This window comes from Exiguobacterium sp. SH5S13 (genome assembly GCF_004337085.1).
GTDB lineage: Bacteria > Bacillota > Bacilli > Exiguobacteriales > Exiguobacteriaceae > Exiguobacterium > Exiguobacterium aurantiacum_A.
On the sequence record NZ_SJUS01000005.1, the window covers coordinates 57,672 to 113,024 of the forward strand.

At 47.8% G+C, this 55,353-nt stretch carries 66 protein-coding genes and 2 pseudogenes (2 of these 68 running past the window's edge); 15 read left to right on the forward strand and 53 right to left on the reverse strand.

The genetic code is table 11. From position 1 onward, the window contains the following. Both EVJ30_RS04600 and EVJ30_RS04605 read right to left on the reverse strand, forming a co-directional pair. On the reverse strand, positions 1–167 hold the 5' portion of the coding sequence (locus EVJ30_RS04600) for an ABC transporter permease (protein ID WP_131468170.1). Its footprint begins 847 nt before the window's first position; the window shows 167 of its 1,014 coding nt (coding positions 1–167); its start codon is at positions 165–167; its stop codon lies beyond the left edge, outside the window. Next, a complete protein-coding gene (locus tag EVJ30_RS04605; protein ID WP_131468172.1) occupies positions 160–888 on the reverse strand; it encodes an ABC transporter ATP-binding protein in 729 nt (242 codons plus the stop codon). Before EVJ30_RS04605 ends, EVJ30_RS04600 begins: the two co-directional genes overlap by 8 nt. Before the next feature lie 168 nt (positions 889–1,056). On the opposite strand from EVJ30_RS04605, the gene EVJ30_RS04610 reads away from it, so the two are divergent. Continuing rightward, a complete protein-coding gene (locus tag EVJ30_RS04610) occupies positions 1,057–1,674 on the forward strand; it encodes a TetR/AcrR family transcriptional regulator (protein WP_131468174.1) in 618 nt (205 codons plus the stop codon). Positions 1,675–1,677: 3 nt separating this feature from the next. Here EVJ30_RS04610 and EVJ30_RS04615 read toward each other — a convergent pair whose 3' ends face one another. Genes EVJ30_RS04615 through EVJ30_RS04635 form a run of 5 tightly spaced genes read right to left on the reverse strand, consistent with a single transcriptional unit; the run spans position 1,678 to position 6,144 of the window. Further along, the gene (locus EVJ30_RS04615) at positions 1,678–2,985 is read right to left on the reverse strand and encodes a HAMP domain-containing sensor histidine kinase (RefSeq protein WP_070329062.1); all 1,308 of its coding nucleotides are present in this window, start codon (positions 2,983–2,985) and stop codon (positions 1,678–1,680) included. Next, the gene (locus tag EVJ30_RS04620; RefSeq protein WP_070329061.1) at positions 2,982–3,656 is read right to left on the reverse strand and encodes a response regulator transcription factor; all 675 of its coding nucleotides are present in this window, start codon (positions 3,654–3,656) and stop codon (positions 2,982–2,984) included. Before EVJ30_RS04620 ends, EVJ30_RS04615 begins: the two co-directional genes overlap by 4 nt. 18 nt (positions 3,657–3,674) lie before the next feature. Then, positions 3,675–4,826: an ABC transporter permease gene (locus EVJ30_RS04625; protein WP_236635983.1), complete on the reverse strand. Its 1,152-nt coding sequence runs from the start codon at positions 4,824–4,826 to the stop codon at positions 3,675–3,677. Continuing rightward, positions 4,823–5,506 carry an ABC transporter ATP-binding protein gene (locus EVJ30_RS04630; RefSeq protein ID WP_131458961.1) on the reverse strand — a complete coding sequence of 228 codons (684 nt, stop codon included), beginning with the start codon at positions 5,504–5,506 and terminating at the stop codon, positions 4,823–4,825. Before EVJ30_RS04630 ends, EVJ30_RS04625 begins: the two co-directional genes overlap by 4 nt. Then, entirely contained in the window at positions 5,503–6,144 is a 642-nt protein-coding gene (locus tag EVJ30_RS04635; protein WP_131468176.1) for an efflux RND transporter periplasmic adaptor subunit, read from the reverse strand. The genes EVJ30_RS04630 and EVJ30_RS04635 overlap by 4 nt, the downstream gene beginning before the upstream one ends. A 144-nt stretch (positions 6,145–6,288) precedes the next feature. Here EVJ30_RS04635 and EVJ30_RS04640 point away from each other — a divergent pair, with 144 nt between their 5' ends. After that, positions 6,289–7,014 (forward strand): hypothetical protein, encoded by a 726-nt coding sequence (locus tag EVJ30_RS04640; protein ID WP_131466275.1) that lies wholly within the window; start codon positions 6,289–6,291, stop codon positions 7,012–7,014. Positions 7,015–7,023: 9 nt separating this feature from the next. After that, on the forward strand, positions 7,024–7,752 hold the full coding sequence (locus tag EVJ30_RS04645) for an ATP-binding cassette domain-containing protein (RefSeq protein ID WP_131466277.1): 729 nt from the start codon (positions 7,024–7,026) through the stop codon (positions 7,750–7,752). A gap of 237 nt (positions 7,753–7,989) precedes the next feature. Here EVJ30_RS04645 and EVJ30_RS04650 read toward each other — a convergent pair whose 3' ends face one another. The 3 genes from EVJ30_RS04650 to EVJ30_RS04660 form a co-directional block, all read right to left on the reverse strand. Further along, complete coding sequence (locus EVJ30_RS04650) at positions 7,990–8,475, reverse strand: hypothetical protein (protein ID WP_131468178.1); 486 nt, start codon at positions 8,473–8,475, stop codon at positions 7,990–7,992. Between the two features lie 13 nt (positions 8,476–8,488). Further along, the gene (locus EVJ30_RS04655) at positions 8,489–8,968 is read right to left on the reverse strand and encodes a hypothetical protein (protein ID WP_131468180.1); all 480 of its coding nucleotides are present in this window, start codon (positions 8,966–8,968) and stop codon (positions 8,489–8,491) included. Between the two features lie 82 nt (positions 8,969–9,050). After that, on the reverse strand, positions 9,051–9,548 hold the full coding sequence (locus EVJ30_RS04660) for a hypothetical protein (protein WP_131468182.1): 498 nt from the start codon (positions 9,546–9,548) through the stop codon (positions 9,051–9,053). 78 nt (positions 9,549–9,626) lie between these two features. Here EVJ30_RS04660 and EVJ30_RS04665 point away from each other — a divergent pair, with 78 nt between their 5' ends. Beyond that, positions 9,627–9,830 (forward strand): hypothetical protein, encoded by a 204-nt coding sequence (locus tag EVJ30_RS04665; RefSeq protein WP_131458275.1) that lies wholly within the window; start codon positions 9,627–9,629, stop codon positions 9,828–9,830. Positions 9,831–9,833: 3 nt separating this feature from the next. Here the strand turns inward: EVJ30_RS04665 and EVJ30_RS04670 are convergent, their stop codons facing one another. The 11 genes from EVJ30_RS04670 to EVJ30_RS04720 form a co-directional block, all read right to left on the reverse strand. Continuing rightward, on the reverse strand, positions 9,834–10,307 hold the full coding sequence (locus EVJ30_RS04670; RefSeq protein WP_131458273.1) for a DMT family transporter: 474 nt from the start codon (positions 10,305–10,307) through the stop codon (positions 9,834–9,836). 12 nt (positions 10,308–10,319) lie between these two features. Beyond that, complete coding sequence (locus tag EVJ30_RS04675) at positions 10,320–10,979, reverse strand: Crp/Fnr family transcriptional regulator (protein WP_131458271.1); 660 nt, start codon at positions 10,977–10,979, stop codon at positions 10,320–10,322. Between the two features lie 11 nt (positions 10,980–10,990). Continuing rightward, positions 10,991–11,416: a DMT family transporter gene (locus EVJ30_RS04680; RefSeq protein ID WP_131458269.1), complete on the reverse strand. Its 426-nt coding sequence runs from the start codon at positions 11,414–11,416 to the stop codon at positions 10,991–10,993. 18 nt (positions 11,417–11,434) lie between these two features. Next, positions 11,435–12,373, reverse strand: a complete 939-nt coding sequence (locus tag EVJ30_RS04685) for a DMT family transporter (protein ID WP_131458267.1) — start codon at positions 12,371–12,373, stop codon at positions 11,435–11,437. A 115-nt stretch (positions 12,374–12,488) separates the two neighbouring features. Next, positions 12,489–12,971 carry a hypothetical protein gene (locus EVJ30_RS04690; RefSeq protein ID WP_131468184.1) on the reverse strand — a complete coding sequence of 161 codons (483 nt, stop codon included), beginning with the start codon at positions 12,969–12,971 and terminating at the stop codon, positions 12,489–12,491. Next, positions 12,946–13,434 carry a hypothetical protein gene (locus EVJ30_RS04695; RefSeq protein WP_131468186.1) on the reverse strand — a complete coding sequence of 163 codons (489 nt, stop codon included), beginning with the start codon at positions 13,432–13,434 and terminating at the stop codon, positions 12,946–12,948. The genes EVJ30_RS04690 and EVJ30_RS04695 overlap by 26 nt, the downstream gene beginning before the upstream one ends. A gap of 17 nt (positions 13,435–13,451) precedes the next feature. Further along, complete coding sequence (locus EVJ30_RS04700; RefSeq protein ID WP_131468188.1) at positions 13,452–13,934, reverse strand: hypothetical protein; 483 nt, start codon at positions 13,932–13,934, stop codon at positions 13,452–13,454. An 11-nt stretch (positions 13,935–13,945) separates the two neighbouring features. Further along, positions 13,946–14,404: a hypothetical protein gene (locus EVJ30_RS04705; protein WP_131468190.1), complete on the reverse strand. Its 459-nt coding sequence runs from the start codon at positions 14,402–14,404 to the stop codon at positions 13,946–13,948. Between the two features lie 12 nt (positions 14,405–14,416). Continuing rightward, positions 14,417–14,872 (reverse strand): hypothetical protein, encoded by a 456-nt coding sequence (locus tag EVJ30_RS04710; protein WP_131468192.1) that lies wholly within the window; start codon positions 14,870–14,872, stop codon positions 14,417–14,419. Positions 14,873–14,890: 18 nt separating this feature from the next. After that, positions 14,891–15,322 (reverse strand): hypothetical protein, encoded by a 432-nt coding sequence (locus EVJ30_RS04715; RefSeq protein ID WP_131468193.1) that lies wholly within the window; start codon positions 15,320–15,322, stop codon positions 14,891–14,893. A 40-nt stretch (positions 15,323–15,362) separates the two neighbouring features. After that, the gene (locus EVJ30_RS04720) at positions 15,363–15,830 is read right to left on the reverse strand and encodes a hypothetical protein (protein WP_131468195.1); all 468 of its coding nucleotides are present in this window, start codon (positions 15,828–15,830) and stop codon (positions 15,363–15,365) included. Positions 15,831–15,980: 150 nt separating this feature from the next. Here EVJ30_RS04720 and EVJ30_RS04725 point away from each other — a divergent pair, with 150 nt between their 5' ends. Together EVJ30_RS04725 and EVJ30_RS04730 are read left to right on the forward strand one after the other, a co-directional pair. Further along, a complete protein-coding gene (locus EVJ30_RS04725) occupies positions 15,981–17,186 on the forward strand; it encodes an MFS transporter (protein ID WP_131468197.1) in 1,206 nt (401 codons plus the stop codon). 21 nt (positions 17,187–17,207) lie between these two features. Then, positions 17,208–17,639 (forward strand): MarR family winged helix-turn-helix transcriptional regulator, encoded by a 432-nt coding sequence (locus EVJ30_RS04730; protein WP_236634146.1) that lies wholly within the window; start codon positions 17,208–17,210, stop codon positions 17,637–17,639. A 38-nt stretch (positions 17,640–17,677) separates the two neighbouring features. On the opposite strand, the gene EVJ30_RS04735 is transcribed toward EVJ30_RS04730, so the two are convergent. The 13 genes and pseudogenes from EVJ30_RS04735 to EVJ30_RS04795 form a co-directional block, all read right to left on the reverse strand. Then, positions 17,678–18,721, reverse strand: coding sequence for a flavin monoamine oxidase family protein (locus EVJ30_RS04735; protein WP_131468199.1), 1,044 nt, complete (start codon positions 18,719–18,721; stop codon positions 17,678–17,680). Positions 18,722–19,194: 473 nt separating this feature from the next. Next, a complete protein-coding gene (locus EVJ30_RS04740) occupies positions 19,195–19,824 on the reverse strand; it encodes a DUF3841 domain-containing protein (protein WP_131468201.1) in 630 nt (209 codons plus the stop codon). Between the two features lie 90 nt (positions 19,825–19,914). Further along, positions 19,915–20,076: pseudogene (locus EVJ30_RS04745) on the reverse strand (AsnC family transcriptional regulator); the annotation flags it as partial. Positions 20,077–20,154: 78 nt separating this feature from the next. Continuing rightward, the gene (locus tag EVJ30_RS04750; RefSeq protein WP_131468203.1) at positions 20,155–20,565 is read right to left on the reverse strand and encodes a hypothetical protein; all 411 of its coding nucleotides are present in this window, start codon (positions 20,563–20,565) and stop codon (positions 20,155–20,157) included. Positions 20,566–20,579: 14 nt separating this feature from the next. Beyond that, entirely contained in the window at positions 20,580–20,888 is a 309-nt protein-coding gene (locus tag EVJ30_RS04755; protein ID WP_131468205.1) for a nucleotide pyrophosphohydrolase, read from the reverse strand. After that, positions 20,885–21,136, reverse strand: a complete 252-nt coding sequence (locus EVJ30_RS04760; protein WP_255417717.1) for a DNA/RNA helicase domain-containing protein — start codon at positions 21,134–21,136, stop codon at positions 20,885–20,887. Before EVJ30_RS04760 ends, EVJ30_RS04755 begins: the two co-directional genes overlap by 4 nt. Before the next feature lie 173 nt (positions 21,137–21,309). Continuing rightward, a complete protein-coding gene (locus tag EVJ30_RS04765; RefSeq protein WP_131468207.1) occupies positions 21,310–23,454 on the reverse strand; it encodes an ATP-binding domain-containing protein in 2,145 nt (714 codons plus the stop codon). A 39-nt stretch (positions 23,455–23,493) separates the two neighbouring features. Beyond that, positions 23,494–24,705: a hypothetical protein gene (locus EVJ30_RS04770; protein ID WP_131468209.1), complete on the reverse strand. Its 1,212-nt coding sequence runs from the start codon at positions 24,703–24,705 to the stop codon at positions 23,494–23,496. A gap of 18 nt (positions 24,706–24,723) precedes the next feature. After that, positions 24,724–26,631 carry a DUF2075 domain-containing protein gene (locus EVJ30_RS04775; RefSeq protein WP_131468211.1) on the reverse strand — a complete coding sequence of 636 codons (1,908 nt, stop codon included), beginning with the start codon at positions 26,629–26,631 and terminating at the stop codon, positions 24,724–24,726. 3 nt (positions 26,632–26,634) lie between these two features. Further along, on the reverse strand, positions 26,635–27,909 hold the full coding sequence (locus EVJ30_RS04780) for a TIGR02679 family protein (RefSeq protein WP_131468213.1): 1,275 nt from the start codon (positions 27,907–27,909) through the stop codon (positions 26,635–26,637). Next, positions 27,906–32,000, reverse strand: coding sequence for a TIGR02680 family protein (locus tag EVJ30_RS04785; protein WP_161568816.1), 4,095 nt, complete (start codon positions 31,998–32,000; stop codon positions 27,906–27,908). Before EVJ30_RS04785 ends, EVJ30_RS04780 begins: the two co-directional genes overlap by 4 nt. Next, positions 31,997–33,154 carry a TIGR02678 family protein gene (locus tag EVJ30_RS04790; RefSeq protein WP_131468218.1) on the reverse strand — a complete coding sequence of 386 codons (1,158 nt, stop codon included), beginning with the start codon at positions 33,152–33,154 and terminating at the stop codon, positions 31,997–31,999. Before EVJ30_RS04790 ends, EVJ30_RS04785 begins: the two co-directional genes overlap by 4 nt. Then, the gene (locus EVJ30_RS04795) at positions 33,151–34,626 is read right to left on the reverse strand and encodes a TIGR02677 family protein (RefSeq protein ID WP_131468220.1); all 1,476 of its coding nucleotides are present in this window, start codon (positions 34,624–34,626) and stop codon (positions 33,151–33,153) included. The genes EVJ30_RS04790 and EVJ30_RS04795 overlap by 4 nt, the downstream gene beginning before the upstream one ends. A gap of 200 nt (positions 34,627–34,826) precedes the next feature. On the opposite strand from EVJ30_RS04795, the gene EVJ30_RS04800 reads away from it, so the two are divergent. Continuing rightward, on the forward strand, positions 34,827–35,141 hold the full coding sequence (locus tag EVJ30_RS04800) for a hypothetical protein (RefSeq protein ID WP_131468222.1): 315 nt from the start codon (positions 34,827–34,829) through the stop codon (positions 35,139–35,141). Position 35,142: 1 nt separating this feature from the next. Next, the gene (locus EVJ30_RS04805; RefSeq protein ID WP_131468224.1) at positions 35,143–35,490 is read left to right on the forward strand and encodes a type II toxin-antitoxin system RelE family toxin; all 348 of its coding nucleotides are present in this window, start codon (positions 35,143–35,145) and stop codon (positions 35,488–35,490) included. A gap of 39 nt (positions 35,491–35,529) precedes the next feature. Here the strand turns inward: EVJ30_RS04805 and EVJ30_RS15390 are convergent, their stop codons facing one another. Beyond that, positions 35,530–35,712, reverse strand: coding sequence for a DUF5692 family protein (locus EVJ30_RS15390; protein ID WP_255417718.1), 183 nt, complete (start codon positions 35,710–35,712; stop codon positions 35,530–35,532). A gap of 22 nt (positions 35,713–35,734) precedes the next feature. Beyond that, complete coding sequence (locus tag EVJ30_RS15395; RefSeq protein ID WP_370250777.1) at positions 35,735–35,965, reverse strand: DUF5692 family protein; 231 nt, start codon at positions 35,963–35,965, stop codon at positions 35,735–35,737. Between the two features lie 242 nt (positions 35,966–36,207). Here EVJ30_RS15395 and EVJ30_RS15335 point away from each other — a divergent pair, with 242 nt between their 5' ends. Both EVJ30_RS15335 and EVJ30_RS04815 read left to right on the forward strand, forming a co-directional pair. Then, positions 36,208–36,432 (forward strand): helix-turn-helix domain-containing protein, encoded by a 225-nt coding sequence (locus EVJ30_RS15335; RefSeq protein ID WP_236635987.1) that lies wholly within the window; start codon positions 36,208–36,210, stop codon positions 36,430–36,432. Then, positions 36,350–36,799, forward strand: a pseudogene (locus tag EVJ30_RS04815) (RNA-guided endonuclease TnpB family protein); the annotation flags it as partial. The gene EVJ30_RS15335 and the pseudogene EVJ30_RS04815, both read left to right, overlap by 83 nt. A gap of 52 nt (positions 36,800–36,851) precedes the next feature. On the opposite strand, the gene EVJ30_RS04820 reads toward EVJ30_RS04815, so the two are convergent. Together EVJ30_RS04820 and EVJ30_RS04825 are read right to left on the reverse strand one after the other, a co-directional pair. Beyond that, positions 36,852–37,406: a DUF5692 family protein gene (locus EVJ30_RS04820; protein WP_236635988.1), complete on the reverse strand. Its 555-nt coding sequence runs from the start codon at positions 37,404–37,406 to the stop codon at positions 36,852–36,854. Between the two features lie 66 nt (positions 37,407–37,472). After that, positions 37,473–38,291, reverse strand: coding sequence for a hypothetical protein (locus tag EVJ30_RS04825; protein WP_131468226.1), 819 nt, complete (start codon positions 38,289–38,291; stop codon positions 37,473–37,475). A gap of 156 nt (positions 38,292–38,447) precedes the next feature. Between EVJ30_RS04825 and EVJ30_RS04830 the strand changes: the two genes are divergently transcribed. Continuing rightward, on the forward strand, positions 38,448–39,044 hold the full coding sequence (locus EVJ30_RS04830; protein ID WP_131468228.1) for a TetR/AcrR family transcriptional regulator: 597 nt from the start codon (positions 38,448–38,450) through the stop codon (positions 39,042–39,044). 149 nt (positions 39,045–39,193) lie between these two features. On the opposite strand, the gene EVJ30_RS04835 is transcribed toward EVJ30_RS04830, so the two are convergent. The 4 genes from EVJ30_RS04835 to groES all read right to left on the reverse strand — a co-directional run bounded on the left by EVJ30_RS04835 (position 39,194) and on the right by groES (position 42,992). After that, positions 39,194–39,943: a hypothetical protein gene (locus EVJ30_RS04835; protein ID WP_131468230.1), complete on the reverse strand. Its 750-nt coding sequence runs from the start codon at positions 39,941–39,943 to the stop codon at positions 39,194–39,196. After that, positions 39,931–40,890 carry a hypothetical protein gene (locus EVJ30_RS04840; RefSeq protein WP_131468232.1) on the reverse strand — a complete coding sequence of 320 codons (960 nt, stop codon included), beginning with the start codon at positions 40,888–40,890 and terminating at the stop codon, positions 39,931–39,933. Before EVJ30_RS04840 ends, EVJ30_RS04835 begins: the two co-directional genes overlap by 13 nt. Before the next feature lie 134 nt (positions 40,891–41,024). After that, the gene (gene groL / locus EVJ30_RS04845; RefSeq protein ID WP_131441534.1) at positions 41,025–42,665 is read right to left on the reverse strand and encodes a chaperonin GroEL; all 1,641 of its coding nucleotides are present in this window, start codon (positions 42,663–42,665) and stop codon (positions 41,025–41,027) included. A gap of 42 nt (positions 42,666–42,707) precedes the next feature. Then, positions 42,708–42,992 carry a co-chaperone GroES gene (gene groES, locus EVJ30_RS04850; RefSeq protein WP_016510840.1) on the reverse strand — a complete coding sequence of 95 codons (285 nt, stop codon included), beginning with the start codon at positions 42,990–42,992 and terminating at the stop codon, positions 42,708–42,710. 258 nt (positions 42,993–43,250) lie between these two features. Between groES and EVJ30_RS04855 the strand changes: the two genes are divergently transcribed. Beyond that, positions 43,251–43,901: a CPBP family intramembrane glutamic endopeptidase gene (locus tag EVJ30_RS04855; RefSeq protein WP_070329114.1), complete on the forward strand. Its 651-nt coding sequence runs from the start codon at positions 43,251–43,253 to the stop codon at positions 43,899–43,901. A 16-nt stretch (positions 43,902–43,917) separates the two neighbouring features. Continuing rightward, positions 43,918–44,127: a YdiK family protein gene (locus EVJ30_RS04860; RefSeq protein WP_070329018.1), complete on the forward strand. Its 210-nt coding sequence runs from the start codon at positions 43,918–43,920 to the stop codon at positions 44,125–44,127. A 13-nt stretch (positions 44,128–44,140) separates the two neighbouring features. Here the strand turns inward: EVJ30_RS04860 and EVJ30_RS04865 are convergent, their stop codons facing one another. Continuing rightward, positions 44,141–44,461, reverse strand: a complete 321-nt coding sequence (locus EVJ30_RS04865; RefSeq protein WP_131458223.1) for a hypothetical protein — start codon at positions 44,459–44,461, stop codon at positions 44,141–44,143. 252 nt (positions 44,462–44,713) lie between these two features. Then, positions 44,714–45,091 (reverse strand): hypothetical protein, encoded by a 378-nt coding sequence (locus EVJ30_RS04870; RefSeq protein WP_131468234.1) that lies wholly within the window; start codon positions 45,089–45,091, stop codon positions 44,714–44,716. Positions 45,092–45,211: 120 nt separating this feature from the next. On the opposite strand from EVJ30_RS04870, the gene EVJ30_RS04875 reads away from it, so the two are divergent. Further along, the gene (locus tag EVJ30_RS04875) at positions 45,212–45,490 is read left to right on the forward strand and encodes a hypothetical protein (RefSeq protein WP_131458219.1); all 279 of its coding nucleotides are present in this window, start codon (positions 45,212–45,214) and stop codon (positions 45,488–45,490) included. Between the two features lie 55 nt (positions 45,491–45,545). On the opposite strand, the gene EVJ30_RS04880 is transcribed toward EVJ30_RS04875, so the two are convergent. Continuing rightward, positions 45,546–46,190, reverse strand: a complete 645-nt coding sequence (locus EVJ30_RS04880) for a response regulator transcription factor (RefSeq protein ID WP_070329014.1) — start codon at positions 46,188–46,190, stop codon at positions 45,546–45,548. A gap of 207 nt (positions 46,191–46,397) precedes the next feature. Between EVJ30_RS04880 and EVJ30_RS04885 the strand changes: the two genes are divergently transcribed. Next, positions 46,398–47,378, forward strand: a complete 981-nt coding sequence (locus EVJ30_RS04885; protein ID WP_070329013.1) for an arsenic resistance protein — start codon at positions 46,398–46,400, stop codon at positions 47,376–47,378. Between the two features lie 16 nt (positions 47,379–47,394). Here EVJ30_RS04885 and EVJ30_RS04890 read toward each other — a convergent pair whose 3' ends face one another. The 8 genes from EVJ30_RS04890 to EVJ30_RS04925 all read right to left on the reverse strand — a co-directional run. Continuing rightward, on the reverse strand, positions 47,395–48,039 hold the full coding sequence (locus EVJ30_RS04890) for a response regulator (RefSeq protein WP_070329012.1): 645 nt from the start codon (positions 48,037–48,039) through the stop codon (positions 47,395–47,397). After that, positions 48,036–49,091 carry a sensor histidine kinase gene (locus EVJ30_RS04895; protein WP_083274130.1) on the reverse strand — a complete coding sequence of 352 codons (1,056 nt, stop codon included), beginning with the start codon at positions 49,089–49,091 and terminating at the stop codon, positions 48,036–48,038. The genes EVJ30_RS04890 and EVJ30_RS04895 overlap by 4 nt, the downstream gene beginning before the upstream one ends. Further along, positions 49,088–50,119, reverse strand: a complete 1,032-nt coding sequence (locus EVJ30_RS04900; protein WP_070329011.1) for a cytochrome d ubiquinol oxidase subunit II — start codon at positions 50,117–50,119, stop codon at positions 49,088–49,090. Before EVJ30_RS04900 ends, EVJ30_RS04895 begins: the two co-directional genes overlap by 4 nt. After that, positions 50,113–51,516: a cytochrome ubiquinol oxidase subunit I gene (locus EVJ30_RS04905; RefSeq protein ID WP_070329010.1), complete on the reverse strand. Its 1,404-nt coding sequence runs from the start codon at positions 51,514–51,516 to the stop codon at positions 50,113–50,115. The genes EVJ30_RS04900 and EVJ30_RS04905 overlap by 7 nt, the downstream gene beginning before the upstream one ends. 35 nt (positions 51,517–51,551) lie before the next feature. Beyond that, positions 51,552–52,301 (reverse strand): sulfite exporter TauE/SafE family protein, encoded by a 750-nt coding sequence (locus EVJ30_RS04910; protein WP_236635548.1) that lies wholly within the window; start codon positions 52,299–52,301, stop codon positions 51,552–51,554. A 115-nt stretch (positions 52,302–52,416) separates the two neighbouring features. Continuing rightward, positions 52,417–53,799 carry an MBL fold metallo-hydrolase gene (locus tag EVJ30_RS04915; protein ID WP_131458214.1) on the reverse strand — a complete coding sequence of 461 codons (1,383 nt, stop codon included), beginning with the start codon at positions 53,797–53,799 and terminating at the stop codon, positions 52,417–52,419. A 15-nt stretch (positions 53,800–53,814) separates the two neighbouring features. Beyond that, on the reverse strand, positions 53,815–54,378 hold the full coding sequence (locus EVJ30_RS04920) for a hypothetical protein (protein ID WP_131458213.1): 564 nt from the start codon (positions 54,376–54,378) through the stop codon (positions 53,815–53,817). 11 nt (positions 54,379–54,389) lie between these two features. Next, positions 54,390–55,353: the 3' portion of an NAD(P)/FAD-dependent oxidoreductase gene (locus tag EVJ30_RS04925; protein ID WP_131458211.1), read on the reverse strand. It continues 230 nt past the right edge of the window; 964 of the gene's 1,194 nt are visible here — the last part of the coding sequence; its start codon lies beyond the right edge, outside the window; its stop codon occupies positions 54,390–54,392.

Sequence of the window (55,353 nt, forward strand, 5' to 3'; positions counted from 1 at the left end):
AGCTGCTGCTGGGCAGCCTCGTCCAGCACGACGACCGGCACGTAATCCGAGTCGCCGAGCAAGAAGTAGACGAGCGTGAGGATGAGGAGCGGGGCGATCAAAATCAAGGCGACGCTCCGCTTGTCGTTCAACGTCTGAAAGATGACCCGTTTCGCCAAGTTACGCATCGCGCTTCGCCTCCTCTCGTCCGGCAATGAGGAACAGTTCCTCGACGCGTCCGTTCTCGGTCTGCTCGAGTAAGTGCGTCACCGTGTCATAGGCGATCAAGCGCCCGTTATAGATGAGCGCGGCCCGGTCACACTCGAGCACCTCGTCCATGACGTGGGTCGAGACGATGATCGTCGTCCCACCGGCTCGAATCGTTTGAAACTGATCCCAAATCTGGCGGCGCAAAATCGGGTCGATCCCGACCGTCGGCTCGTCTAAAAACAAGACGTCCGGTTGATGGAGGATAGCGATGGCGAGCGACAACCGCTTCTTCATCCCGCCCGAATAGTTACGGACGAGCTTTCTCCGGTCGGCCGACAAGTCGACGAGGGCGAGCACGTCGTCGATGCGCTGTTTGAGCGCCGCCTTGCCGAGCTTATAGATTGAGCCGAAAAACTCGAGGTTCGCCTCACCCGACAAATCGTCGTACAGTCCATCGTTTTGCGGCATGAACCCGATCTTATGAAGCATGTTCATGTTCGGCATCACCGTCTCGCCGACTCGAATCGATCCTTTGTCTGCCGCCAATGCGCCGATCATCAAACGGATGAGCGTCGTCTTCCCCGACCCAGACGGTCCTAAGAGACAACAAATGTCTCCCGAGTTGATCGTGAAGCCGATATGATCGATGGCCAGTTGGTCACCGAACGATTTACTGACGTCGTTCAGTTGAATATTCATATTGGACTCCCTCCCGATGTCTGCCTCGTGTACACTGGACTAAAAGACACCGTGTTGGTTTATACGTTCAGTATAGTCCGCGCTCGAACGGCCAACAATCATCAATCTTGGTCACAGTGTCGGTTTTCCGACAGACGGCGACAATGTGTTGGATAAAGGAGAAAAAATATGGAACAGACAGACTTACGGGTCGTCCGGACGAAGCAGTTGATCAAACAGGCGTTGCTCGAATTGATTGAAGAACAAGGATTTGAAGCGGTCACGGTGAAGGCACTCACCGAACGCGCCGGCATCAACCGCGGGACGTTTTACAGCCACTATGTGGATAAGTACGATCTCATGGAGAAATCGATTGAAGCGATCTTTCATGAGGCCGAAACAAAGCTCATCAAAAATTTGCCGAACGTCTTTGGCAATCAGCAAGGCTCCGCTCCCCATCAGTTGCTCGTCCCGTTCATCCGTTTCATCGAGCAAAATAAGATTTTGATGAAACCGCTCCTCGGTCCGAACGGCGACCCGCAGTTCCAGGCGAGACTCCGCGCCTACATGTACACGGCGCTGTTTCATCGTTCCCCGACCGTATTGTTCGACGAGACGCAGTCGCTCGTCCCGCCCGATTATTTAGTATCCTATATATCGTCGGCACATATGGGCGTCATTTATGAGTGGCTCTATAATGACCGAACTGAAACGGTAGAAGATATCGCACGCATCATTTATACGATCACGTTTGAAGGACCGCTCGTCGCGGGCGGGTTGAAGCCGGACAGACAAAAAGACAGGTAGCAGCTACCTGTCTTTTTGATCGGGAAGCGTCACACGCACCGTCGTCCCTGACTTCAATTCGCTCGTGACGTCTACATGACCACCGTGCAACGTGACGATTTTTTGAACGATCGCCATACCGAGTCCTGACCCGCCTTGATGTCTCGAAGGGTCGGCCTGATAGAATCGCTCGTACATACGGCTCACTTGTTCCGGGGTCATGCCCTCCCCGTCATCCGTGATCTCGCAAACAATCGATTCCGCCGTTTGCATGAGCTTGATGCGGATCGTGCCGCCGTCATAAGAGTGGGTCATCGCATTTTGGATCAGGTTGATCCACACTTGGTGCAGCAGTCCGGCATCGCCGACCATCTCGACTTCATCAAGCTCAGCGATCAGGTTCAACCGTTTGCGACTCGACTCTCGTTCAAACGATAAGATACTTTCCCGCATCTGTTCACTGAGCGAGAAGCGGCTGACGTCTAATCCGACGACCGAGTGATCCAACTTGGCAAGGCGCAGCAAGTCACGTGACAACCGCGACAGCCGCTTGCCTTCCTGTTCGATCATTGTCGCATAGTTGACTCGTTTTTCCGTCGGTACGTCAGCCCGTTTCAATAGCGTCGCGTAGCCGAGGATCGAGGCGACCGGCGTCTTGAATTCATGCGCCATGATCGCCGTCAATTCCTCGTTTTTAGACTCGTTCGTCGCCAACGTCTCGGTCATCTGGTTGAACTGACTCGCCAACTTGCCGATCTCATCGTCCCCGCCGTCATGCACCCGTACCGTCAAATCACCAGAAGCGACTTTACTTGCCGCCTCGGTCACCCGGTCGATCCGTCTCGTCATGAGCCGGACCGCGAACAAGACAAGCACGCTCGAGACGAGCGCCGTGAGCAACAACGTCTGAAACGATAGATCGCGGAAAATCGTGACCGGGTTCTCGTCCGCGTTCGGGGACAACGTCACGACAGTCCGATCGATTAAAAGCGTGACGGCAGGCAATCGCTCGTCGCTTACGGTCAGCACGTCGCCTCGTTCAAGACGCGCGCGCTCCGCGACCGACCAACTTGCGGCCGCGTAGCGGTCCGTCTCGACAATAAGCGTCCGTTCGGAAAACAAGTCGATGACCTCATCGGCTCCTAATTCATAACGCTCAGAAGCCGTCAGCATGCTCTCGGCCCGTTCAACGAGCATCGTCTCGACTTGCGACGTCAACGCATTCATTTGGAACGTCAAGAAGAGCGTCAGCGTCAGTAAGATCGGGATGAGCAACAGCCCGAAGAAGATGGTCAGGAAACGTCCGTAAATCGAACTGAAGAAGGACTTCATGACTTCAACTCCAAGCGGTACCCAAGTCCCCAGACAGTACTGATTTGAAATGCGTCGACATGCTTCAAGCGGCTCCGGAGACGGTTAACATGGACGTCGATCGTACGGACGTCACTTTCCGTTTCATAGCCCCATATACGATCGAGCAACTGTTGTCGCGTGAACACTTGATTGAGATGCGTCGCCAAATGATACAGCAACTCAAACTCTTTCTTCGGCACCTCGATTGTCTCGACCGGGGTGATTACCGTCAGTGATGTTTCGTCTAACACGCAATCGTGCAGTTGAATCTGGTGGTCTCGATATATATTGGCTCGTCGTAGCATCGCCTCGATGCGGAGCTCGAGTTCTTCTAGATCGACCGGCTTGACGAGATAGTCGTCGGCCCCGGCCCGGAAGCCTTTCTTCTTATCAGGCAACGTCTCGAGCGCGGTCAACATTAAGATTGGGAGCGTGTAACCGGCGTCCCGCAGTTGCTCGGTCAACGCTCGACCATCGAGACGCGGCATCATAATGTCGGTCACGATGACGTCGATCGGTTGCTGATCGAGCAGATCGAGCGCCTCCTCTCCGTCAACGGCCCACAGCACGCGGTAGCCCGCTGTCGTCAAATATTCAAACAGAAGACCTCCGAGTGCCGGATCATCTTCGACAAGCAATAGCGTGACCATACGAGATTCCTTCTTTCTTTATGCGTTTCGTAACGCTTCAATCGGCTGCAAGGCGGACGCCTTACGGGCCGGGATATATCCAAAGATGACACCGATCACGACTGAAAACCCAAGTGCCAAGCCGACGGTCGAACTAGCCAACGTGAACGGGACACCCATGACGACGGTCAAACCGAAGGCAAGGAGTGCGCCGACCACTACACCGACCAACCCACCGAGGACGGACAAGAGCACCGATTCAAACAAGAACTGCTGGCGAATTTTCGCCGGTGTCGCGCCTAATGCTTTTCGTAAGCCGATCTCACTCGTCCGCTCCGTCACCGAGACGAGCATCATGTTCATGATGCCGATACCGCCAACGAGTAGCGAGATGGACGCGATGCCGATGAGCAACATGCTGAGCAAGGCGTTGATTTGGTCGATGGACGCGAGGGCGTCTTCAAAGCTCGTGACGGTAAACGCGTCCCGACCGTTAAATGCGGTCGTCAACTGCTGCGTCAATTCATCACTTACTGTCTCAGATTGTCCTGATTCCGTGTACAGGTCAAACGTCGAAATCGTATTCACATGAAACTGGTGAAGCGCGGTCGTCACCGGAATGACGATCGTCTCGTCCGTCGACATCGAAAACTCTGAAGACGGGGCGAGCGTGCCGACGACGATGTAACGGATCCCGCCGATTGTGATCGTCTCACCGATTGGCGACGTGGTCGGGAACGATTCCTTCACGATCGTATCGCCGATTACGGCGACGCGCGTCCGCTCCGAGATGTCCACTGGCGTGATGCCACGCCCGGAAGCGAGTGTCGAATCCGAGAAGAACGCGTCACTCTTCCCAAGGACGCTCTGTTCGGTCGTTTGACCGCCCAAATAGACGCCTGCTTGATGACTTGTCGTCGGCGATAACGACTCGACGCCGTCAATCGCTTCGAGACGTTCTACTTCGGTTACGCTGATGCCATTCTTCGTCGCATCTTCGATTTGGACACTCATCCGGTCCGCCCCGAACGTCGCGACTTCTTCATTGATTGAGGACGTGACACCTGAGATGACCGTCATGAGTGTGATGATGGACGCCGTCCCGATGACAATTCCAAGAATCGTCAAGAAAGAGCGCATCTTATGACTGATCACCGTCAGCCAAGCCATACGTATATTTTCTCGAATCATCGTCGTTCCTCCTTCTCGATACGGCCATCCCGAACGTAGACGATGCGCGTCGCTTCTTTGGCGATGTCGAGGTCATGTGTGATCATGATGATCGTCTTCCCTTCCGCATGCAATTCATGAAATAAGTTCAGAATTTGACGTCCGTTCGTCTGATCGAGCGCCCCGGTCGGCTCATCGGCGAGCAGTAAGGACGGATTAGTCACGAGCGCCCGCGCGATGGCGACACGTTGTTGTTGCCCACCCGACAGTTGATTCGGGTAATGGTTCTGTTTATCGCCGAGCCCGACACGCGTCAACATCTGGTGCGTCCGGTCTTTTCGTTCCGACTTCGACAGCCGTTGATAGATGAGCGGTAACTCGACGTTTTCGCTTGCCGTCAATCGCGGCAGTAAGTTGAACTGTTGAAAGATGAACCCGATCTGCTGATTGCGGAACGCCGACAATTCGGTCTCGGATAACCCGGTCACGTCACGGTCGCCAAAGCTGTAGCGACCGCTCGTGTATCCGTCCAGACAACCGAGAATGTTCATAAGCGTTGATTTTCCCGAACCAGACGGCCCGAGGATGGCGACGAACTCGCCGTCGTGAACCGTCAAATCGATCCCGTTCAACACGATTTGTTCGTTTCCACCCGCCCCGTACGCTTTCGTCAAATCGGTGACTTCAATGAGTGCGCTCATTGTCCTCCTCCGATCTGTGGTGGCATGATACCCCCAGCCGTTGCCTCATCCATTAAGAGGACGCTATCTTCGTCTAATCCGTCTTTAATCTCAACGCGGCTGCCGTCGCTGATGCCGAGCTCGACTTGCCGTTTCACCGGACCATCCGTGCCCTCGACGTACACGTAGGCGTCGCCTTCTTCAAACGTGATGCTGTCGAGTGATAGCGTCTCTGCTTCTTCGACACGTTCGACGACAATCGAGCCTTCGAGCGTCATCCCGTTTCGTAATCCGTCCGTTTCAGGCAACGTGACGTTCATCGCATAACGTGCTGACGAGCCCGGAGTCGTCAATGCTTCCGCTTCATCCGCAATCGATTCGACCGTTCCTTCGAGTTCAGTGTCCAATGCGTTCGCATAGATCGTCAGCGCATCACCTTCCTCGACTTTCCCTAAATCCCGCTCGTCGATCAACAGTCGTCCGGTCGCATCTTCTCCGACAGTCGTCACCTGACCGGCAAACGTGTAGACGTTCTCAATCGTCTCCGTCGCCACTTGCTCTGACTTATATTCGACCGATTGTGGCATCAAGACAATGCCCGCTCCTAACGCGATGGCCAGGGCACCGCCACCTAATCCCCACTTCAGTTTTTTGTTCATCTGTCGATTCCTCCTTTTGGTTGTACCTCAAGGATAAACAGAAGTTATAAACAAAGTATGAACGGATAAATTTACAAATAATTGAAACTATCATGCTAGTAAATGCGTATATCGAATTAATCCACATCAACCTCGGAGGTATATATGCATCAAATCACGAGTTATTTCTTTCTGTACGCAAAAATCGTCCTTACGGATAAAGTTCCATTTCTTTTAACGATGGGACTCCCGCTCGGTGTTGCCCTCCTGTACAGTCCACCAAATATCGGTACGATGACGTCTGCCGAGTATGCCACGTATTTGTCGTACTTTTGGGTGTACATCATCTTGGCGACTTATTTGAACGGGATTGCGCTCGAACTCGCACGAATGCGCGAATACGGTCTCATGAAGACGTACGTCATGATCTCCGGCAACAAATATACATACGTCCTGGCCATCTTGTTGGCTCAACTATTGTTTGCCGCAATCAGTCTCCTACTGTTCACAGTTGTCGTCACGCTCGTCCACGGTCATTTCACTTTCGGTTTGCTCGCGAGCCCAATCCTACTGTTGCTCGCCAGCTTCCCGTTCGCGCTCGGAAGTGTCGTCTTGACGCTTCTGCCGGTGAAAGTATCGAGCTTGATGAAATTTGCGAACATTCTCACCTATCCGCTGTTCCTTTTAGCCGTCAAACAGCCAGATGTCTGGTTCGGTTATGCCAATCCGTTTTATGCCCTACTTCAACTGTCGCTTGCCGTCGTTCATGGTGTCACGCAAGTCGACGTCTCGTTTAACCTGATTACGACAATTCTCTCTCTTGTCGGTTACGTCATCGTTGGCCTGTTCGCGATGAATCGCTTCAACCTCGTCTCATCCGTCACACGCTAGGAGGAAATGATGAACATTCAAAACTTGACCTACTCTTATCCGAAAGCAGCACGTCCCGTGCTCGACGACGTCTCATTCACGCTACATCCGAATAAACTGAACGTCTTGATTGGCCTGAACGGGGCCGGGAAGACGACGTTGTTTGATTGTATGACAAGGACGCTCCCAGTCGACCGGGCCTCGCTACAGCTCGTGCCATCGTCTGACATGCTGTATTTAACGCAACAGATTTTGTATCACAACGAATTAACGGGAAAAGATCTCACGTACTTCATCGGACGGCTCACAAAGCGGCCTGACTTCAAGCGACTAGCGACTTATGTCAACGGACTCACGACCGCCCGGGAACAAGAGCTGTTCGAGCATCTGTGGAAGATGAAGCTCGGCAAAATGTCGGTCGGAGAACGCAAGTGGCTATTCGTGACATTGCTCGCCTCGGTCAAACGATCGCTCTACTTGTTCGACGAACCGACGAGCGGCGTCGATCCGGCGTCACGCATCAACATCATGCGCCATTTACAGCGACTCGTAAAAGACGGTCGGACGTGCCTCATCTCGACGCACCAACTGCATGACTTATCCCAGCTGGAGTCCCATGTCATCTTCCTCCATGAAGGTCGTGTCCTGTATGAAGGCGATTTCCAAGACTGGTTGCGCGCGTCCGGGACGACCGACCCCGACGAGGCGTTCGTGAAGATGGTCGAAGGCATTCAAGATGATGTGGCGGTGACAACGTGAATGACTCGTTTTGGGAAAGACACCGCTTCAAGTTTTATACAGCTGGTATGGTCATCTGTGGCTGTTTAGTCGGTATGTTTTCATAAGAAAACCCAGCTTCTGACGAATCAGAAGCTGGGTTTTAGTCTTCCATCCAGCGATAGACAACCATAAAACCAATCCACGTTGCACAAAACGTCAGAACGATGTTAATCAGTTGCCACATTCCATCTGTGAGGTGCATTTATTTATCTCCTTCTAGTTAAACCGATTCTTCGACGCATCGCGATGCGCCGTCCGCAACTCATGGTTCGTCACATGCTCCGGGTCAATCAGTTCAAGCTTCCGGTTCACCCAGACCGATAAGAAAATGAACGGGATGAACAAGGCGAGAAGCATTCCCGCGAAGACGAGGAGCGAGCCTTCAATCGACCAGGCGATGGCGATAAAGATACCCAGCAAGATGACATTGGCGAGCACGATGCCGAATTCGAGACGGACGAACTTTTGATAGCGCGCCTCGTCGCTAAAGGTGAGTAGTAAGTTCATCCGGTGCCAGGCCCGATATAAACTCGGCAACTGGGTCGCCATGATGATGACGGCGAACGTCGCCACTTTAATGTCTTGCGTGAAGATGAAATAAAAGGCGACCCCTAAAATTGCGAACGTGAGCAATAGCGCCGTCCGGTTCACGTTGCGGTCGTTCTCGACCATTTGTTTCAGTCGTTCCTGCTTTTCAATCATATTTTATCCTCCATTATGATGTCTTTCGTGTGCGGCGCTCGAGTTGCGCTTTACTAAGTTCAGTCCCCGTCACATGTTGCGGGTCAATCGTTTTCAACTCGCGATCGATGCGGACACCTAACACCACGAACGTGATGAGTCCGACAATAATGACGATGATAAATGTAAGCAATGTGATCCACCCGAGCATCGAACTCGTAATCAATAGCAGGAGAAACACGAGATTCCCGACGGCCAAACCAAATTCGGACCGTACTTTTTGTTGATAACGGACATCGTCGTTGAAAGTAAGCAACAACTTCATGCGGTGCCAGCCCTTATAGAGCATCGGGAACTGTCCGACCAAGATGATCGGCAACAGCAACAAAACCTCCGTTGTCATGAAATAAACGATGAACAGTGCAATGAACCCGAATGTCGGATACAGCGTCTGTTTCTGTCGCTTTCGGTCGTTCTCAATCATGCGTTCAAGTCTTACCGTATGGTCAACCATCAAATCCTCCTAGCCAAATCGTCTTTGTTTGCGTAACTCCCGATTCGTCACATATCCTGAATTGATTTCTTGTAATCGACCATCACTTCTCGTCCCATTTCCGTTTCATCTGCTCCCGCTTCGTCAACCCGAACAGACTGTCGACGACGTGCTCGTCATCGATGCGGAGCAATCGTTTGTCGATCAACGACGCAGCCAATAAATGGACGATCAATATGCTGGCAAGCATGCTGCTGAGCGTCGATAGTTCAAAGAAGTTTAATTCATATCCTACCATTAAACCGAACATGCCCCATAACATCGCAATGTCCCCAATACCTTTTACTCGGATCAATCCTCGATACGCACGATTGTCATTAAACGACACCTGCGTGCGCGTCTTTCTCCATGACATATAGCTTAGCGGCACTGCAATGGTCGTGACAAACAGAAACATCGCACTATGAGATAGCGAAAAATTTCCATAAAACCATAATCCTGCGGCCAAACCAATCAGACCGATTCGAAGCGCCGTGCCCATGCTAGACTTCTTGTCAGTCAATCCATATAGTTCTTCAGTCCGTTCTTTCCGTGTAATCATCCAATCTCCCCCTTTGAAACCAAATCCATCCATGACGCGTATATACAACTAGCATACCAATTATTAGGAGGGATTTCGATGGATATCCTCATTTTAGCCGTCTTGCTCGGCATCGTCGGTTTTATTGTGACCCGTTCCTATACTTTATATCCGTCATCGTTCGAGGAACGCTCACTCATTCAACCGAACGGCTCGCACACGACAAAATGCCCGCATTGCCAAACCGTCGTGAGACGGCAGGAACACGGGCAAACTTGTACGAACTGTCGTAAATCATTCTGAAGATCAACCTACTTGTTTTACCTGTTGGCGTGCCACCACTTTCTTTCCACTCAACTGGAACAACAGCACCCCGCCGACGATCAAGACGATGCCAAGCGCCGTCTTCCACGTGAACGGGATCGCCTCAAGTCCAAACCAGCCGAGCGTATCCCACAGCAAGGCGAACAAGATTTGCGACACCATGACAATCGAGATGGCGTAACTCGGACCGAGCTGCTGGACGCTTTGTGTCACGCTCATGACGACACCGACACCGATGATGCCGCTGAACCAGTACCACGTCTCCATGTCACGTAAATCAAACAACCCGCCGCCTTCACTGATCAATCCGATGAAGAGCGAGGCGAGAAAACCAAGTGCGAGGACGAGCGTCGTCGTCGCCCAAGCCCCGACCCGTTGTTTCACGTTGGCGTTGAACGTATTTTGTACACAGACGAGCATGCCGCCCATGACCGCGAGCATCATTCCAAGTGCCATTGTCGTTCCCCCTCACTCATAAATACTCTCCCCTGCGACAGCGATCAACCCGGCGCGATCGATGATTGCGATCGACCGACGATCCCGTTCGATCAATCCTTGTTCGACGAAGCGTTTGAGCGTCCGATTGACGTGGCGATAACTCGTCCCGATCAAGTCGGCGATATCGGTCAACTCATCGACCGTCGACCCGAGCGCACGCTCGTCCGGCGTCATCGACAGCAAGTAGCTCGCGAGCCGGACGTCGACCGGGTAAAACAAGTTGAAACTCATCGACTGCGACTTCAACTCGAACTTTCTCGTGATCTCTTCTAACAGATAATGGAGCCACGCCACGTCGTCTGCCGCGTGCCGGGCTAAATCGTCGAACCGGATGACGAGCATCTCGACCGATGTGACCGCCTCGACCGTATTTAAATATGGCGTCCGGCGCACGTATTCGATGTCACCGATCAAATCGAACGGACGTTTGAACGACAGTACGAGGCGTTTACCCGTTGCCGACGTATGCGCCACGCGAATCTTGCCTTTGACGAGAAAATGAAGGTGGTGCGCGTCGTCACCTTGGGCGCAAATCGTCGCGCCCGGCTCGTAACGGACGAGCGTGAAATGTTCGTGTGTCGCTTTTGGCAAGACTTGTAACTCCAGTTGCGTCAAATAGTGTTCTAGCATCCGGTCCCCTCCTACCATTTCAACAAGATGATGCCGGCGACCATCATGGCGACACCGAGCAATTGTGACACGTTCAACTCTCGGCGTACCATCCCGAACCAGCCGCGCCAATCGATGACGAGCGCGAGGGCGAGCTGCGCAATCAGAAACAAGGAGATTGTCAACGTGACACCGAGCTGATGGACGGCTGTCATGTTGCTGAACAAGATGAGGGCTGCGAACGCGCCACCCGACAAATAGAGCGGGTGCACGTGTCGCATCTGTTTATACGTCCGGTCACGCACAGCCAACATGACAAGAAGCGCCACGACGAAGCCGGTCATCTGCGTCAGTGTCGCGGCCTGCCACGTACCGATCTGTGAACTGATTCGTGCGTTGGCGACGCTTTGCAACGTTAAAAAGAACCCGCCGCTGATGGCGAATAAGACTCCGCGCATCGTATCCCCTCCTTTATATTATGACAAGCGGATCATCATGATACCGAGCACCATGACGAGCAAACTGACGAGTTGAATCCCTGTCACCGGATTTTTGGCTGCACCGAACCAACCGAACCGGTCAATCAGCAAACTACCGCATAATAAGCCGACAATGACGATGACGACGGCGATTCCGGTCCCGACCATCGGGACGATCAAGACGTTCCCGCCGATGAAGAGCGCGCCGATGATCCCACCAAGCCAAATCCACCACGGTTGTCCCGATAGCCCGCGCCATTCGACGCTCGGCCGTAGGATGAGTAAGACGAGGAGAAGTGTGACGATTCCGACGACGAACGAGACGAGCGCGCCTTTTAGCGCAGACTCGAGCACAGTCCCTAAATAGCCGTTGATGGCGGTCTGCATCGCACTCATCATCCCGGTCCCGATTCCGAGTAAACGCCAGACGTTCAAGTTACCGGTCTCCACCCGGTTCGCGATGACAAATTTTCCGCGGCGACGATTGATCCAGTCTGTGAGTGCGACCGTCCCGACGACCCCTAGCAAAACAAGCAAGGCCCCAAACACGCGCCACGGTGTGAGGACGCTCACGGTCGAATTGAACCAACCGAAGTGATCGATTAAGAGCCCCATCACGATCTGTCCAAAGATTGGCATGATGACCGTCTGGACGCTGCCGAGACGTGGGAACAAGAGGATGTTCCCCGTTAAAAAAATGACCCCTAACAAGCCACCCGACCACATCCAGATCGGCTGTTGCTGAAAGATTGACGAGTCGAACCCGAATCCTTGTCCAGAGACAAGAAGGATGAGCGATAAAAAGGTCGTCCCGACCGCGAATGATAGGAACGAAGCGACAAACGGTGACCCGACGATCGAACGCAGACGCGAGTTCACGCTCGTCTGTATCGGTAGTAAGATGCCGATCACGAGTCCAATAACAATGGCTAACATATTTCGTTTCCTCGATTCTATGATGTAGTGCAAGTTATTATCTCAATGTACATCTCACTCATCTAAAGTATAAAGGACCGATGTCCTGAATCACAAAAAGACGAGTCCCGTTTGATTAGGAACTCGTCTTATGTTCGGTATTTCGTTGTTTTTTTGCTTTGCTCAACACTTTCACGGTGACATGGTCGTCATCGAACATCAAGATGAATCGATCGAGCCAGCGTGGGGTGAGGATACTGAAAACAATCAAACTGACAATGAGTGCCAGCAGAACTTGAATCGAAACAACACCTGCATGATAGAAAGCGAACAGGCTCAAAATCGCGACGAATCCGATCCATTCGAACACGAAGCCCATGTAGACCCAGCGTGTGTAGCGACGGCTTTCGTTGAACGTGAGCAAGAGCTTCGTCTTACGCCACTCCAGACATAAATACGGGAAATAGGAGATGGCCAAGACAAACGGGAGCCACGTCGGTGCCATATAGCCGACGACGACCGTGGCGACGAGCCCGGCCATCCAAATCCACCATCGCACAAACCAATGGGTATCGTCTTGTACGAGCAGCTGGTTAATGCGTTCTTGTTTTGTCAGCATATGTACTCCTCTCATAAGATCGATAGTCTTTCGTGATTTCATCTCGTGTCGGTTGATCGGTATCTGCCTGTTTGAACTGTTTATGTGTCGTGTAATGGCGCCATCCCAAAATCATGAAACAGACACCATAGAGCACCCAGCCGAACGTTGGAATGTGTAGCCGACTGAGGAGAATCGTCCCCGTGACCCACACAATCCAGAGACTATACATCTGATACAAACGTTTCGTTAGCACCCTTCCTCGTCCGTTCGTAAAAGCCATCAGCACCTCACCTTCACGGAGCATGAAACGAACGAGTCCGATGGCGGCAAAGATTGAACCGATGCCCCACACCCACCAGAAGTCGTCAAAGCTTAACGTAAAAGAATTTAAAAAGATGAGCGCGGCCGTCAGCCAAAAAACAATTTTCTGATGCGGTTCTCGATACGCTCCGATTGCTTGAATCCGTTCTTGTTTCGTCATACAATTTCAGTCCTTTTCTAATCATTGATTCCGTCAAGCCAACGCTTTAGTTGCTCACGATTGGCTTTCACTAGCATACTCGAGGTGACATGTTCCGGGTCGAGTTGAAGAAGTTTTTTGTCAATCCAAAACGGCAACAAGATGGATGGCGGTGCCCCGATCACCAGTGCCCACATAAGTGCATCCACATGAATTTTCCCCGTCAAAAGCAGCGCAATGAGACTGAACAGTAAAAAGAAAGTGAAGCATAGTAAGAAAAAGTTCGTTTTAATCAGACGACGATACGTCCAGTCGTCATTAAACTGCAGGTAGACAACCGTCTTTTTCCATTCGAAAAACAGCGTCGGCACGAGGCCAACAACCGCGATCATGCTGGAGTAAGTCGTCTGCATCATAAAGTAGAGCGCACCCACGAAAAGGAGTACACTGCTCCCAATCATAAAACGTCGATACGTTTTGTCCACTTGTAACAGCGCTTGGAATCGAGTTTCCCGGTCCATCAGTCTCCTCCTTAGTCTCTGACGTTACTGAGTTTGATGTCGCGACGTATCGGGTGTTCTGGGTCTGCACGCGTCAATTGATCTTCGAGCTTTCGTTGAATGCGGTAAAATCCGATTATGACACCGATTACTAAAACAGGTCCCAACCACATTACCCCGAGTCGTCCAGTCAAAAGATAGATGAAAATAAGTAGTGGAATCACAGCAAAATCGTACACGTATTGCTTCGTGATGATTTGTTTCGCCTTATGCTTGCTCGTCAAACTCTTCGCAAAACGACTTTCATAACCGAGCACGACACTAATAAACAGGAGACAACTCGCCGTGCCAACGATGTACCATACACTACCCTGTTCCAATCTCTGAATCGAGAACACACAAAACATCATTACAATAACTAAGGCACTGCGAGCCCACGCCAACTTTTGGGTCATTTTATAAATAACGTTGATGCGTTCTTGTTTGGTCATACAATGCCCTCCTTAAAAGCTTTCCCGTTTGACGTCTCGACGTGTCGGTTGCTCGGGATCGATTAGTTTTACCTTCTCATCAAGCAGCCGCTCTACGAACAACAGAGCTAAAGCCGTAAGCGAAAACACCAAAAACGGGACCCAGCTGATTGTTTCTAGCTTCATGAGCAACGGGAAAGCGAAACCGATAAAGACAATCATCACATAATCAAATGCATACTGGATGTGAATGATTCGTTTAGCCCGGACCCGCTCGGTAAAGCTGCTCATAAATCGACTTTCGCGAATAGCATTCAATCCATACGCTAGCAATGCCACAATCATCAAACTTCCGTACAAGAGGGCGTGTGTCTCGGTTTGTAAAAATAAGAAGATAAGCACAGCAAGCGGAATCGCAAAACCGAGCCTGACGAGAAGCCATTTTCGATTTCCTTTAATCATTTTCTTTAGACGTTCATGTTTGTTCATAAGAGGCTCCTTTAGTTGTTATTGCTTCATGTCACGTGGCACATGTTGCACGTTCACTAGCATTCTCATTTTTCCTTCGAGCCCCCATTGGATTACGGACAGACTGAACAGACCACTAAACAACACGACAATTAGTGTAATCGATTGAAGATTGAGTTCCACTGAAAACAGAAAAACGAAGCCGAGCCACGCTAACATTACAAAATCAATGCTATATAATTGTCGAAAGATACGCTTCATCGTGACATCCCTTCCCGATGAAATCGTTCTGTTTTGAGCAGATAATACAAGCGCCGCAGCTACTAAAGCGAAAATAACTCCTAGACCGTATAGCATGTTATATTCAGCAGCTTCTAAATACAAAATGACAAGTCCACTGATCGGAATGGCCAATCCGAATCGAACCCACGATCGCTTACGTTTGAGTTGATTAAGTTCTTGTTCTGTCATCTCGATTCTCCTTTCATCACCAAGCACTGCACCTATCTAATCAAGCTCTCCAGCTAAATCGCGTGCGCTGAATTTCTCGACGGGTCGGTTGCTCAGCATCTATCCATTCTAGCTGTTGATCAAGTTTGAATTGAGTAAACAAAATTAAGATGGCGCTACCCATAAACAAAATGAATGGACTAAGTGTCAACATACTAAATCGCATCATAAGTGGAAAAATCACAGCCATCATGATGACAAACAAATAGTCGAGTTTATATTGGATGCTAACTACCTTTTTAGCTTGCTCGTTCGGTGTAAGGCTTTTGACAAAGCTTGATTCTCGTGAGAATAAAACATTTGCTGTAATCGTCAGTGCTAGGAGCATCCCTCCCATTAGCCAGGGATTCGCCTCTGTCTGTAAAAAGTAAAATACAAGTACACCAGTTGGCAGCGCAAAGAGAAGTCGTAATACTAACCATTGGGGATTCATCGTTTTCACTTTGCGTAATCGTTCTTGTTTATTCATATCGTTCACCTCTTCTGTAATTATACGTTTCTCCGTCTCAAAAAGTTCCGTATTTTTACATTTTTCCCGTCGGTCCGATTTGCTTGACCAGATTCAAATCTCGCTTTATAGTTTAGTTAACTTAACTTTATTTAAAAACGAGGTCTTCTTATGAACTTGCTCCAAAATTCCCGTTTTATCTTCACTTGGCTGTCCGGCATGACGCTGACGCTCGGTTTTTCCATCTTCTTTTTGAGCATGTCGTGGCTCACGATCGATGTGTTGAAACAACCGGCCCTGCTCGGAATCATCATGACGGCCGTCTCGTTGCCACGCGTAATTATGATGGTGTTCGGCGGTGTCTTTGCCGACCGCTATCAAAAGAGTCGCCTCTTATTTTTGACGAACCTCGGACAAGGTGTTTTGATGCTCGTCGTCGTCGCGCTGCACTTGGCCGACGCTTATTCCGTGATCGTCTTAATCTTTATCTCGATCGCGTTCGGACTATTGGACGGCATGTCGTATCCGGCGCTATCTTCACTCATCCCGTCACTCGTCAAAAAACATGAGCTCCAACGCGCCAACTCGTTATTCCAAGGGTCGCTCGAGCTCATGTTCGTGATCGGTCCATTTTTAGCCGGTCTTCTGTTGACGTGGGGCGGCTTCGGTCTTAGCTTTAGTACGGCGGCTGCGCTCATCTTTATCTCTGCTTTCTTGATGATGCCGCGGCTGATTCGAGACCATATTCCAGCGGCACAGACGATGTCGCTCAAGCACGTCGTCTTTGATTTGAAAGAAGGAATCCGCTACGTCTCGAAGACACCGATTTTGCGAAGCGGTACGTTCTCGATTGCGATCGTCAACTTGTTCATCATGGGACCGCTCATCATGAGCATCCCGATCCTCGTCGGTGAACGCGGCGGAACGGCGTTCGACTTGAGTTTGATTGAAGGCGGGCTTGCTGTCGGGACGTTCGTCGCAAGTTTTCTCGTCTTGTTGCTGCGGTCGGTCCACCGCGGCCGCTTCGTCTTCCGCGCCTTGTTCTTGACGATTGTCGCATTTCTCTTCTACACGCAAGCCGAGTCCGTCCCGATGCTCGCTTTCGCGGCGGCCATGAGCGGCTTCATGCTGATGCTCGTCTATTTGCCGGCCGTCACGCTCATGCAAGAGCATAGCGATCAAGACAAAATCGGTCGCGTCATGAGCATCATGGCGCTCGCCGCATCCGGCCTAGAGCCGATTGCGTTCGCCGTTCTATCAATCCTTGTCGCGTTGTCCGTTCCGATTCAAACGCTCCTCATCACGTTTGGTATAATCGGACTAGCATTTAGTATCGTCCTGTATGTGCGGAGCCAGACGTTCCGTGACACACGTTAAGGAATGAAAGGAGAACGGGTTTTGAAAGAGACACGCAAACAACAAGTCATTGAGATGTATCGTCAAGTCGACGAGCTCGACTTGTTGTTCACCAAATACTTTACCGACTTGAACGAGTTTGAACTCAGTTACCAGCAAGAACAGATGTTGCTGCTCTTCAAACGAAAAGACACATGGACGACGACCGAGATCGCGACGAAGATGAATATCTCGAAAAGTGCGGTCAGCCAAGTGTTGAAAGTGCTCGAACAACGCCAGTTCGTCCAAAAAGAGAAAAATCCGGACAACTTGCGTGAGAGCTTCATCCGGCTCGGTCCGGTCGGCCTCGACTACTCGAAACAAGTCGATCGAATCGAAGAACAGCTCGCCGAAGAGATGTTCTCCGTGCTCGAGGATGACGAGATGAAGATGATCAATCGCGCACTCGCGTTGATGATTCAGAAGTTCAAATAAAAATGCGTATCGTCCCGACTTGGGAGGATACGCATTTTTTATGAAATTTCGTCAACGACGCGCTCGGCTGACCGGAGCGCCCCTTCGATATGACCGCCGAACATGGAATCCGTCTCGGTCCCGGCGAGTGAGAGCCGTCCTTCCCAGTCCGCATCGAGTGCGATCGGCTGATAGACAGGGAAGTCGGTCAACGGCTGGGCATCTCGTAAACTTGCCGTGTCGCGATCACTCGACCAATCCACGTACAAGACGTCACGCGGCTCGCGTGCCTCTTCACCGAACAGTCGAACGAGTTGCTCGACGACGAGACGATTGAGCTCGTCCCGGTCTAGTGTGGCCCGCTCAGCAGGCGACAACCGGAAGAAACCGAACAGTGCCCCGTATCCTCCCGGAGCCGATGCGTCATGAATCTCCTGCAACACCCCGGACCAACTCATACCGAGACCCGATAAGCCGGCGTCTCGCCAAAATGGTCGGTCATACACGGCGACCACTTTCGCCTGCCCGGCCATCCACGTCGGTGTAGCCGACAGCTTCGCCTTCGTCGCTTCAGACAGTTCCGGTTGAAACGAGATGCGTGAGACGAGCCGAGGTGGGATGGCTAACATGACGTGTTGGAACGTTTTTGACGATCCTGTTTCGACCGTGACCGATACCCCGTCTTCTGTCTGGTGAATCGACGTGACGGTCGTCTCAAGTTCGATTGTCCCTTCTGGAAGTTCGGCAGCTAGCGCTATGGTCAGTGTCGCCATACCGCCTTCAAGTCGCATCGATAGAACGGTCTGCTCGGGTGGCAACGTATGGCGCTCGATCACGCCAGCTTGCCGCTCGAGCATCAAGTCGCCGGTCGTATGTTGTGGGAACACTTTCAGGCCGAGCCGGTCGACGAGTTGCGTGATCGTCTTCTCGGTGTCCGGCCAATACCACGTCGGACCGAGGTCGAAGCCGTTTTGGCTCAACACCCGTCCTCCGATGCGATCGCGTGCTTCAAACACGGTGACGTCATAACCTTTTTCGATGAGGAGCGAGGCGGCGTAAAGGCCGCTGACGCCGGCGCCGATGATGGCGATAGATCGATTCATTGAAATACACCTTCTTTATACGTGGTGCTCCCATTATACTGAAAAAGATACATCTATATGACTTGAGCGCACCGCTCAGGAAAGGAAGGTTCAAGTGCAGCGTTTGTTTTATTATCTCTATTTCCCGTTCATCTGGTTGATGCGTTTATTGTATCGATTTATCAAAACTGAATTGACGATGACATTTGCACTATTTATTATTATGACCCCGTTGATGGTTTTAATATTGGCTGACTTGCTTCCACTACCACTCTACTTGAAGATATTTGCTTCGTACTACGTCTCAATAGGAATGTATACATCGTTTCATTATTTCGATTCAGACGTCAAACGGAGACGGACAAAACCGGGGTATATTTCGCTCGATGAAATCAAATAACGCAGCAAAACGTCTTCTGTTCAATTAAGTAAAACGTTCTTGTTGCATCATTTATTTAAAATTCTCGCACTCAAGCAATGTCTTTCAGACCGGCTTATCCTTGGTAATGGAATGGAATCGATTTGTTCCAACCAACTCGATACCCGAAACGCCAACCGATATGTTTCAATCGGTCTATCCAGTCGTCACCTCGACCTGTGAACGGTATAACGGCTCGAACTTGATGGAGTTCAATTCGATGAATCACATGTTGATATTCTGGCATTCGTGTCGGCATTGCATGAGCATAGCACCAGTCTTTATCAAATATTTTCTCCCACGCTTTCTTTTTTTCCGCGAGAGTAAGCTCTACACCCGAGTCATAATCCTCAACTCTATCGTGAAGCGAACCTTGCATTGTGACGACGTCCCAGTATAACGCTTCTGAAGACAACACGTGCTCGTCTGGTAACTCGACAGTCAGAACAACGCCTTGCTCTCCAGGATTGACGTATCCATCTAAAGTACCTTCAGGAAACACATCCCAACACCATATTGGATAGTTGCCATTTAAAGAAATTCCGATTCGTCGTTCGTACTGATCGACCATCCAACCGTATGCTGGTTCGAACATTTCTGAAACACCATCTTTAAACATCACATAATCTGAATTAGCCGCTAAATAGCCGCGTTCCAATGCGACTTTCCATGCGCCCTCATGCTGACATGTATAATAAATCCCCATTATTCTCAAATCCTTCTTGTGTCATCTATTACTCAACTATATAAAAAACATTTATCGAAGACGTTTGCAAAATTTTCATATGTTCTCTACTCACTCGATCGGTTTAAACGGCACCGGTGACGACAAATTGATGAGTGATGACGGCTGCCCGTACGCCATCGATTCATCGATGAACGTCTCGAGCGTGCGCACGTTTTCCGTCACGACTTTGACCAAGTAGCTGTATTGTCCGGCGAGACGATTCAGACGAAAGCAGTACAGGCCTTGTAACGGGCCGTACTGCTTTTTTCTTGATGTTAATACCGTCTCATCAAAATAGTTCCTGTAACGTTATTCACCAGTTTCTTCTTTATAGCCACTAATTAAAAATGGAATCTTTAAGTTCGCAAGTTTCATTAAGAAATCTGGTTCAAACTCTAGTTTCACATCAACGTGATAGACGACACCTAAATCTATATAGATATTATCGGCTCCACAAGAACGAAGGGTATCGATATGTTCCGTAAGGGTGTCCACCATCCAAAAGAGACCTATATACGGATTTTTCATTTGTTGAAATTCCAGTGGTGGTTCAAACGACGCATCGCCGTGCGTAGCAATCCGTTTTCCTATGCGCTCCATCTCCCCGACTTCGGTCTGGGTATAAAATTGAATGCCTGTTTTTTCTGATGCGACGCGAGGTGAGAAATTCTTTCCGATTAAATGGCAAGGAATCATAAATTGATCGGATGGGATATTCATTACGAGCTCCCCACTCATTTTTGCGGACTCGGATACTTCAACGCGTTTTTCTCAAGCTTCTCTTCAATTGCCTGGGACACATCGATTCCTGCCGCATGCGCGAACGTCAACGCGTAGATGAGGACATCCGCGAGCTCTTCTTTCATCTCGACTTGTTTCGTCTCGAGTGCTTCTTCGCTCGACACCCATTGGAACAACTCCAACAGTTCGCTCGCTTCGAGCGATAACGATAACGCTAAGTCTTTCGGGTTATGGTGGAACGCCCAATCGCGCTCATCGCGAAATTCGATTACTTTATCCATCAATCGTTGTACTTCGTTCATGTCTGTACCTTCTCTCTTTGAATGTGTAGCAATCTCTCTCTGAGTACTTCGTCGCTCGCATACAAATAAAGTCCTCGGACGCCCCGCTTCATCAACACATTGATGGAGTTCAGCACGATTTGTTCTTTTGCTAATTCGACGTTCTCGACTCCTTTAATCCCAGCATAGGCACCCGTATCTTTATAAAGATTCGTGTCGATCACCAAGCAATCCTTCGTTTCATCGTACGTCACCGAAGGACCTAACACGACGCCGACTTAGTTCAAATCAAAACCTTGAATAATCGTTCCACCTACTATACCGAATTTCTATAGATTAAGGAGATAAAATAACGGGCAAGGTTCAAATGAAAAAATAAAGTTGTAAAACAAAAAAAGCTCCGCCAAAACCGACAGAGCTTCACGAATTCATCAAATTAATATTAGGCATCAATTAACAATGAATAGTCTTCTTTTGTATGAATGACAACCTCATGCAACGCTCGAGTCAATGACACGTATAATCGTCTAGCCTCTTGTGGAGTCTGTCGATAGTTCTCCTCGTCGACATCCATCAATAAGACGGCATCGAATTCCATTCCACGTAAGTAATCGATTGTAGAGACAGCAATCCCATCGCCTACTTTTGTCGTCTCAGACTGAATGAGTTGTGTTGGTACCGTTAATTTCGAGTGTAAAAACATAGCTCGTTCCATCGTCGGAGCAATGATACAAATTGAATACTGTTCTGTCTCCCATCTTTCCAATACATCTTTTAACTCACGACTCTTCTTCGTTCTTAAATATTCAATTGGTTCTCCTTTTCGTTCGAACGGGTCAATCCAACTCGTGTCGTGATCCGCATCGTATAATATCTTTTTAGCTAAATCAACAATCGGCTTCGCCGTCCGGAATGTTTTTGTTAAGTACTCGATTTCCCAATTCGAAGTCACATCCGAAACAATCGGGTCCCACGATTCCATCTCAAGCGATCGATAGCTTTGGAGCGTGTCACCAAACACCGTCATCCCGTGACACAACTTTTCGAGCACAAAGATATCGAGCGGTCGAAGCGTCTGCCCCTCATCGACAAAGAGATGACTCCATTTGTCCGGATATCCATTCGTTTCGTAATGAAGGTAGGTCCAGAAAAAGCGGTCGAGTTCAGTCGGTCGCTTTAACTTATGCCACATTTCCAACAGTTCTTCTGGCTGCGTCTTTTTGAGATAAAAGAGGCGGCCTGGTTGCTTCATGATCGACCAAATCGTAGCCGCCTCAAGTTTCGTCGTCTTCTTCCAAAAGTCGATCAGCTGTAGACGTTCTCGTTTTTCACGATCAAGACGCTTATCCATGCTTTCACGCATCAATTTTTCCAAATCTCGGGCTTTCACCGCATTTAATTCTGATGCCCAACGCTTTAAGCCATCAATGAGGTCTTTTTGATATTGTTCTTTATTCAAAATGGACAGTCGTTCCGATTCACTGCGAATCATTTGTAAAATCCGTTCCGTTTGTGCGCGTCCAGGATGCTCTTGAGCGAACCAGATGGCCAATGCCCGTTCATGAATCTCTTCTAGAGCTTTAATCGGCTCGTGTCGTCTAAGCAACACAGCGACATCTTCGTACCATTCATCGATTGCCGCTTCAGCCCATTCGAATAAATCTCGCTCTTGATATAACGGAAGAAGTTCATGAACGACACTCGCCGAAAAATCTTTTGATGACCCCGTCTTTAACCATTCATCAAATGCCATCGTCGACACCGATTGAATTTGTAAGTGTTCCGCGTCCTTCAACAGTTGATGAATCGTCGCCTCATTAGGAGCTAAATAGAGCATCTTCCGACGTTCATCTTGATACTGTAAGTAAGACATCCGGTGCAACGCCGTCAACGATTTCCCGGTCCCGGCCGCCCCTTGGACAATCATATATGTATTGGCCGGTGCTTGGATGATATGGTTTTGTTCGGCTTGGCGCGTCGCGATGAACCCGTCGATCGAGCGATCTTTTTGTTTCTTTGTCAGTTCCCGCTCCATGAAGTTCTCTTGTGGCACATCTGTTACAGGCGAAGGCTTTTTAAACGTCGCCTTGATTTGATCCGTAAACCGTTTCGTCAGTGACGCAGGACGTCGTTTTGTGTCACGACGATGACTCGCCTGCACGACGCGTCGTTGTTTCCGGTCAAGTTCGAGCTGCGTCATCCCGATGATGTCACCGCCTGGCATCTCAATCGTCTCCCCGTTGAACATGGAAGCACGCATCGCCATTTCACTCCGCCAATCAAGGACGAGTGGAATCTCAGGCGAGCTCGGATGGGCCACCCCGAATTTACCAACCGGATACGTCTCTTCTTCGCCTTCGTCCTCAACCACAAATGTGAAAGAATACAGCTCGTTCAAAGCGTCTTCGTACCTTTGGCGTTCCTGCGCACTTTCTGACTGCCTTGAATGCCCACGCATGTCAATCATTTCATAGTCGCTTGATTCTAGGCCTGGTTTTTCTCCAGTAATTCCCCCTGTCAAGTGGGATTCAATGACTGTACAGAAATCAGTTAATCTTTCTTGTTCTTGCTCTAATACTGCTTTCACACCCCGTAACCTCCTACATCACCTATTAATCTTCCTTCGTCATTCCAACACGATACGAGGCCAGTTCACCTTTTCTTCTCCAAAATAACGCTGTAAATACTGTAAGTCGCTCGTATACACTAAATACGCATGCTTTTGACGCCTGTGTAACCTAGAGATTCCATGAAGTAAATCAACGGTTCTTTGTAAACCTAATTTCGGCACACACTGTTGCGTCAATATTTCTCGTCGCTTTCTCATCGAGATCGATGTTACTTTAATGTATCCATACACGGCTAAGTCGCTCTTCTCATTTAATTGAAGATGCTTATTCTGTCTAAAGAACGTAGATTGTATCGTTTGATCAATCTTTGTTGCTTCTTGTGGTGTGAGTTGTAGATAACTCAGCACCTTTTCTAACGCATGAGGATTGAATCGTTTCCCGTCCCAGTCCTTCAAAAGCATTCCATATGGAGTAACCACACGATAGGGTAATTTCAGACCTAGCATCCTGCCAAAGAAGGCAATCGCGTCTTGCTCTGCATCAATACGACTACTTTTCCCGAACTCTATTTCGAATTCTTGCTTAGAAAAATATGAAAAGTAAAAGCGAATGATTCTAAAATGAACGATTGGGTTTGTTTCCTTATGTGGGTTTGGCAAATTTCGCAACACTTCTAAGTTTTCTATCATCCATGCCTTAAAATCTAAATCATCGGAGAAATGGATTGTTTGTAAAAATTTCAAGAGTCGATTGATTCGATTATTCATTCTGTTTAGCATTTTACGCTTACTTAGCAGACTGTTTAAATCTTTCTTTATTGCGTCAAATCGATTCGTATCCGCAAAAGATTTTTCTAACTCTTCCATATGAATCTCAAACGATTGCATATACGTATTACTTTCTACTATTTGTGGAATCTGCTCTTTGGCTTTGTAGTTGTCGTTTTGAAAAGAAACTTTATAGAATGTCCCATATTTCGATTCGGAAATACCAAATTTCATCTTTTTCTTCATTTCATCAGGATTAAACCGCACTTCCATTTCAATGAATCGGTCCTTATGAGAAATCAAAACTTGAAGCATATCCGAACGATGCAATGTCACCGTTCCAAGAGTGGCGATATGAAATAGTTCATCATTTATAACCCTACCGACAGTCGTATTTTTGAAAGCAACTGTAATCGTCCCAATTCCAATATTCACTGCTAATTGATTTTCCACATAATGAATCGGTATTTTTCGGACAGTAGAATTTTTATACTTAGCCACTATTCGTACGCTCCTCAATTAATCAAATTTCGCTAAAACTCCTCTAGTTACACTTTCATATTCATTTCTTTTAAAGGCTATTTGTCGTTTTATATACTTTTGCAATTCGGGATCGCAACAATATACATAACAGCCATTCATCCCACGAGTCATTAGCGTTTTATACGTATTTTTGACGAGTTGTTCAAGAGCATCCACTTCATTCTTTTTCGGCTTTGCAGGTCTTGCTCCACTATCTTTGAACTCTTCCCGTCGCACAATCAATTGTCTTGATTGCGGATCATACCCTAAATCAGGACCAATGATAACACCTGCGTATGTCATTTCTAATCCTTGTACCGTATGAATGCATCCGATTTGTTCTCGTCCGTCTGGATGAATGGCCCAGTCCAAACGTTTCGCATCATTCCAAGGCATTGCAAAATCATGTTCAGAAATCTGTACGTCTGGAACGAGTAGTCCGTCTAATCGTTCTTTCGTCCAACTCCATGCATACCCTGCAGTAACACGACCGTCACGTTTCGATACAACCTCGTCAATCAGTTGTTGTGGCGAATCCATTACTTGAACATCGTATGATCCATCCAATTCCGTCGTTTCTTCATCATTAAAAAATCCATTCAACCATTCGATGTAATTACCTGACCCACCACATCGAAATTGAGAATCTAGTGTTAATTCGTGAATAACAGCTTTTTGTTTCTTAGCTTCTTCTTTAATTAAAGCGTATGAACCAATGTCTTTCTTTGAAATCATTTGCTCATCATCAATGAAAAACACACTCATTTTAGCACTCCGGATAATTTGAGTTACTTGATTCTCCCCTTCAATTTTTCGTTGCATATGTCCATGATTTTTTAAACGATGCGCCTCATCACAAACTAATACGTCAATTTTATTCGCTTGAGTATCTACATAAGAACCAGAACCTTTGAACATATCTCGAATTTCAATCATACTTTTTTGTCCTACTAATTTTTTCCGTAAAACTTCTCGGAAAGCTGCATTTGGCGTAATATACTCGACTAATGCCTGTTCATTCACTAGTGCCTTTAGAGCATTTAAACCGATTACGGATTTACCGGTTCCCGGTCCTCCCTTAATTAATACAACGTGCTTCTCGTTCGTATGTAACACGTGCTCAGTATAAATCGTCAAAATCTGTTCGTAGGCTACTTTTTGTTCATCTAGTAATATGAACTCTTCGTTCCCTTCAAACATCAAATTTAACGTTTCTACTAATTTTTTTGAAGGTCTCAATTTTCCTGTCTCAATTTCTCTAGCAATCTCTGCGCCCTGACCGGCTCCTACTCGCTTTGTTACGTAATCGGTTAAACGAAGATCATCCATTTTGAAATAAACTGGTGCCTCCTTGTAATAATGACTGTATCTGTCATTCAATAAGGGCTCATCTTCATTTTTTCTTGACCTAATGTAATTATGTAAGTAAGCACATGAATCAAGCGTTATATCCGATTCAGTCGGATCTACTGATTCGAGATAATTTTCTAAGTACCGTCGATACGATAACGCTTGATAAGAAGGATGAACAGTCGATTTTATTCCTCCTCGAAATGCTGTTTGAACAATTCCATCTCCGTCAGCAATCTCCGCCTTCGTCCATTGTTTTAGTTCTACAATAATTGCATTCTTCTGACCATCTTGATTTTTCCCCGCAATAATGAAGTCAATTCGTTTTTGAGTTGACGGCAAATTAAACTCAAGAAGAATATTTACGTCATCCGGTATCAAGTCTCCTCTAATGACTCGCATCATCTCTGAAAGAGAGTTTTCCCACGAGGTAATTTCGGAAGCACTTACGCGTCGATTCATCTTCTCTTCAATATTCTTACTGAGGATATAACTAATTTCTTTCTCTAAAATATGTTCAACAAAGATACTTTTGGGTTCGTTGTAAATAATCATAGTTTACTCCTTCTTCATTTTTAGAGTGGATACCATATTTCCAATCAACGCCTCCTGATACCCCGCTCTCCTTCTCACTTTCATCTCTTCCACCACGTCTTCCAACTCAACAGCGGTCACCCGAGTCAACTTCACCAATCGCTCTGCGGACAACTCAACGCTCGGCTCAGACGCCACATAACTCTCCAAGTCCATGCACCAGTAATCCAACTTATCCCCGTAACGTTCTTTCAACCGTACCGCCATCTGCAAGCCTTCCGGATCAAAATCTCCGGCATACTTCAACTGGCAACCTGAAGAGACAAGTGCGTCCAACAACCGATAGGCCGCGAGTTTGAACTGTCCGTGGGTACAAACGAGCGGTGCATCCGGCACATCATCGAGTAAACTTGAGAACACTCCTGAGTTCTCAACAATCCACACCGTTTTCCCATGACTTGGATAAATCCGGTCAACGTTCAACAACTCCCGCATCGGTACGTTCAAGACACTGTGGGTCGCTCGTGCCCCTTGCCACATCGCATGTTCTACACCCTTACTGTCGGCCGATAAATTTGCACACGACACATAGTTCGTGATGTCGTCCCGAAGTAGTTTGTACTCAAGCAACAGTTCGTTCACCCGCTCCGTGTCGCTCGGTGGTGGACCACCTTGCCCACGTTTGACGTGCAGTGCGTGAATCAACAATCGCCCTAAATCGTTTGTCCGGTCGAACGCATGTGGATTCCCGACGATGCGTTGCCCAAACACCGGCAGCCGCTCGTAATCGAGCGGCAACCCGTCTAGTGCTTGCGTCAGGTGTCTACAGGACACCTCAAACTCATCCGTTCCAAGCATCCGATTGATCCAATGCGTATCGGCTGACTTTTGTTCGATGTGGATGAACCAATAGCCAAGCTGCGGGTACGTCAGCGCGAGCTCACGAAAACGTTCCGCTCTCTGTCCTTCGAGTTGGACAAGGGCTTCTTGTTTCGTTACGAGCGTCTCCCCGAAATACGCCTCGAGTAACTCGAGTAACGTCACCCCTTCAAACTTTGTCGTCTGCAGTTTTTTCTCGAACGCTCGAAGCGTCACCGTTTTCTTCAACCGGATCGTCGCAACGTCGTCTCCGAAGAAGCGGGCGATGGCTTCGAGTTCGTTGGCTTTAAACGATTGTATCGAAACCGATCCACCTATTTTCCCGAGCGAGGCATACTTGTTTCGGAACTGTTCAAACAGACGCAAGAATCCTGTCGATGTTTTAAAATAGTGTGCGGCTTCTTCGACTAGCATCTTCATTGGAGTGTCTCTTCTCTCGCGTGCCGTTTCTCCCCGTCCCACACGTAATGGAGGACGGTGACATAGTCCGCGTTTTTCGGGCGCAACAGCTCACAAATCGACAGCGACGAAATCGTATCGTAATCGCCCCACAGAATTTGTGAGTTCATGATGTAATCAAAGCCGAGCTGCTCAACAATCTCGAACATCTCACGGATGTTGTTCTCATCGACCCCGGCGAACGCCTCGTCGAGCGAAATGATATACGGCGCTATATCAGCCGCCTCTTGATAACGCGAGTAACACGCTGTGAAGAGAGGGATGTACATCGCCATCGCTTTCTCCCCGCCGCTGAACTTAAAGAAGTTGTTATTTGTTAGTTCACGCTTCGGTTCATTCGTCCGCTCGAAGTACAATACGAACGAGAACCATTTCCGATAATCGAGCACTTCACGAAGCACTTGCAGGAGCGTCTGTCCATCCCCGTCTTCTTTGATCATCTGCTTCGCTTTACTCAGTTTCGACCGGAAATGGGTCGTGATCCGCTCGAAGTCCTCGTCTTTCAACAGCTTCGCATCTTGTTTCAAAATATGGACCAAATCTTTCGTGTCGAGTTCTTCCTCACTCTCTGCCGTACGTGGCCACCATTTGATTGAGAACGTAAGGCCTGACGACGTGTTCCGACTCTCCATCAACGCGTTCATTTTCCCCGTCCATTCTTCGGCGCGACGGATCCGAGAGCGGAGCTTTGTCCCGACCGATTTGAACAGGATTTCTTCATACAGTTCTTTATCGTTCTCATTCAAAATGCTCTCTTGGCGTGCGAATTCCTCCTCGACCGTTCGCTTGACCGCCTGCGGGCTCGCTTGTTGGCCACGCAAGTCGAGCGAGATGATACGTCGGGCTGTTTTCTGTTGCCACGTTTCGACTTCTCGTCTGAAGCGGTCGTCAACGCCCTGCATCCACACTTCAAGTGGTAGCTCCTCGGTGAAGTTTCTCATTCGGTATTCCATCAAATCATTTTGTTGATCGATGAACGCTTTCGATAAAAGTTCGTCGGCTTTTGATGCGCTACTCGTAAGTCGTTTGCCATACTCTGCTTCAATCGAACGGGACAACGATTCGGGATCATCCCCGTCCACGTCGAGTGAGACAATTCCTCGTTTCCATTCCGCTTTGAGAGCCGTCTCCCACGCTTGCCGCATCTGTTTCGACAGCGTATGGTTATGCTGTTTCTCGTCTAGTTTATTGGCGTCCGCATCAAGTTGCGCTTGTCGAGTCGCGACGAGCTGTAGTGACTGGCTCCGTTCACGTTCAATTCTTGCCAACTCCGCTTGAACGTCTTGGATTTGTTGACGGATATCGTCGGCGCCTTCTTTCGCCAGTTGGTCCTCGATTTGAGCGATATTTTTTTGAACCCGTTCCATCCCGTCCTCGAGCTCGTTCAGTGCACCCATCAGTTCGATGATGTCTTCCTCTGCTTCCTCGATGGTCGCCTCGATCGTTGCGAGCCGTTTGTTCGACGCGACCGCATTGTCGTGCTCCCGATGCGTCTCGAGTAATAAATCTTTATAATTCACCATCGCCCGCTTCGCTTGCTCAAACACGGATTGCGTCTTTTCTAGTTCGAACGGCTCGGCCAATGTATATACTTCACGCTTCAACACGTTGAAACGCTCACTCGTCTGTTTCAACATGTCTTCAATCTGCCGGCAACGTCGCTCCAGGCTCTCGATCTCAAATCCGACCTTTTGAATCTCTTGATGGCTCATCCGCAGATCGCGGTCGGACGGAAACACGTTCCATGCCGCGTCGGCCAACTCGATTTGTTGGCGCAACTCCGCTTGCTCACCACGTAACGTCACGCGCTCGAGTTGAAGTTGTTCAATCTCATGCTTTAACTGTTCAATCTTCTCGTCCCGATAACGTTTCCGGGCAACGCGTCCGAGGAAACGGACGTGTTCGACCGGCACCGCATGTCCTTTCAATTGTCCGAGTCGATACGTCCCGTCTTCTCGGATCGACGTCTCACCGTCGCCAATGAGGACGCTGCGAAGCACGTCGTCGATCCGGTCTGAAGCAATCCCCGTATCCCCCGGGCTCGGCTTCAAATAATCGGCTAACGTGTGTGCCATCATCTGTGGCGCCGGCAACAAGACCCGGTCGTATGTGACATCCGCCTCGGTGATGAGGGCGTCTAACATCCCGCTGTCAATCAACGCCGCTTCGATCCGTTTTTGAATGTCTACATCCACCCCATCCACGAACTCGACGAGCGCATATAGTGGCGCGAAGACGACGCCGTCGGCCCGCATCTGGTCACGGTATGCTTTCGTCATCGGATTGATGGCTGGTTCGGGATCAGTCTTCGCTTTCCATTCAGAAAGCGTCGTCTCGACGGCTTGAATGTTTGTATTAATCGCCTGTTCGGCCGCTTTCTTCAAAGCAACTTTTTCACGCAGTCGGTTCTGATAACGGACCACATGTGGTTGAACGAGACGCAACGCATCCTCATACGTCGACGGGTCATAGTCGTTTCGAAGCGTGCGCTCGATGTGCCCGATCGTCTCTCCTTCGACGTCAAACTCAGGATGCTCCTCGGTCCAGCGATACACGTCTGCGAGATGACGCTCGAGGTCTTGTTCGAACGTCTTCTTCCAATCATTCTGTTCGTGCTTTTTCTGATCACGCGCTTGTTGCTCGTCGGCGAGTTGCTTGTTTTCCGTTTGGAGCTTCTGCTTCGTCTCTTCGAGCGCCCGCATCCCTTCTGCTACTTTGCTGAGGCGGTCCGTATGTTCGAACACTTCTTGTTTCCACGTCAGGAAGTCGAAGTCTTGATTCAAGCGTCGATAGTCGGAGACGTTCAACTCATGACGGTCGAACGCCGCCTGTTCCGCGTCGTACTCCATATCCTCGATCAGTCCGTCAATCGTTTGACGCGTGGCGCGATGGACCAACTGCTCTTCGTCTTGGCACTGTTTCGTATCATAGATTTTTTGAGCGGTCTTCGTTCGCCGCTCGTCTTGACGTTGATAATCAGCCGTGATGCGCTGTAACGTCTTCCCTTCTTTCTTCAACTCGTCTTCTAAGTTCCAAACTTTGTGGGACGCCAAACGTTGGCGCTGACGTTCGGCCGTCGCTTTGTCTTGCTCGAGTTGTTGAATCGATTGTTGCAACGTCTCGACCTCACGCGCCCTTGAGGCTTGGAGTTCACGTAAATCATGGAGTTCTTGTGTTTCTGTCGTCTCTCGTTCGGTCGCTGTCCGGTACTCGACGGCGAGGTCGGCCACGTGACGCTCGTTGTACGCATCGTACGTTCGACTCAACTTCTGCAACGCGATGAGCTCACGTTCGAGCTGCTCGAGTTGTTGCTTCGTCTGGTCCATCTGTTCGATTGTGTCGGACAAGTGGCGTAAGTCGTCATCTGACAACGGCGGCAACGCCGCCTCGAGAATCTCGTAGATGACGGTCGGGCGGAAGTCTTTCGACAGTTTCGGGCTCCGCAACTGGATGAGCAGCTTGATCAACTCTTCATAGGCGTCGATCGACTCAAAGCCGAAGACGTGTTTGTTGACGAGTTGCATATAGTCACCTTGCGTCGTCACGACTTTTCCGCCTTCCCCGATAACCCGTTCGAGTTCGACCCGCGAGTACGGGATCTTACTCGTCTGCGTCCCTTGGCGGTCGAGTTTATACAACTCGATATCGATGTTGATACGGCGATTGTCCGTGATGACAAACCCCCAGAATTTGAGTGGCTTCCCACGCTTTGCTTGGAGCCCGATCCCTGTCGTCACGTATTGATTCGTCTCGGCCTTCTTGTATTCGATGAACAAGTAGCCCGTCCGCTCTTCCCGGTCGACGACTTCTTTTTCACCGAGTAAGTAGTCTTCCATCTTGCGCGCTCTCGAACCGAACGGATCGAGCCGGTCCGGTGACTTCTTCCCGTCGAGTAACACGGGCAGGAAGCTCTGCATCGTCACGGATTTCCCTGACCCGTTACTGCCTCGAAGCAACAACTTCCCATCCGAGAAATCGAACGTCTCTTCTGTGTAATACCAAAAATTGAGCAAGCCTGCCCGATTCATTTGCCAGCGATTTTGCGCCCTCATTTGTTCGCCAACTCCTCTACGAATTTTTCTGGATAATACCCGACGGTGCGACCGAACCCGGACTGGATGACAAGGATCCCTGAATCGGTCTCCACGTATCCGAACTCCCATTCACGTAGGAGCGAAACGAGTTCTGCTGCTACTTTTTTCGGTGTATCTTCCCGGTACTGTTTCGCCCAGCCCGGTCCCCACTCAAGCTGGACCGCCTCAACGATTCGTTCAAATTCAAGCAACGTGATCCGGATCTCGCCCATCTCATTGATCGGTAGTTCACGTTTCCTGATATGGTCTGCCACATGCAAGGCGGCACCCGTGATCCCTTTTTGGTTTGGGAACAACGTGTAGCGTTGTTTTTGCTCGGGCAAGACGAGCATGGCCGCATTTTTGAATACTTCTAACCGGAACGGGGTGAACTTCTCGAACTCTTCCCCGAGCCGATTCCTGAAATTGCGGATATAGGCGAAGTCCGGGTCGTCTTTCGATTCTCGGTACACGATTGGAGAGAACATGAGCTTGCGGTACACTCGTTTCCGGCGCTCATCTTCTTTTTGACGACTCCACTCACTCGTTAAGATGTCTTGAATCGTCTCGTAGTTGAACAAGTCATCTGGATAAGACCGCATGAAGTAGCGTGCGTGGACGCTCACTTCATACAACACTTCTTCCGTCTCGCTCGTCGCGAACAAGTCGACATCCCCATCGACCGCTCGAATCAACTTCAGCTCATCGAGTTGTTTGAGCGCGCGGACGAGTGATTTGCGATGACGGTAGTTCGTCCAGTCGAGAGGCAAGTCGCCCGGGTACATCTCTTGAACGTCCTCCGTGATATGGGACAGCAAGAACTGCTCATCGACCGACTTGCTCTCCGTAAATGCTAGCGCACAACAGAAAATGGCGTAATCCATCGGTTCGGTGAACGCCTGGATGCCCATCCATGGCTTCGGGTCGACCGGGAGCTTCTCGAGTTTGATGAAATGTTGATGCACGATCAAATCGAAGCCGAACTTCTCTGTCACGTAACGCTTCAACTGATGTTCACGTTCACGGATTTTTTGGTAGACGAGCGGTTGCTCCGCCCGAAGCACCCAAAACTGTTCGAATAGAATCCCGAGCGCCTCAAGCATCCGTTCATCTACTTTTGCTTCCTCACTCATGACGTCACCTCCTCATCGATAAAGTGATACTCCACGTTCGGCATCTCAAGTGATCCGTCGGTCGCTCGCAGGATGACACGCTCTTCCTCGAGCGTCACCCGTACGCGTCGGCCATACTCCGTTTTGACGACCCGATCTTCCCGCACCATCGCTTTACCGAGCCACGACAATAACAGCTTCCGCACGTGCGGCTCGATGACCGGGAGCGCTTTGATCGAGATGACGCCCGCTTCGATGTATCGTTCGATCGCTTCTTTCTCTTCTTCAAGTTGCTTCAAATGAAGTTGGCGCATCTCCGCGATCTTCTCAGACCGGTCGATGATGGCACCGGCTTTGGTCGATTCTTTATATTTCGTCGTCCGTGGTTTCGTCTCGTGCCGCATCGGTGTCTCGTCCCAAATGTCGACGTACATGTCGTCGGTCGGGACTTCATCTCCGTACAAGTGTCGGGTGTGGAACACGCCGAACACGATCGAGGACAACTCATGGGCCGTTTCAATCGTATCGATCCCATCGAACCACTTTGCCAAATGTTCGTAATCACGGCGCCGGCTCCGGAACTGTTGATGCCGTTCGCTCATTCGTTGGACCATCCGGGTGATGCGGCGGATGGCTTCGTTCGTCCGTTCTTGCAGACGTTCAAACTCGCTCTCGCCATGCGTCGTCCCGAGGAACCACGCTCTCAAGTTACGCCATTTTTCGACTAAGTCGATCATCGGGTCCATGTCGTCTTCTTCGAACCGGAACGCCTGATGTTGGTGCCGGACAACTTGTTGGAAGAACGGCTCGAGCCGCTTCGTTGTAAGCGACGTCAGCAAATCCTGAATTTGCATCGCCGTCCTCTGCAAGGCGATAATGAAGTCGCGTAAATACGTCGTGAAGCGGTCCTTATAGACGAGGAACGCTTCCGTCTTCATCTTGTCAACGACTTTCTCACTATGGATGTAGGCGATATAGTCCGACGTGTTTTGCGTGATTTGGCGGAAGTAGAGCATTGCGTCTTCCCAAAGCTGGGCGCATTCAGCGTCGGACTGTCCGTTTGCTTTCTCGATGGCGTCGAGGACGTGATAGAGCCGCTCGAACTGCGTCTTCTCGAGTGAGCCGCCGAAACTGTCACCTAGTTGCTCGAGTTGGACCATCATCCGCTCGAACTCGACCGTGTATGGCGTACATTGATAACGGAAACTTTTCTTTTTGTATTCTTCAATCGTCTTCGCCTTCCGGTGTTCTTGACTCGCGATCAAATTGCCCCATTTGACGAGCGACTCCAAATCCTGATGCAACCCGTCCATCGTATATTCTTGAAATTCTATGTACTGACTTAAATACTCGTAAATCTCTTCCGGATATAAAAATTCACGCATCCGTTCATGTTGGATGTAGAAGTAACGTAAAATCGGACGGTAGCTCCACGCTTTTTCCGCCGTCAAATACGTGGCTTCTTTAATCTTCTTTTGTAGACCTGGTTGCATGCGGTTGCTCCTCTCAGCTTGTCTCCATGATTAAGCATAATACAGATCTGTGAGAGCGGAAATAGACAATTCCTATTTTTGGAAGGTCGTGAGTGATTTCGCAGAAAGTGTATTATTAATCATTTAATTAAACGATTAATAATACGCATTTTATGGTATAGTATATGTAACGTAAAACGTTGTGAAGGAGGCTCATGAAGATGGGAACACTAAAAGAAAAATCAGCTGTGACATTGACGGCTGACCAAATCATTCCAACGACAACTGTTGCCCGGTCTTTTAAAAAAGTTCGTGAAAAAGCACAAGCTGTCCCTTTGTTCGTGACAAATGCACAAGGGGAAATTGATACTGTGCTCGTTGGATTTAACCAATTTGAAGAAATGACTGAATTGATTCAGCAACAAGCTGCTCTTCTTGAAGAACTAGAACTACTCTCTCGTTTGAACGACGCCGCTCAACATCCAGATGAATTTGTAGATGCAGACGACGTATTCAAGGAATTAGGCATCGAGTAATATGTTCAAAGTCGAATTTCATAGAAAAGCCGTCAAAGAACTCAAAAAACTAGATGCACAGATTATCCGAATCATTAAACAGGACATCGATCAAAAATTGAAAATCGATCCCCTTGGTTACGGGGAACCACTCCGTGGCAAATTAACTGGGTGTTATAAATTAAAGTATAAATCTATGAACCTTCGTCTCGTTTATACCGTCAAACAAGATCAGTTGACGATTATGCAAATTACAGAAGAGGATGAACTTGAAGGTGTTGTTCGTATCTTGTCCATCGGAGAACGCACACGAGAAAAAGTATATAAAGAAGCAGAACTACGAAAAGCCCAAGAAGAATCCGACGTGTGATTCTTCCTGGGCTTTTTTTAATCAATGGATACGAATCACTTAAGCACTCAATCCATTATCTTCCATGATTTCTTTATACGCTTTTGTATCCACGTATATCTCATCCTTAAGCGGATTGAGCTTCAACTTGCGAATACGGTAAAACTGATAAGCGACTAATGCAATATTAGCTAACAAGGACACTAAACTGACGATGAAAAACGCTCTTGGGTCATGGGTCATGTGTCGAGGCTACAGGTGCAAGTCAATCTGCAAATGAAGGAACGGTCATAATAAACATAATCCATAGAGCTAGCGTATGAGCCCGATGTTGTAGCCACGCGCCTTTTTTGATGAAGAAGGAAGGAATCGTACAGGCTAGTAACAGCGCAAATCCAGCGTAAAACGAATGATCTGAAATACAGTTATAGACGTACGCGAAGTTCCATAAATCATATGCGATAATCCAAGGCCAAATCATATCTGGCCAAATCATATCTTTTGATTTGTCATTAGAAATTTTAACATAATTAAGCGAGAATTCTCCCACCTCTAAGCGTCTGGGGCGAAGCCCAGCGTAGGTGGGAGATGAATCGCCCGTACATAAACTTCTTGGCCACCCCTGTGACAGATATGACGAACAGAAGTTCGTGATTCCGTCAGATTTCCCTTCCCCCGTCGCGGGTATCGGATGAGGAAGGCGTTCATCACGATCATCGGCCGAGAGGAGGGGGAGACATGCTGAATGGCTACAAATACCGGCTCCACCCGACGTCGGAACAGGCCGATTTCCTGGTCAGGACGATCGGCTGTGCCCGGTTCATCTACAACAAGCTGCTCGAGGACCGCATCGCCATCCACGAGGAGGCGAAGGCTGAGACGGGCGCAGCGCTCGCTCTCCCGCAAGAAGCCCGGCAGCCGGAACCGCGAGAAGGCGCGGCTCCTATTGGCCAAAAAGCATGAAAAGGTACGGAACCGCCGACATGACTTCCTCCACAAGCTGTCGCGACGCATCGTCGACGAGAACCAAGTCGTCGTGGTCGAGACGCTGAAGCCGAGGGAGATGATGCAGGACCGCCGCCTGGCAAAATCGATCGGGGACGCCGGATGGGGCGAGTTCGTCCGCCAGCTCGCCTACAAATGCAGGTTCCACGGCCGCACACTGATCCAGGCCGACCCGTGGTTCGCCTCGACCCAGGTTTGTTCGGCCTGTGGCGAGAACGATGGCAAGAAGGACCTGCACGTCCGCGAGTGGACATGCGCCGTATGCGGCACGCACCATGACCGCGACGTCAACGCGAGCCTCAACCTGTTGGGTCTCGCCGACTGAAACACTCCAGGGCAGGGACTGCCCGACGAGCTTGGTCCACAACCGTGGCTGGTCAAAGCACGGTCTTCCCAAGAAGCTCCCACTTCAAGTTGCGAAGCAAATAAGTGGTGAGTAGTTCACTGCCGACCCATCCACAGATCGCAATGATATTTAGTAACCCCGCTATTCCATTCATAATATTCCATGGCCCTGACATTACCCAGAGGTTATCTATATATGCGCCATCCCAGGCACCATACATATAAACTTGAAAATCACGAATACATGCCTCTAAAATATTGAGCGCTAAAATTCCCGGTGGAAACCATAGGACCCACTTCTTCTTCGCGATCGACGGGTAATAACGAATGGCCATGAAGCCAAGACATCCCGCCAAAGCAGAATACGTTTTGACCCAGTTAAACCAAGTACCTGTTCCATACTCATTACCCGGGGCCGCTGTTGTTGGCCAAACAAAAATCGTTAATATTACAGGAAGGATTAGAAATAAGGCAATTCCACCCCATTTTGTAGTTCGGCTGAATTCATTAAAAGCCATTAGTGCAAACAGGACAAAGATCCATATTCCCCATCCCATAACGTCTGTTGATTCGTATAACAAACCCATGACGGCGCCTTCTGAAACTCTTTTAGTTTGCTCACTATTGAACAAGTATGTGTAACAAAAAACGACTTATGCCGACTTCAACCGTTTAAAACTATATTGTGCTTTGTTATTGTGCAACTGCCACATATGCCAGAATACATAAGGAACGATAATTACAAAGTTAATGATTCCCCATACGCTCAATACTTGTGGGTTAAACCATGAAGTGGAATCCATGACCTTTGGAAACACATCAAAACAAGCTCTTAACAATAAATGTGCCGCTAGCGTATATATACGAGCCGTAATGTATAATTCAGGACGTTTTTTCATAACCGGGTACAACTCGGCTGCTAATAAAATACATAAAGAACTAGCGAAGTACATTGGAGATTCGGCATACACAAAACAAGCGTTCCATGACGTATAAATGAAGTTCCAAGATCCTGTCGTATAGGCAACCAAATCTGCCGAAGAGTTTTTTAGGATTTTCCAGTATTTTGGTGCGAACGGAATTGTCACACATAGAAGGAATCCACAAGCGGCATTAAAATAGTTTTCAAGAGTTATGTCCTTAATCGTCGCTTCTGCAATGTTGAGGAACAGAATGGCGTAAAAGAACCACAAGAAATCATCTTTTTTCAGAAAGTCCCAGATAGGACCTTTCTTATCTTCCTGCACGGCAATTCTAGAAAATCCAACGATGATTGTCGGAATGATGACACTTAATATTTTTACCCAACGAAACCATCCGTCTACGTTTCCCATTAACCACAACGGAAACGTTAACAGGGAAGCGAGCCAAAAGTATGCAGAAAGCTTGTAGTGCTTACGAAAGAAGACAATTACACCTAACAGAAGCGCGAAATAGATTGGCATAGATATTACATGCGGCCAAATAACCATGTTTTCACCTCATTCTTGGATTTAACAAACCGAACGTTCGTTATGTTTTTAGTGTATACCCGGCAAATCGAATAGTCAATGTGAAATAATTCACAATAATGAATTTAAGTTATTTCTCTTGCTATGTTATTCTTAATTTTGTAAGGAGGATTCATTATGAAGGTAGATGGCAAATCAAGAATACTTGCTGCGGCAAGAACAGTAATCAGTCGGCACGGATCTAATCGGGCGACAGTAAGAGCGATTGCAGAGGAAGCTGGCATGAGCACAGGGGCAATTTATCATTATTACAAAAATAAAGATGACATTTTATATGATCTTCTAGATGAAAGTCTTTCCGATTCTACACGGATTGCAAAAGGAATTGCTAAGCAAGAGTTAGGAAAAGACAAGGTGAAGAAAGAAATTTTGCAAAAGACGGAAGAACGCTTTAAAAAAGATGCGGAAAATCGTCTGCAATACCATTTCGCACACGAAATACTATTAGGAAATCAGGAATTACAGCTAAAATTCAAACAAAAATATAAAGAATGGACTTTCCGCATTGAAGAAATCTTAATCAATGTATACGGACTTGAAGATACACGATTGAATCAAGCATTAACCTCATGGTTATTAGGGGCCATTGATGGCGTGATCCTCCAGTACCTTCTAGACGTTAACGATAACGATGTTGAAGATATGATGGAGGTTTTCGAATTGTTATTAGAAAAAGGACTACCACCATTTATTCAACTTCTTAACGATAAGTAAATGAAATGAGTTCGGTACGATACCGGGCTCATTTTTAAATTGTTCGACGATTTGTCAAATGAAGCGCAACACTTCCTCAGCTACATTAACCATATACTCCAGCTCTGCAGCAAAATAATAGGGATACCGTTTGAATTACGGCACCCCTGTTATTTCGTTCGATACACTTGGTCTAACACTTCGATGATTTCAGCCGACGTAATCGGCAATTTTAACGATTTAGGGTCGGTCGGTTCTTTACGATATAATGCCATAAACTGATTCATATCTTCTTGAATGCGGGGTGGCAACTCACATACTTCATTGCTGATGAGTAGGGATGCCAATCGCGTCACATCATTTTTATGTTTCTTAATATCCCGTGAAGATAAAGATGGATTGTGTCTCTTACGTTCAGTCAAATCGAGCCAAGCTTTTGCCTTGAAGGGAATCAAATAACGTTCAGATAATACGACGACACCATCAATCGTTTTACGTCCCTCTACGAGCATGTGATAATAGTCTTCGTCGAGCAAAATCGCAGATAAGCTTGAGACAGTATCGTTGATCGGTAGTGGTGTCAGATGATTGGGGGTATTTAATTCAAATGGAGATCGACTGAATAACTCAATCATATAAGGAAAATGATTAGTTTGTGGCTTATCAAAACGATAAAACTGCGGGGTACCTGTGCTTTTTGCAGTATGTTCATACTTTCCATCACGGATAAATGACCAAAACTGCTCTCCAAACTCTGGCGTCAACGCTTCAACTATCAACACCATGTCCAAATCTTTTGTCGCTCGGAACGAGGATCCGTCTTCTTCCGAGAAAATAACGTCACAGGCAGCACCACCAATTAGAACGTAGTGGTCTTTATACTCCTTGAAATATTGTTTGAACGTTTCTAATCCTTCCATCCCTGCAACACCCTTTCCATTAATCGCTCGATTTCAATTCCAATCCGAGGATCTTCTTTCTCATAATCAGACAACGATAAAATGACAGATAAAGGATCCATGTGTCGCCCTTCATTTAACTCTAAGCGATATTTCACAATCTGCACTACACATGCAGGATCTTCATCGGACCGGACCGTCTTCATTTCTTTCAATAAAAGTGCTTTTTCTTCTTCACGTGTGATCGCATAAATTGGATAGTCAGGTCCGTTTAACATCGTATACTCACTGAATGCGGATAAACCACTTGTCATGAGTGTATTGGGTTGAATCTTTTTCTCTAATCGATAGTCACGGACCACCGGGTTAAATAAATACGGATAAAATGTGTCCCAAAACGTGTGTGTGTCTTCTTTTCTAGAAAAAACTCGTTCTTTACCATCTCGATATACAAGTGGTGAATCAATTCCCTCTAACTCATCAAATATACGTGAAACCGTCATCTTAGAGACACCTAACTGAATCGCCACCTCAGCTAGAGTCAGTCTTGTCCAATTCTTATAAATACTGAGCAAGATAAAACGTTGAGTTTGAAGTGAAACCTTCGTCACTTCCGATAATTCACGGAGATGAGACTTGTGCAGTAGAATTCCCATAAACGGCATATAGATCTGTTGCTCATTCAGAATAAAAGGAATTCCTTTTGCTGTCATCTGGTTCACTTTATACGTAGACAACGTGTTAAAACCAAAAACAACTGGTGTATTCGTCATTTTGCTCAATTTTTTAAAATGTTTTTCAAGTGTTATGACACTCACATTTGTTCGAGGAAGTGCAAACAGAATAGATTGACCCTGAATGATCCATTGACGAAACTTATACGCATTGTTTATTGAAAGAGGCAATTGCAACTGCTTCTCTGTTTCTTTTACGTCGACATGCATCGTTTCTTCGACATAAGATTTCATCGGGGAATCCTCCTTAACATGTTTTTTTTAATCATAACATAATTTATGTTAAGGTTTAAAAATTTATGTTAAAGACAAAATAAAAACCACCCATCAGCTTTCGCTGATGAATGGTTCCGGTTAAAGCGTATGACTTACATCATTCCGCCCATTCCACCCATGCCGCCCATGTCAGGCATGCCGCCGCCAGCGCCTGCTGGTTCTGGCTTGTCTGCGATGACCGCTTCTGTAGTGAGGAACATGGCCGAGACTGACGCTGCGTTTTGAAGCGCTGAGCGCGTCACTTTCGCCGGATCGACGATACCGTATGCGATCATGTCGACGTACTCGCCAGTCGCGGCGTTGTAGCCGATACCGACCGATTCGTTCTTGAGCTTCTCGACGATGACCGAACCTTCTTCACCCGCGTTTTCCGCGATTTGACGGACCGGTGACTCAAGCGCACGGAGGACGAGTTTGACACCTGTCGCCTCATCCGCTGTCACTTCAGAAAGAAGTGCGCGAACCGCTGGGATGACGTTGATGTAGGCTGTACCGCCACCTGCGACGATGCCTTCTTCGACCGCTGCACGTGTCGCATTGAGCGCGTCTTCGATGCGAAGCTTGCGCTCTTTGAGTTCTGTTTCTGTCGCTGCGCCAACTTTGACGACGGCTACGCCGCCTGCGAGTTTCGCGAGACGCTCTTGAAGCTTCTCACGGTCGAAGTCAGACGATGTCTCTTCGATTTGGTTACGGATCGTTTGAACGCGCGATTTGATCGTCGCTTCATCGCCAGCACCTTCAACAATCGTTGTCGTGTCTTTCGTGACGACGACTTTCGATGCACGTCCGAGCTGTTGGAGTGACGCCGACTTGAGCTCGAGACCGAGGTCTTCTGTGATGACTTGGCCGCCTGTGAGCGTCGCAAGGTCTTCGAGCATCGCTTTACGACGGTCGCCGAATCCTGGTGCTTTGACCGCGACTGCGTTGAACGTACCACGGAGCTTGTTCAAGACGAGTGTCGCGAGCGCATCGCCTTCGATGTCTTCAGCGACGATCAAGATCGGTTTCCCTTGTTGCACGACTTGCTCGAGCACTGGGATGATCTCTTGGATGTTCGAGATCTTCTTATCTGTGATCAAGATGAACGGGTTGTCGAGTACCGCTTCCATCTTGTCTGAGTCTGAGATCATGTATGGTGATAAGTATCCGCGGTCGAACTGCATGCCTTCAACGACGTCGAGTTCCGTCGTGAAGCCGCGTGACTCTTCGATCGTGATGACGCCATCGTTGCCGACACGTTCCATCGCTTCAGCGATCAATTCGCCGACTTCTTCGTCAGCAGCTGAGATGGCCGCAACTTGCGCGATCGCTTCTTTCGACTCGATCGGTTTCGAGATGGCTTTGAGTTCTTCGAGCGCACGGCGAACCGCTTTGTCGATGCCTTTACGAAGGATCATCGGGTTCGCGCCCGCTGTTACGTTCTTCAGACCTTCACGGATCATCGCTTGAGCGAGGACTGTCGCTGTCGTCGTACCGTCCCCTGCGACTTCGTTCGTCTTCGACGCGACTTCCGCGACGAGCTTCGCGCCCATGTTTTCAAAGTGGTCTTCGAGTTCGATTTCTTTCGCGATCGTCACACCGTCATTCGTGATGAGTGGTGAGCCGAACTTCTTCTCAAGGACGACGTTACGTCCTTTCGGTCCGATCGTTACTTTTACCGCGTCAGCGAGTGCGTCGACGCCGCGAAGCATTGCGTGACGTGCGTCTTCTGAGAATTTGATTTCTTTTGCCATTGTTCATTTCCCCCTAAAAAAAGTTTTGAAGAATGGTGAGTCTTAGCCTACGATTGCTAGAATGTCGCTCTCACGAACGATTAAGTATTCTTTTCCATCATGCTTCACTTCGGTACCCGCGTATTTCGAGTAGATGACCAAATCATTTTCTTTGACGTCGAGAGCGATCCGCTCGCCTTGGTCTGTCACACGGCCTGTGCCGACTGCGAGGACCTTCCCTTGTTGCGGCTTTTCTTTCGCCGTGTCAGGAAGCACGATGCCTCCGATCGTCTTTTCTTCTTTCTCCACGACTTCGATGATAACGCGATCTCCTAGTGGTTTTAACATTGAAAAAACCTCCTCCGAATATGAATGATGTATCGTTGTATCGTAAGTTTTAGCACTCATCAAAATGGAGTGCTAACACTGTTTAGTGTAGTATGAGACGATGAAAAATGCAAGCGGGAACATCGGAAAATGCTTCCACTCGCGGTCAAGAGACCTTATTTGTTACAATGGTCAAAAGGAACGCTTAACTCTTGTGAATAAGGAAGTGTTGAATTGGCCACATTAAACTCAAACCAATCGATAAATACCCGGTTTTCGATGGCGCCTAACATTCGGATCCGGCACATCATCCCAATTCTCCTCTACGCGTTCGTGCAGTTCTTCCCGCTGCTCATTAGTGGAGTCCGTCCCGAGTGGATCACCCCGCTGTCGACCGGCCTTTGGTTCGCAATCGGCTTCAGTTTAACGATTGTCATCTCGTTCTTCTTGCTTTGGCCGGACTTGAAGCTGTATAAGCAACAAGGCATCCAGTCGAACTTGAACGACACGGTCAAATGGATCGGGCTCGGGATTTTGATGCAGTACGGGCTCGTCATCGTCGCCAACCTGATTGAGACCGCGATATCAGGTGATCTCGTAGGGTCACAAAACACCGAGCAAATCGCTGATATCGTCCGTCTCGTCCCAGTCATGACGCTCTCAGTCGTCTTGCTCGGACCGATCATGGAAGAGATTTTGTTCCGCCACATCCTGTTCGGGAACTTGAGCGCCCGCTTCGGGTTTTGGATCGCGTTTGCGGTCAGTTCACTCTTGTTCGCACTCATCCACGGCGACAACAAGATCCTTGTCTATGTGGCGATGAGCTTCGCCTTCACGGTCGCTTACGCTAAGACGCGTCGCTTGATCGTCCCGATCGCGATTCACGCGTTCAACAATGCGCTCGTCATGGTCGTACTATTTTTAATGTAGAAATGAGGTGGCACATATGCCGCGACACTTAAAAGTCATGTTTTTGTTCAGTCTCTCATTCGGGATTCTGTTTACGGTCCTCGCCTACTACTCGGTGCAGGAGTATGGCTTCAGCTTCTGGACGTACTTCATCATCGCCGTAGCCGCTTACGACTTCTTCAAGGTGTACCAAATCTTGACGCTCGCTCGGAAAGAGAAAAAAGACGGGTCAGACAAATCTGCATAACGAAAGCCCGGGCTTAGGAGCTCGGGCTTTTCTTCATGTAAACAATATTTGTCGTATCAATCATTTCATCGAGTATGGCGCGTCGAAGCAAAAGACCCCGTCGTACCATCACCAGTCCGACGATGACGTACAGCGTATCAAGTAACGGAACGGTCATCTCATCAAAGAACCAGACGACGACAAAAAATACGAAAATCGTCACGAACGAGAGCGACGACACCAACTTCGAATCGACCGTCCGTTGTAGCGATATGATTGTCTCGGCGTCGAGCCGTTCGAGTTGCTCATGATAATACGTGTGCACGACAACACCGAACGCTGTCCACGTGATCATGATGAACTCCCCATTCCACCATCCCAATACAAATACGATTGCGTTAAAGAGCAGAAACGCAAACAATATTTTTTCCCTCATTAAGTCCCTCCTCACGATACAGACGTCCTTCCGTTCTTCATTATAAAGTGAAATGAAATAAGAGCTTTCTTACAACTCGCACTCGATCTCACGATGGAGCGGCGTCGAATGTCCGCTTCAGCCTATTGTCGTACCCGTTCTGTCATCTCGTCTTTGTCACAGCTAGATGCCTTACCTCTCATCCTGCTCCTGTTCAACCGCTTGCTCATACATATGTATCTCATTCATCAAGAACAGTCCTTTTGTCGCAAACAAATACGTCAACGCGGTCAGTGCGAGCTGTTGTGTCGATTGCGTCACGCGCGTCGCACCAAACCCGATTAAGAAGATCACAATGAACACGATGATTGCGACAAGCCATGTCTTCTCACTCGAACGCCAAAACAAACGTTCTCTGATCGAGGTCGGATACTGCCCGACTTTTCGTCGGTGCCACCGATAAAACAGCACACTCGCGATGAGAAACAACAGATACGAGGACACACCGAATAGAACCGCTGCGGCCACTAAACCAACACTCACCGCTACTGCCATGTTACGTCCGCTCATCATTTCCCCTCCTCTGTTCAATCTATACGAAGAAAAATGATCAAAGTTTCATTCACTTTTGAAAAAGACGTCAATCTACGTTATATTTGATAGACGGACTATCAAATAAGGAGAGATACGATGAAGAAAGCACTTCTCGCGATGGTCGCTTCCCTATTTCTCGTCGCCTGTTCAAACGCAGACGACCTGTCAACATACGAAGAGTATAGCGTGCTCGAAGAGACGATTGATGTCGCACAATATGAACCGAAAGTCGAGACAGACAACGACGGCAACCGCGTCATTCTGTTCTATGAAGATGAACGTGTGGCGTATAAAAGCGTCTATATGAAAGACGAGCGTCATTTGAAAGTCATCAGCACAGGCGCTGAAGCCCCGCTCTATAACAATGTCCTCTGATCGACGCTCTCATTCGTGAGAGTGTCGTGTTTGTTTAGACTGTTAATTCGACGATTTATTCGTCCATCAGTCGATTTTTCAAGACATACTGGACGAGCTCATGTCGATGATTGAGTTGCAGCTTTTGCATGATTCGCCCTCGGTGATTCTCAACCGTCTTCGGACTGATGTTTAACCGCTCCCCAATCTCCGAAAGAGAGTAGCCAAGGGCAGTACAACGAGCGATCTCCTCTTCACGACGTGATAAAATCGATGCATCTTTCTTCTTGCTTTGCTGAATCATGCCACGAATAACCTCATCCTTCAAATAAGTACGATACACACGCCGTCCTTTTGCCACACTTCGGATTGCTTCCACCATTTCATCGGGATCCGTGTTTTTTGACAAAAATCCACGCACACCAATTTCTAACGCCCGCTTCACGTAAGCCTCCTCATCATGCATCGTCAACAGAATGATTTCTCCATCCGGATGTTCGTTCTGCAAAGCAGTAGCGGTCAAAAACCCATCCAACCCTGCAGGCATCGTAATATCCAGCAACGTGACGGTCGGCCTTTTTTGAATCGCCAATCGGATTGCTTCTGCCCCGTCTGCGGCTTCACCGACGACGTTGATCCCATGTGCAGTCTGTAACATTAACTTGAGCCCTCGTCGAACGAGCGCATGGTCATCTACGATTAACACCGTTATTGCTTCCATGACTCCTCCTTCTCCCTAGATTAACCGTTCCCGATGTAGGGAATTCCCCTCAACTTCTAACTATGATTCATTGATATAAAGCCATTCTTTGTCGTTTCCTTGTTTTTCATCAGTTGACTTCAGATACCCTAAATCGTATATTTCAGTTTATCAAAACCCACGTCAGTTAGCGATAAATTCTCTAACGACGGACAAGGAGATGTTTGTATGCGTAATCTATATGTACTCCCCCAAAAATTTTTGACACTCAGCGTCCCAATTGTCCTGTTTCTCGGCTTCACCATCGGTAGCCTCATCGATACGAGAGCGTTGCAGCCTTTTATTTTGATTGCGACCATCCTCATGATTTATGCGACGATGGTAGGTTTCAAATGGAGCGAGCTCACATCACGACGAGGGAATAACGTCGTCGGTTACTCCCTACTCTTAAACTTTATCGTAATCCCAGCCATCGCGTATGTCATCGGACACACGTTGCTAGTAGACGAGCCTCTCTTGTTTGCAGGTCTTGCCTTGTCGGCTCTATTACCCACAAGCGGAATGACGATTTCTTGGACGATGCTTCAAAAAGGCAACGTCTCTGTCGCCATCAAGCTGACGATTATCGGTCTTTTAGTCGGTTCCTTGTTAACCCCTTGGTACTTATATGGCATGGTCGGACAGCTCGTGGAGATCAATCTTCTTGCCACGTTTCAAACAATTGTTCTTATCATCCTCGTCCCGATGATTCTTGGTCAAGTCACTTATGTCTTGATTTTGCACTGGACCGATGAACAGACATTTAAACGCACAATTAAGCCGAATTTCGCCCCTCTCAGTGTATGGTCGATGTTATTTGTCGTATTTGCGAGCGTCAGTATGCGTGCCACAACGATTTTGGAAAATCCTGCTCTTTTAGTTCAGGCACTCGGCGCACTCATTCTATTCTACGGACTGAATTACGTGATCAGCACATGGGTCGCCGTGAAGCGATTGAGCCGAGCCGATGGCATCGCTCTCGTCAACGGGACCGTGTTACGAAATTTATCGATTTCAATCGGTCTCGCCGCAACCTCGTTCGGTGCGGAGGCGGCACTTCTCGTCACATTGGCTTTTATCGTTCAACAGCAATCCATTCCGCTTTACAGTTCCATCGCACTAAACAGATGGTTCAAAGATTCGACAGAAAAAAAGGAGATGATTTCCTGACCATTACTTCATTTAATCAAAGGTCAATCATTCGATTCTTGATTGCAAACTGCACGAGCTCGTGCCGATGTCGGATTTGAAGTTTGTTCATGACTCTCCCTTTGTGGTTCTCCACTGTTTTCGAGCTAATATTTAACTGCCTGCCAATCTCGATATTGCTGTATCCGAGAGACGAGAGCCGAACGATTTCTAGCTCTCGTCTCGTCAGAACAGATTGCTCTGATGACTTTGATTGGTTGAACATCTGCTTTAATACTTCTTCTGGGGCAAGTCCCCTATAAAAACGGTTCCCTTGATGGACTTGTCTGATTCCTTCTACAAGACGTCCCGGGTCACTGTTTTTTGACATATATCCGGGAACACCAAGCTCGATCGCACGTCTGATGTAGGCCTCTTCGTCGTGCATCGTCAAAAATATGACTTTCACTTCAGGTGCTTCCTCTTTTAGTGCCTGGAATACTAAAAATCCATCTAGTCCGCTACCCATTGTGATATCAAGAAGAACAATGTCGGGACTGAACTGAATTGCTGATTGAATCGCCTTCGTCCCGTCTTCTGCTTCTCCGACCACATCGATTTCTTCATACGACCGAAACATTAATCGGAGTCCTTTCCGGACGAGTTCATGGTCGTCCACAATCAACACTCTTATGCGATTCATAATGTACGCCTCTCGATCGGCACCGATACCGCAATCTCTGTTCCATGCCCTGGAATGCTCACTAATGTAAATGTGCCATTTAGCGCCTTTGAACGTTCTTCCATGTGACGCAGTCCTAGACCACTTATATACGCAGTATCTTTTGTATCGAAACCCTTACCATCATCTTTTACCAACAAATTAATCCATCCATCCTGTTCAAACACTTTGATTTCAACCGTCTTCGCATCCGCATATTTCACACAGTTCACAAGTGCTTCTTGCACGATTCGGTAAAGGTTAATCTCGATGATGTTATCGTAGCGTCGATTCGTAAAAGTTTGTAATCGAAAGTCTGTATACTTATATTGCGTCATAAAACTATCGACCAATACGTTCAAGGCAGATACAAGGCCAAATCGATCGATTTCAATCGGTCTCAGCTGGCGAGAATAATTTTTGACATTATCGATGAGGCGCGCCACCTCGTCAAGTACAGAGGCGATATAAGCACGTCGCTCAGGGTCTTGGACATCTGCCCGTAATGACCCCAAAGCTAATGAAATCGTGAATAATGACTGACCTACGCCGTCATGAAGTTCTTTCGCAAGACGCTCGTGCTCTTCCTCTCTTGCACGAATTAACTCCCTCATCATCCGCTCTCTCATTTCGTGTGCTTCGCGCTTTCTTCGCTCTGTCAAATCTCTCAAGACAAGTACATATGCCATCGTTCCAGTTAGAGGATCTTCTAAAATCTGAGCTGTACTCATTTCTACATCTAACATTTTCCCCGAATATATTGGCATCTCTGATGTCAGATATGGTGACTGTTTATGCTCCATCAGGTAACAGCGCTGTTCACCTGCCACCACTTCTCTATTTTGACAAAAAGAGCAATAAGGTACATCTTCTCCAACCACCCAGCCAGTGAGCATCGAGGCGGCTTCATTCATTTCTAAAATAATGCGACTAGCATCCATTACAATGATCCCATCTTTTATAACGTCAAATATTTGTCTCTCTAGTCTTTTCAATCTGTTATCACCGAACAAGAGGTGCTCCTCTCCACTCATGCTTTTCCACCTCGATTCATTCCCTTCACGTAAGTTTGGTCAAACAAGAACAAACGAAGCAACAAATATAAAGCAGGAACAAGTAAGGCGAGACCTGCGATAAATGCAATAATTAATGTGACCGCCATCGCTTCATTGACCACACCGTCTTGAATATTTATATATGGATACAAGATGTAAGGGAGATGCGTGGCTCCATATCCAAACCATGCCGCAGCATACTGTGCCATGACCGCTAAAAAACCAAGACCATACTTTTTTCTTGAAAAACTAAAATAAAGGGCGGCCAAGAAAAAGATGAAGCTCGCGAGAAATGCAATCCCATTCGTATCCATAATCTGTTCGAAGTGCCAAGGTGCATGGGACTTCAATCCGATGAACACAAAAACAGAAGCGATTATTGTCGGAATGCTCCAAAGTTTAGCCCAGCCACGCACTAAATTCTCCACTTCTACATTCTCTGCGCGATGCGCATAATAGAGTAAGAACATAGAGCTGATGTAAAGAACCGATACAACGGCCATTAAAACGACAGACCAAGAATAAAGGCTTGTGAATAACTCGATTGGTTTAAACACGACCTGGTTTTCTACTTCTTCAATAAACCCACCTTGACTGACCGTTAAAACGGTCGACATCGCGGCCGGGATAAACAGCCCCGTCGCGCCATATAAAAACACATAGAGTGTACTTTCTTTTGAACCATAATTCGCAAACGCATAAAAGCTACCTCTTACCGCCAAAAGAATTAACACAATCGAAGCCGGTACTAAGAGGGCGCTACCATAATAATAAGCCGTATCCGGAAAAAAACCGACAATCCCAACGAAAAAGAAAACGAAGAAGACATTCGTCACTTCCCATGTCGGAGAGAGATAACGTTGAATCAATGTATTGACTTGTTTTTCTCGATTCTTGATTTTGCTGTAGAAGGCGAAGAACCCTGCCCCAAAATCAATCGAAGCCACAATCAAATATCCATATAGAAACGTCCACAGCACTGTAATTCCAATCATTTCAATCATGATGAGGTCCCCCCTTCATTTGATGATTCCTCAAAGAAAGATTCACCCGTCTTCTCGTTCCGGTCTAATTCTTTTTGAATCGGGTTCTTTTTGAACATCTTAATCAAAACAGAAACTGTAACGGTACCTAATATGGCATAAAGAATCAAGAATAGGATAAACATCCAGCCGACCGAACTAGAAGTTGTCGCCGCTTCACCTGTACGCATGAGCCCGTATAGAATCCATGGCTGTCTTCCGATCTCAGCAAAGAACCAACCTAACTCAATTGCGAGCATAGAGAGCGGTCCACCTATCAAAATTGCACGGAGCATCCAAGGGTGAAACGAATCAAGACGACGAATATAATTCCCGAGCACGAATAGAAACGCAATCAAAGCAAGGAGCATTCCGATTCCGACCATTCCATCGAATAAGTAGTGGACGTATAAAGGAGGCTGATCTTCAATAGAAAACTCGTCGAGACCAGTCACTTCGTAGCTTGGAAGTCCTCCTGCTAAAATGGACAAGGCGTAAGGGACCTTGATCGCACCACGGACTTCATATCCACCTTCCCCATCTTGCTCTAACCACCCTCCAAGAATCAGTTCCGCCTCAGAGGAAGTCTCAAAATGCCATTCTGCCGCTGCGAGTTTTTCTGGTTGATATTTTGCTAAGTATTTTCCAGAGAAGTCACCAATAATCGCCGTCGCCATAGCAAAAATTAAAGCGACAGTCATCGTCAATCGAAGCGCACGACGATGATAGTGAACCCCTTCATGAGATAAGTCGTTACGGCGCAACAGATGAAACGCTGCGATAGAAGCAAGAACAAAAGCGGCTGTAAGGATAGCCGATGTGATGACATGCGCCATCTTCGTCGGCATCGCCGGATTAAAAATTGCTTCAATCGGATTGACATTCGCTAGCTTACCGTCGACTAAGTCAAACCCGATCGGTTGATTCATGAATGCATTTGTCGCAGTAATAAAAAAAGCTGACATGATTGCCCCAAAGGCGACCGGTATCCCTAGCAATAGATGATACCATGGGTTTTTAAAACGCCCCCATGTATACAGATAGATCCCTAAAAAGATTGCCTCAAAAAAGAAGGCGAATGTTTCCATGAAAAGGGGCAGGGCAACCGTCTGACCAGCTAAACGCATGAAGCTTGGCCATAGAAGAGAAAGTTGAAGGCCGATTGCTGTTCCTGTAACGACGCCTACCGCCACTGTCACGACATATCCTCGTGACCAACGTCTTGCGAGCAATAAATACTTTTCATCACTCCGACGAATCCCGATAAATTCTGCCAACAAAATCAACAAAGGAATCCCTACACCGAGTGTCGCGAAGATTACGTGGAACCCGAGCGTCAATCCAGTTAAAGACCGACTCATGAAAACCGGATCGTTGAACATATTTCATACTCCCCTTCTTTATTATATGCTTCTCATCATGCGAGCAAGTCCGACCAAATTTTGATTGCGGTCGCTAAAATAAGTAATGAAAGAATCCATTGGAGGATTTTTGTGTTCATTTTTTGACCGAGCTTCGCTCCAAGTGGCGACGCGATTACACTAGCAACAATCATGACAGCCGCAGGTTCGTATAACACTTGTCCCGTCGCCACTTTTCCGACTGTCGATCCAATCGATGAAATGAATGTGATGGCCAAAGATGTCGCAATTGTCACACGTGTCGGAATTTTTAAGACGAGCAACATGATTGGAACAAGAATAAAAGCCCCAGCCGCTCCGACGATACCAGACGCCAACCCTGTCACAAATGCAAGCGAGGCGGCCAGTGGTCGATTGAACTCAATCTCATCAGCTTTCTTAGATTCGTCCCCTTTTTTCGGAAGAAACATCATAATGACAGCTAATGTTGCCAATACGGCATAGACGATATTAATACCATTTTCAGACATATACGTTGATCCAAATCCACCAATCAGTCCGCCGATGAGGATACTACTCCCCATATATAAAATGAGCGGCTTATTTAAATATCCACCTTTTCGATATGCAAAAACTCCAGCGATTGTCGCAAAAAAGACTTGAATCGCACTGATTCCGGATACTTCATGCGCACTTAATGCAGCAAATCCTAGAGCCGGTGGAATATAGAGAAGCATCGGATATTTGATAATGGACCCACCGACGCCTACCATTCCTGAAATAAACGAGCCGATAAAACCGATCATAAAAATCGTCACAAACCATAACCAATCCAACATCCATCATCCTTTTCCTTATAATTTTTTTCATACTAAAACAGACCGGACGCAGAAACTCGCGTCCGGTGGGCCCTTCTGTTTCTTATTTGACGACTTCGCTTTCGTATCGGTTGTATCCACCAATCATATTGATAGCGTTAATGCCATGACGGCGTAAAATCGACGTCCCGATTGCTGAGCGTGCCCCGGACTGGCACTGCACGATCACTTGTTCAGCTTGAGGGATTTCCTCGATGCGACGATTTAATGAGCCAAGCATGATGTGTTGTGCGTCTTCAATATGACCAGCCTCCCACTCTGTCAAGTTTCGGACATCAATCAAATGAGCCCCCTGCTGAAGATACTCTCGGACATCCTTCGGTTCAATCTCTTCATATACATCATTGAACTTGACGTCTTCAGGTATCGCATATCCAGCTAAATTATCGATTCCAATCGAGCGAAGCGCGATTTTGATTGCCTCGATTTCCTCGTCTTCCGCAATAAGATAGAAAGGTGTATCATAGTCGACAATCCATCCCATCCAATTTGTAAAAGATGCGTCAAATGGCACATTTACTGTTTTTTCCAAATGTTGCACTTTGAATGGATCGGATGGACGTGTGTCGACTACAAGATGCCCATTTGACACGTAGTTTGCAATTATGTCTCCCTCCATTTTCTTGACAGCTGGCAACTCATGAACAAGCGGTACGCCGACTTTGTTCACGCGCTTCATGACGGCAAAGTATCGCGGCGGTTCCGGTTGCCCCTCGAGCAATGCCTTCATAAAGCTCGCTTCATCACTAAAACGCATCGCCCAGTTGAACTCTTTCTCATACCCGACTGTCGAAGAAGGAACAGCCCCAAGTGATTTACCACAAGCACTTCCAGCGCCATGGGCCGGCCAGACTTGAAGGTAATCCGGTAGTTGTTTAAATTTCTCGATTGATTGATACATCGCCTTCGCGCCAGATTCAGAAGTGCCTACAATCCCTGCTGCTTTTTCCAATAGATCCGGTCGCCCCACATCTCCTACGAACACAAAATCTCCCGTGAAAATCCCCATCGGTTTATCCGCGCCGCCACCTTGGTCGGTAAGCAGGAACGAGATACTTTCCGGCGTGTGTCCAGGTGTATGCATGACCTCAAACTTTAAATTACCAATCGGGAAAGAGTCCCCATCCTTCAAGAGCTGAGCTGTAATACCATCTAAATTTTCGTATTTCCAATTCTCATCACCTTCATCCGAGATGTACATAGTGGCACTAGTCTCAGCTGCGAGTTCACGTGATCCAGCGACGAAATCCGCATGGATATGCGTTTCTAAAGCTCCTACGATGTGAAGACCTTCCTTTTTCGCCGTTTCAAGATAAGGCGTAATGTTTCGCATCGGATCGACCACGATAGCCTCTCCTGTTTTTTGACAACCTACTAAATATGACGCATGTGCCAATTTTTCATCGTAAAAATAACGTAGTAACATGTGTGCGTATCCTCCTTATTTTTTGTTTATCGTTTTTTCTGACATGACTTCAATTGTGGCTTGGATATATCGTAGCCCTTGTTGTACTGAAGGTTCTTTCAACCATTTCATCATCATAAAGAGCGAAATCGGTTTTGTGTCATTCATGGCCCGTCGGCGAACCTCTTCTGCAATACTTTTAGTTTCAGTTGCTTTCTCGACCAACGGCTTCGTATAGCCTTCAAGGCGATCCGCGACGATATCTCGCGTCGATTCATCTTCATAAGCGTCTTTCATAAACATAAATAATTGTTCCATTTGTTCTATAAGCGTCAATAATAAAGGAAGTTTTTCTGTCAGCTTTATCGCACTTGTCCATGTATCGATATTCAGATTTGACGTATCCATTAACACGTCAAGCTTTTCCCGTACGGCTTGATCCATTAAACTGGCGTGCCCAAAATCAATCGCGTCCTCTACTCTTCGAAGTGATCGTTCAATCTCCGGCAAGCGGGCGGCAAGCGAAACTAATGCTTTTTCGACATCTTGCTGAGTCAAGACGCTCTCGAGAGTTTGTTCTCCGTGAACTGTAGAATTCATATTACTCCCCCTCACATCGTCCCTTTTAACATGCCGTTCCAATACATGATCGGAAGGAAATCTTTTTTCAAGATGTACATACTATGTCGCTCTTTTGCTTGATTGAACGGCATCGACTCTTGGGGAACCTTCTCATAATCAAATTCAGCGAGGATTAACTTGTTATATCCTGTGACAATCGGACACGAAGAGTAACCATCATAAGAAGCCACCACGGGCATGTTGTCGATAAGTGACAGCAAATTCGCCACAACGACCGGGGCCTGCTTACGAATCGCCGCCCCTGTTTTCGATGTGGGAAGGTTTGTACAGTCTCCAATCCCAAAAACGGTATTGAACGATTGATGTTGGAGGGTATGTTTATCAACATTGACCCATCCTCCTGCGTCACTTAAGGGACTGTTTCGAATGAATTGTGGTGAACGCATCGGTGGTGTGACATGAATCATGTCATAGCGAATTTCGAATCCACGATCTCCGTCTAAATCTTCGAATACAGCGATCTTTTCTTCAGCACGAATCTCTATTAAATTGACACGAAAATGTGTTTCGATGTCTTTTCGATCAACTACCTTCTCCAACGCGTTGCGATATTTTTCAACATCAAATATTGCTGGATTTGCCGAACCAAAAATGATTTCACTCTGATCACGAAGTCCTTTTTTCTGTAAATGGTCCTCGACGAGATACATAATTTTTTGCGGCGCCCCCCCGCATTTCACCGGAGATGCAGGATGCGTAAAAAGGGCCGTTCCGCCTTTGAACTGACGTAACGTTTCCCATGTGTAATCCACATGTTCAAACGAGTAGTTGCTACAAACTCCATTCGTGCCTAGTGATTCTTTCAAACCCTTGATTTTTTCCCAATCAATTTCAATCCCCGGCGATACGACTAAATAATCGTATTGTATCTTCCCGTGTTTAGATGTCTCTACTTGTTGCTCATTAGGTAAGAACGTGGTCACTCTATCTTGT

Coding starts and splice junctions, on each gene's coding strand:
- EVJ30_RS04625 (WP_236635983.1), bottom strand. CDS start 4,826: ATGATTCGAGAAAATATACGTATGGCTTGGCTGACGGTGATCAGTCAT.
- EVJ30_RS04680 (WP_131458269.1), bottom strand. CDS start 11,416: ATGCGCGGAGTCTTATTCGCCATCAGCGGCGGGTTCTTTTTAACGTTG.
- EVJ30_RS04740 (WP_131468201.1), bottom strand. CDS start 19,824: ATGGGGATTTATTATACATGTCAGCATGAGGGCGCATGGAAAGTCGCA.
- EVJ30_RS04820 (WP_236635988.1), bottom strand. CDS start 37,406: ATGGGTTTGTTATACGAATCAACAGACGTTATGGGATGGGGAATATGG.
- EVJ30_RS04905 (WP_070329010.1), bottom strand. CDS start 51,516: ATGTTCAACGATCCGGTTTTCATGAGTCGGTCTTTAACTGGATTGACG.
- EVJ30_RS04605 (WP_131468172.1), bottom strand. CDS start 888: ATGAATATTCAACTGAACGACGTCAGTAAATCGTTCGGTGACCAACTG.
- EVJ30_RS04705 (WP_131468190.1), bottom strand. CDS start 14,404: ATGACCAAACAAGAACGCATCAACGTTATTTATAAAATGACCCAAAAG.
- EVJ30_RS04920 (WP_131458213.1), bottom strand. CDS start 54,378: ATGAATTCTACAGTTCACGGAGAACAAACTCTCGAGAGCGTCTTGACT.
- EVJ30_RS04915 (WP_131458214.1), bottom strand. CDS start 53,799: ATGTTACTACGTTATTTTTACGATGAAAAATTGGCACATGCGTCATAT.
- EVJ30_RS04855 (WP_070329114.1), top strand. CDS start 43,251: ATGGCGCCTAACATTCGGATCCGGCACATCATCCCAATTCTCCTCTAC.
- EVJ30_RS04890 (WP_070329012.1), bottom strand. CDS start 48,039: ATGAATCGCATAAGAGTGTTGATTGTGGACGACCATGAACTCGTCCGG.
- EVJ30_RS04620 (WP_070329061.1), bottom strand. CDS start 3,656: ATGGTCACGCTATTGCTTGTCGAAGATGATCCGGCACTCGGAGGTCTT.
- EVJ30_RS04805 (WP_131468224.1), top strand. CDS start 35,143: ATGTTCAAAGTCGAATTTCATAGAAAAGCCGTCAAAGAACTCAAAAAA.
- EVJ30_RS04885 (WP_070329013.1), top strand. CDS start 46,398: ATGCGTAATCTATATGTACTCCCCCAAAAATTTTTGACACTCAGCGTC.
- EVJ30_RS04910 (WP_236635548.1), bottom strand. CDS start 52,301: ATGATCGGTTTTATCGGCTCGTTTATTTCAGGAATGGTAGGCGTCGGT.
- EVJ30_RS04840 (WP_131468232.1), bottom strand. CDS start 40,890: ATGAAATCTTATGTCGAAGAAACGATGCATGTCGACGTAAAAGAAACA.
- EVJ30_RS04825 (WP_131468226.1), bottom strand. CDS start 38,291: ATGGTTATTTGGCCGCATGTAATATCTATGCCAATCTATTTCGCGCTT.
- EVJ30_RS04835 (WP_131468230.1), bottom strand. CDS start 39,943: ATGGAAGGATTAGAAACGTTCAAACAATATTTCAAGGAGTATAAAGAC.
- EVJ30_RS04610 (WP_131468174.1), top strand. CDS start 1,057: ATGGAACAGACAGACTTACGGGTCGTCCGGACGAAGCAGTTGATCAAA.
- EVJ30_RS04860 (WP_070329018.1), top strand. CDS start 43,918: ATGCCGCGACACTTAAAAGTCATGTTTTTGTTCAGTCTCTCATTCGGG.
- EVJ30_RS04755 (WP_131468205.1), bottom strand. CDS start 20,888: ATGAACGAAGTACAACGATTGATGGATAAAGTAATCGAATTTCGCGAT.
- EVJ30_RS04660 (WP_131468182.1), bottom strand. CDS start 9,548: ATGATTACACGGAAAGAACGGACTGAAGAACTATATGGATTGACTGAC.
- EVJ30_RS04695 (WP_131468186.1), bottom strand. CDS start 13,434: ATGACGAAACAAGAACGGATTCAAGCAATCGGAGCGTATCGAGAACCG.
- EVJ30_RS04795 (WP_131468220.1), bottom strand. CDS start 34,626: ATGCAACCAGGTCTACAAAAGAAGATTAAAGAAGCCACGTATTTGACG.
- EVJ30_RS04655 (WP_131468180.1), bottom strand. CDS start 8,968: ATGGTTGACCATACGGTAAGACTTGAACGCATGATTGAGAACGACCGA.
- EVJ30_RS04635 (WP_131468176.1), bottom strand. CDS start 6,144: ATGAACAAAAAACTGAAGTGGGGATTAGGTGGCGGTGCCCTGGCCATC.
- EVJ30_RS04725 (WP_131468197.1), top strand. CDS start 15,981: ATGAACTTGCTCCAAAATTCCCGTTTTATCTTCACTTGGCTGTCCGGC.
- EVJ30_RS04700 (WP_131468188.1), bottom strand. CDS start 13,934: ATGGACCGGGAAACTCGATTCCAAGCGCTGTTACAAGTGGACAAAACG.
- EVJ30_RS04880 (WP_070329014.1), bottom strand. CDS start 46,190: ATGGAAGCAATAACGGTGTTAATCGTAGATGACCATGCGCTCGTTCGA.
- EVJ30_RS04800 (WP_131468222.1), top strand. CDS start 34,827: ATGGGAACACTAAAAGAAAAATCAGCTGTGACATTGACGGCTGACCAA.
- EVJ30_RS04690 (WP_131468184.1), bottom strand. CDS start 12,971: ATGCTGACAAAACAAGAACGCATTAACCAGCTGCTCGTACAAGACGAT.
- EVJ30_RS15335 (WP_236635987.1), top strand. CDS start 36,208: ATGCTGAATGGCTACAAATACCGGCTCCACCCGACGTCGGAACAGGCC.
- groL (WP_131441534.1), bottom strand. CDS start 42,665: ATGGCAAAAGAAATCAAATTCTCAGAAGACGCACGTCACGCAATGCTT.
- EVJ30_RS04875 (WP_131458219.1), top strand. CDS start 45,212: ATGAAGAAAGCACTTCTCGCGATGGTCGCTTCCCTATTTCTCGTCGCC.
- groES (WP_016510840.1), bottom strand. CDS start 42,992: ATGTTAAAACCACTAGGAGATCGCGTTATCATCGAAGTCGTGGAGAAA.
- EVJ30_RS04665 (WP_131458275.1), top strand. CDS start 9,627: ATGGATATCCTCATTTTAGCCGTCTTGCTCGGCATCGTCGGTTTTATT.
- EVJ30_RS04715 (WP_131468193.1), bottom strand. CDS start 15,322: ATGACAGAACAAGAACTTAATCAACTCAAACGTAAGCGATCGTGGGTT.
- EVJ30_RS04720 (WP_131468195.1), bottom strand. CDS start 15,830: ATGAATAAACAAGAACGATTACGCAAAGTGAAAACGATGAATCCCCAA.
- EVJ30_RS04790 (WP_131468218.1), bottom strand. CDS start 33,154: ATGAGTGAGGAAGCAAAAGTAGATGAACGGATGCTTGAGGCGCTCGGG.
- EVJ30_RS04785 (WP_161568816.1), bottom strand. CDS start 32,000: ATGAGGGCGCAAAATCGCTGGCAAATGAATCGGGCAGGCTTGCTCAAT.
- EVJ30_RS04735 (WP_131468199.1), bottom strand. CDS start 18,721: ATGAATCGATCTATCGCCATCATCGGCGCCGGCGTCAGCGGCCTTTAC.
- EVJ30_RS04630 (WP_131458961.1), bottom strand. CDS start 5,506: ATGAGCGCACTCATTGAAGTCACCGATTTGACGAAAGCGTACGGGGCG.
- EVJ30_RS04830 (WP_131468228.1), top strand. CDS start 38,448: ATGAAGGTAGATGGCAAATCAAGAATACTTGCTGCGGCAAGAACAGTA.
- EVJ30_RS04870 (WP_131468234.1), bottom strand. CDS start 45,091: ATGAGCGGACGTAACATGGCAGTAGCGGTGAGTGTTGGTTTAGTGGCC.
- EVJ30_RS04780 (WP_131468213.1), bottom strand. CDS start 27,909: ATGAAGATGCTAGTCGAAGAAGCCGCACACTATTTTAAAACATCGACA.
- EVJ30_RS04675 (WP_131458271.1), bottom strand. CDS start 10,979: ATGCTAGAACACTATTTGACGCAACTGGAGTTACAAGTCTTGCCAAAA.
- EVJ30_RS04710 (WP_131468192.1), bottom strand. CDS start 14,872: ATGAACAAACATGAACGTCTAAAGAAAATGATTAAAGGAAATCGAAAA.
- EVJ30_RS04895 (WP_083274130.1), bottom strand. CDS start 49,091: ATGAGTGGAGAGGAGCACCTCTTGTTCGGTGATAACAGATTGAAAAGA.
- EVJ30_RS04670 (WP_131458273.1), bottom strand. CDS start 10,307: ATGGCACTTGGAATGATGCTCGCGGTCATGGGCGGCATGCTCGTCTGT.
- EVJ30_RS04640 (WP_131466275.1), top strand. CDS start 6,289: ATGCATCAAATCACGAGTTATTTCTTTCTGTACGCAAAAATCGTCCTT.
- EVJ30_RS04645 (WP_131466277.1), top strand. CDS start 7,024: ATGAACATTCAAAACTTGACCTACTCTTATCCGAAAGCAGCACGTCCC.
- EVJ30_RS04775 (WP_131468211.1), bottom strand. CDS start 26,631: ATGATTATTTACAACGAACCCAAAAGTATCTTTGTTGAACATATTTTA.
- EVJ30_RS04615 (WP_070329062.1), bottom strand. CDS start 2,985: ATGAAGTCCTTCTTCAGTTCGATTTACGGACGTTTCCTGACCATCTTC.
- EVJ30_RS15395 (WP_370250777.1), bottom strand. CDS start 35,965: ATGATTTGGCCAGATATGATTTGGCCTTGGATTATCGCATATGATTTA.
- EVJ30_RS15390 (WP_255417718.1), bottom strand. CDS start 35,712: ATGACCCATGACCCAAGAGCGTTTTTCATCGTCAGTTTAGTGTCCTTG.
- EVJ30_RS04865 (WP_131458223.1), bottom strand. CDS start 44,461: ATGATCACGTGGACAGCGTTCGGTGTTGTCGTGCACACGTATTATCAT.
- EVJ30_RS04685 (WP_131458267.1), bottom strand. CDS start 12,373: ATGTTAGCCATTGTTATTGGACTCGTGATCGGCATCTTACTACCGATA.
- EVJ30_RS04750 (WP_131468203.1), bottom strand. CDS start 20,565: ATGAATATCCCATCCGATCAATTTATGATTCCTTGCCATTTAATCGGA.
- EVJ30_RS04650 (WP_131468178.1), bottom strand. CDS start 8,475: ATGATTGAAAAGCAGGAACGACTGAAACAAATGGTCGAGAACGACCGC.